Genomic DNA, 55567 nt, shown 5'->3' with positions numbered 1-55567 from the left:
GCCGTCCACGAGCAGCATGGAATCACAGGCCACCACAACGCAATCGTCGGCGAACTCCGGGATCGCTGCGGCGACGGCCGCCGCTTTGGCGCGCGCAAGCTCCACCACGACGCCCTGCGGAGGCGTGCCGGCGGGAAGGGCCGCGGCGACCGCGTCCTCGTCCACGGCGGAGACCCGGACGATCGGGTCGATGCCCGCCGAGCGGAGCACCTCCCGGCGGGCCGGTGACGCGGAGGCCAGGATCAGCCGCGTCACCCGCGCAGGTGGGACAACTGCGGGAAGGAGTACGGGGAGAACGGGGAAGCGCCGCGATGCAGCAGCGTCGGGTGACCCCACAGGTCCGGCGGGCCGGTCGGACCGGCCGGCGCCGCGCTGTTCGCGACGGCGGAAAGCACGCACACCAGCGCGGCGAGTTCCTCGTCGGTCGGCGAGCCCTTCACGACACGGAAGAACGGCTCCGGGGTGGCCTCGGCGGATTGCGCTGCCGCGTTCGAGCCGGCCGACCCGGCCTCGTCCGCGATCGGGTCGACTGTGAGATCCAGTTCGACGGCGCTCAACACATCTTCTTCTGCCACGGTCGTCACAGTGCCAGGTCCTCTCTTCGCCTCTATCAGCGGAACTGATCAGGCTGTTCCCGTTTTCCGACAAGTTATGGATGAAGCAATCGTCCTCGGAGGCACTCATTGCTTCTCTGCAACAAGCCGGTACACGCCAGCGTAAGTGTTACCGAGGCCGATGCCACCCTTTGCGCGCGGCTTATCGAGGGTATCGCTCGATCACAGCGGGATGTTGCCGTGTTTCTTCGGCGGCAGAGTCACCATCTTGCGCTCGAGCAGCCGCAGCGCGGAGACGATCTGGCCGCGGGTGTGCGAGGGCGGAATGACCGCGTCCACGTAGCCGCGCTCGGCGGCGACGTACGGGTTCACGAGCGTGTCCTCGTACTCGTTCTGGAGCTCGAGCCGCAGCGCATCGACGTCCGCGCCGTCCTTGGCGGCCTGCTGCAGCTGCTTGCGGTAGACGAAGCCCACGGCGCCGGAAGCGCCCATGACGGCGATCTGCGCGGTCGGCCAGGCGAGGTTCACGTCGGCGCCCATGTGCTTGGAACCCATGACGTCGTAGGCGCCGCCGTAGGCCTTGCGGGTGATGATCGTGATTTTGCCCACAGTGGCCTCGCCGTAGGCGTAGAGCAGCTTCGCGCCGCGGCGGATGATGCCGTTGTATTCCTGTCCGGTGCCGGGCAGGAAGCCCGGCACGTCGACCAGGGTGATGATCGGGATGTTGAACGCGTCGCAGGTGCGCACGAAGCGCGCGGCCTTCTCCGAGGCGTCGATGTCGAGGCAGCCGGCGAACTGGGTGGGCTGGTTGGCCACGATGCCGACGCTGCGCCCGTCGATCCGGCCGAAGCCGACGATGATGTTCATCGCGCGCTCGGCCTGCACCTCGAGGAACTCGTCGTCGTCGAGCAGGCGACGGATCACCTCATGCATGTCGTAGGGCTGGTTCGGCGAGTCCGGGATGATCGTGTCCAGCTCGAGGTCTTCTTCGGTGAGCGAGTCCTCGATCGCGCCATCGATCGGATCGGTGGCCGGGAACCGCGGGGCCTCGGCCCGGTTGTTGCTGGGCAGGTAGGACAGCAGGTCCTTGACATAGTCCAGGGCGTCCTGCTCGCCGGAGGCGACGTAGTGCGCCACGCCGGACTTGGTCATGTGCGTGTGCGCGCCGCCGAGGTCCTCCATGGTGACGTCCTCGCCGGTGACCGTCTTGATGACGTCGGGGCCGGTCACGAACATCTGGCTGCTGCCGTCGACCATCACGACGAAGTCGGTCAGCGCGGGGGAGTACACGTGGCCGCCGGCGGCGGGGCCCATGATCAGCGAGATCTGCGGGATCACGCCGGAGGCCTGGATGTTGCGGTGGAAGATCTCGCCGTAGAGGCCGAGGGAGACCACGCCCTCCTGGATGCGCGCGCCCGCGCCCTCGTTGATGCCGATCAGCGGACGGCCCGTCTTCAGGGCCAGGTCCATGACCTTGACGATCTTCTCGCCGTAGACCTCGCCGAGGCTGCCGCCGAACACGGTGACGTCCTGGCTGAAGATGCAGACGTCGCGGCCGTCGATGGTGCCGTAACCGGTCACAACGCCGTCGCCGAGCGGGCGGTTGTTCTCCAGGCCGAAGTTCACGCTGCGGTGGCGGGCCAAGGCGTCGAGTTCGACGAACGAGCCTTCGTCCAGCAGGGCGAGGATGCGCTCGCGGGCGGTCATCTTGCCCTTCGCGTGCACCTTGTCGACCGCGGCCTCGCCCATCGGGTGCTTGGCCTCTTCCAGCCGATTCCGCAGGTCAGCCAGCTTCCCAGCGGTGGTGTGGATATCGGGGGAACCCGCGGGACCTGATGCGGGCTGCTGCTGGACACTCGTCATGGCTTCGGAGTGTAACCAGTGCCAGTGCGTGTCTGTAACCCAGAGTGGGGCTACCGACGAGTAGAAAACCGCAGCTAGATCAGATTTCGGAGGCAAACTTCCTGGTCGGTAGCAGGGTTGGCGAGGCGGAAAATGAGTATCGCCCGCCGGTTGGGCCCGGCTACCCTGAGGGAACGATTCCGGGCTCAGGGGAGGAGCGCGTCATGTGGGAATGGGGTAGAACGTTCGCCGAATACGCCGCCGCGGCGGCGTGGACGCGGACCACCGAGACGGCCGCGAAGTACGGCGAGCCGGAGCGCTGGACGGAGACCGGGGAAGGCGAGCGGGAGGACGACGGCGCGGGCATGGCTGCCCGCGACCCGGTCGTCTCCGGATACGACCTCGCCGGATAGCCGCCGCGCGGCGAGTAGCCTGCCGGTGTGCAGAGGCCACCGTTGGATGCAGAGCAGTTGCGGCGCAGTGCCGTCGACTCGCCCGAACTGTCGTTCTTCTCGCGGATCGACGTGGTGGAGTCGACCGGGTCCACGAACGCGGATCTGATCGCGCTGGCGGCCGATCCGGCCGCCGACCGCGTGGTTCTGCTGGCGGAAACCCAAGTGCGGGGGCGTGGCAGGCACGCGCGTGCCTGGGTGAGCCCGCCGCGGGCGCAGCTGGCGATGTCGATACTCGTGCGTCTGCCCGGGATCGGCCCCGCCTCGCTGGCCTGGCTGGCGCTGCTCACCGGCGTCGCCGTGGTCGACGCGCTGCGGACCACGGCGGGCGTGGCCGCGGAGCTCAAGTGGCCCAACGACGTGCTGATCGACGGCCGCAAGGTGGCGGGCATCCTGGCCGAGGTCGCCGCGAGCGGGGGCGGCGCGCCCGCCGTCGTGATCGGGCTGGGGCTCAATGTGAGTCTGACCCGGGAAGAACTGCCGGTGCCGCACGCGACGTCGCTGACCGTCGCGGGCGCGCGGCAGACCGATCGCACGGTGCTCGTGCGGTCTCTGCTGACCGAGTTCGCACAGCGCTTCACCGCTTGGCGCGACGCGGACTGGGCGACCGACGAACTGGCCGCCGCCTACCGCGAGCGCTGCGCCACGATCGGCACGGAGGTCCGCGCCGAACTGCCCGGCGGCCGGATGCTCACCGGCATCGCCGAGGGCGTCGACGACTACGGCCGCCTGATCATCGGCGGCGAAGCGGTGTCGGCGGGCGACGTGACGCATCTGCGCGCCCAGTACTGAGGACATCCGCCGCCCTGATCGGCCGCGGTCTCAGACGGGCTGGACGGCGCCGCGAGCGGCGTCCCTGGCGAGCGCGCGATCGCGCTGCTCCTCGAACTTGATCACGTTCTTGCCCAGTTTCTCCAGGAACTCGCCCAGTTCGTCGCGCGCTTGCTCGCCGCGCGGCCCGAAATCCGCGCGTTCGAAGACGTTCCACTGCTTGAGCACCGGTTCGAGGACCTCGTCCAGGTGCTGGCGCAGGTCGTAGATGCCGTGCTTGGCCATCAGCACGCCGTAGCGGCGGAAATTGGGCATCCCGGCGCCTGGCATCAGGAAGTTCGTCACGATCTTGGTGATCGCGGGCATGGCCTGATCGGGGACCAGGTCCAGCGCCGCGCCGCACACCGAGCGATAGAAGATCATGTGCAGGTTCTCGTCTGCGGCGATGCGCTGGAGCAGGCGATCGGCCACGGCGTCCTCACACGCCTTGCCGGTATTGCGGTGCGAGACACGGGTGGCCAGTTCCTGGAAGGTGACGTAGGCGACGCTCGCCAGGAATCCGCCCCACCCGTCCGGCGACTGGACGCCGTTGCTCATGTGCACCATCCGAGCGTCTTCCAGGGCGACCGGGTCCACGGCGCGGGTGACGACCAGGTAGTCCCGCATGGCGATGCCGTGGCGGTTCTCCTCGGCGGTCCAGCGATCGACCCAGGTGCCCCATGCGCCGTCCTGGGAGAAGTTCTCGGCGATCTCGCGGTGGTAGGAGGGCAGGTTGTCCTCGGTGAGCAGGTTGGTGATCATGGCGACCCTGGCGACCTCGCCGAGACGCGATTGCTCCGGCGCCCAGTCCTCGCCGCCGAGGGCGGCGAAGTTGCGGCCCTCGCTCCACGGCACGTAGTCGTGCGGATTCCAGTCTTTCGCCATGGACAGGTGCCGGTGGACGTTCGCTTCGGCGACGGGTTCGAGTTCGGCCAGGATCTGCAGCGGGGTCAGGTCTTTGGTCACGCGTTCCTCCACGGTCGGAATCGGCGATGATGGTGAGCCGGGCGTTGCGCGATACAGAGAGCCACTGCGCGGAATCGTCACACGCAGGGTGCTGATTGTGCAGCATGACGCGCTGCGGTGTCAGCCGTTCCGGCATCTCGACGCGGTAGTGTTCCTGACATGGGTTATCCCGAGGATGTGCTGGCGCCCGACGAACGGTTGCTGCTGCATCGCCACCCGCATTGGAAGATGCTCTTCTGGCCGATCGTGACACTCATCGTGGCCACCGCTCTCGCGGGTTTCGCAGGGGGACTCATTTCGCAGAAGGCCACCGGCACCACCGGCTCGGCGCTGCTCATCACGGTGCTCGTGGTGTATGTGGCGATTCTGCTATGGCGTTGCGCCGTACCGATTATCAGCTGGAAGTCGACGCATTTCATCGTCACCGACCGGCGGGTGCTGGTGCGTCAGGGCGTGCTCACCCACAGCGGCATCGACATCCCGATGAGCCGGATCTCCAGCGTGCAGTTCCGGCACGGGCTTTTCGATCGGCTGCTCGGCACCGGGACCTTGATCATCGAGTCGTCCTCGTCGGAGCCGCTGGAATACGACGACATCCCCTCGGTCCAGCAGGTGCATTCGCTGCTGTACCACCAAGTGTTCGAGGTCGAACGCCACCGGGACGGGCGCGACGAGCGCTGGGACGACCGCCGCAGCTACCGGTGAGCCCGTAACCTGGGCGTATGACCGCTGTACTGCTGGCCGAGGACGACGACGCCATCGCGGCCCCGTTGTCGCGCGCGCTCGGCCGCGAGGGCTACTCGGTGACCGTCGAGAGTTTCGGCCCCGCGGTGCTGCAGCGGGCCCTGGAAGGCGGGCACGACCTGCTCATTCTCGATCTCGGTCTGCCCGGCATGGACGGGCTGGAGGTGTGCCGTCAGGTGCGCGCCCGCGGCGCCGATCTGGCCGTGCTGATGCTCACCGCGCGCACCGACGAGGTGGATTTCGTCGTGGGGCTGGACGCGGGCGCCGACGACTACGTGGGCAAGCCGTTCCGCCTCGCCGAGCTGCTCGCCCGGGTGCGAGCGCTGTTGCGGCGCAGCGGGATCGGCGACGACACGGTGGAGGTGGGCGGTATCCGGCTGGAGCCTGCCGCCCGGCGCGTCCTGGTCAACGGGGTCGAAATCGGCTTGGCGAACAAGGAATACGAGCTGCTCAAGGTGCTGATCGACCGGGCAGGTCAGGTGGTGCCGCGCGAGACCATCCTGCGCGAGGTCTGGGGCGACGCGGAGTTGCGCGGTTCCAAGACGTTGGACATGCACATGTCCTGGTTGCGCCGCAAGATCGGGGACGAGGGCCCCATGGCCGAACGGCGCATCGTCACCGTCCGCGGTGTCGGATTCCGGCTGAACACCGACTGACGTGCGCCGCCGCATCCTGCGTTCCATGCTCACCGTGCTGACCCTCACCACGGTGGTGCTCGGCGTGCCGCTCATCTACACGGCGTGGTTGTGGGTGGAGGACATCACGCGCAACGACCTGCAGAACCGGCTGGACCGGATCGCCGCCGAGATCATCGCGCAGGAACGCGACGGCACCGTCTCCGGCGAGCTGGACGTCCGGTCGGTGGCGCCGCTGGTGCCCGAGAACGGCCGGCTCACCATCGTCTATCCCTCGCGGCAGGACAACGCGGTGCGTCGCGACATCGGTGTCGCCCAGGTGTCCGACCCGCTGGTCGAGTCGCTGTCGATGGGCAAGTCCGCGTCGCTGCGCCTGGAGGTGCCGTCCGCACCGATGCACGCCATGCAGCGTCAAGCGGTCGCGGTGGTCGCGCTGGCGGTGCTCGCCTCGCTCGGCGCGGCGGTGTCGGTCGCGGTGGTCACCGCCCGGCGGGTGGCCGATCCGCTCCGGGACGTCGCCGCGCGCGCGGCGCGGCTGGCCATGGGCGATTTCCGGCCCGACCCGCGCAGGCACGGCATCTCCGAACTGGATCGCGTCTCCGACGTGCTCGACTCGGCGACGGTGGAGATCGCCGGACGACTCCAGCGCGAACACGCGTTGGTGGCGGACGTCTCCCATCAGCTGCGCAGCAGGTTGACCGCCGTGCGGTTGCGCCTGGACGAGTTGTCCGCGCACGCCGACCCGGAGGTGGTGCACGAGGCCGAGGAGGCGATGGCCCAGGTCGACCGGCTCACCGACGCGATCGACGACCTGGTCCGCGCCTCCCGCGACGAGGACGCGGCCGACCGCGATCCGGTTCCGGTGATGGACGAGCTGCGCGGCGTCGTGGCCGAATGGAAGCACCCGTTCACCGAGGCGGGCCGCACGCTCACGCTCACCGGCGACGAGTCGTTGCGCGCCCCGATCACGGGTTCGCGCCTGCGCGAGGCGGTGGCGGTGCTGGTGGACAACGCGCTCATGCACGGCGGTGGCACGTGCACGGTGTCGGTGCGTTCGGTGCGGCCAGGAGCCGATCGCGAGCCGCTGGTGTGCGTCGAGGTTGCCGACGAGGGGCACGGGGTGCGCGACGAGCTGGCCCCGCACATCTTCGACCGGGGTTTCTCCGCGGGCGGTTCCACCGGTGTCGGGCTGGCGCTGGCGCGGGCGCTGGTCGAGGCGGACGGCGGGCGGCTGGAATTGCAGCGGCGCAGGCCCGCGCTGTTCGCGGTGTTCCTCGGTTCGAAGGCCCGTCCGGCCAGCTCGGTGGCGCCCGAGCCGCGGTGACTCAGCCGCGGCCGAGTTCCTCTTCCACGAGGTCGACGAATTCCGCTTCCAGTTCGCTCATTTCGTCCGGGAAGACCCAGCGGCGCATCGCCCAGAAACGGAACGCCATCTGCAGCAGATTGCCGATGATGAACGCGCTGATGAAGTCGGCGATGTTCTCGACCGTGAAGCTCACGTTGGGCTGGCGCAGGTCGAAGACGTAGCTGGAAATCCACAGCGGGGTGAAGGCGAGAACGACGCCGACGCCGCTGACGACGAAGAACAGCAGCGCTTCGTGATGACGTTCCCGCCCGCCGCGATTCTTGAACGACCATTCCCGGTTCAGAATGTAGGACGCGATCACGGCGATGACACCGGAAATGATCTTGGCCGTGACCGGTTTCTCCGCGAGCACCGTCCACTTGAGTACGTAGAAGATGCCGCTGTCGATCACGAACGTGGTCGCGCCGACGATCGCGAACTTGATCAATTCCCGCTGCCGGTACGCGATATCTTGCAGCGGCTGGGGGAGGACGCTGACCACGTCGTCGACGAATGACACAAGACCGGAGTGTACCGGTCGCTGTCATTTGCGCCGGACATGACAATATTGTCCGACGTGAGCGCACGTTCCTTCGATCCATCGGCCATGCCCACCGTCACCATGATCGGCGGCGGCCAGCTGGCGCGCATGACCCACCAGGCGGCGATCGCGCTCGGCCAGCGGCTGCGCGTGCTCGCCGAGAACCCCGACGACCCGGCCGCCCAGGTCAGCCCGGAGGTGGTGCTCGGCAGCCACACCGATCTGACCGCGCTGCGTAAAGCGGCGGTCGGCTCGCACGCGCTGACCTTCGACCACGAGCACGTGCCGACCGAGCACCTCGAGGCGCTGGTCGCGGAAGGCGTCAACGTGCAGCCGCCGCCGCAGGCGCTGGTCTACGCGCAGGACAAGCTGGCGATGCGGGTGAAACTGAGCGAACTCGGGCTGCCCGTGCCCGCCTTCACGCCGGTGGCCTCGGTCGATGACGCGGTGCGCTTCGGCGACGAGCACGGTTGGCGGATCGTGCTGAAGGCGGTGCGCGGCGGTTACGACGGGCGCGGCGTCTGGATGCCCGAGTCCGCCGAGGAGGCCGCGGCGATCGCCACCGATCAGCTCGCCTACGGCGTCCGGTTGCTGGCCGAGACGAAGGTCGAGCTGAAACGAGAGCTCTCGGCGATGGTGGCCCGTTCGCCGTTCGGGCAGGCGGCGACCTGGCCGGTGGTGGAGACCGTGCAGCGCAAGGGGCAGTGCGCGGTCGTCATCGCGCCCGCGCCCGGCCTGCCGGAGGACACGGCCGCCGCGGCGGAGACCATGGCGTTGAATCTCGCCGGGGAACTCGGCGTCGTCGGTGTCATGGCGGTGGAGCTGTTCGAAACCGCCGAGGGGGAGCTGCTGGTGAACGAGCTGGCCATGCGCCCGCACAACTCCGGGCACTGGGGCATGGACGGCGCCCGCACCGGGCAGTTCGAGCAGCATTTGCGCGCCGTGCTGGACTACCCGCTCGGCGACACCGCGCCGCTGGCGCCGGTGACCGTGATGGCGAACATCCTCGGCGCGCCGCAGGCCCCGGAGATGTCGATGGACGAGCGGCTGCACCACCTGTTCGCCAGGATTCCGGAGGCGAAGGTGCACCTGTACGGCAAGGGCGAGCGCCAGGATCGCAAGATCGGGCACGTCAACATCCTCGGCGACGACGTGGCCGAGGTCAGGGAGAAGGCCGAGCGGGCGGCGCACTGGATGTCGCACGCGATCTGGACCGACGGATGGGATCCGCATGAGTGAGGAACTGGCCATCGCCCCCGCGGTCGGCCTGATCATGGGCAGCGACTCGGACTGGCCGACCATGGAGGCCGCCGCGGAGGCGCTGGCCGAGTTCGGGATCCGGTTCGAGGTCGGCGTCGTCTCGGCGCACCGCACCCCGCAGCGGATGCTCGACTACGCGCGTTCGGCGGCGGGGCGCGGGTTGAAGGTCATCATCGCGGGCGCGGGCGGCGCGGCGCACCTGCCGGGCATGGTCGCCTCCGCGACTCCGCTGCCGGTGATCGGCGTGCCGGTGCCGCTGAAGTACCTCGACGGCATGGATTCGCTGCTGTCCATCGTCCAGATGCCCGCAGGCGTTCCGGTCGCCACCGTCTCCATCGGCGGCGCCCGCAACGCGGGCCTGCTCGCCGCCCGCATCCTCGCCGCCCACGACCCTTCCCTGCGCACCCGCATGGAACAGTTCCAAGCCGGGCTCGAGCAGATGGTCCTGGAAAAGGACGACGCGCTGCGCACCAAACTCCTGGGCTGAGCGGTGCCCGAGGTCCCCTTACCTGGGGGTTCGGTCAACGTCGTGGTGCGGGTCGGCGACACCGTTCGCCGCCGCCCGGCCGCGCGCGCGGATTTCGTGCACGGACTGCTCGCATGGTTCGAGCAATCCGGCTGGGCGGGCGCACCTCGCTTCCTGGGTACGGACGAGCGAGGGCGCGAAATCCTCACCTACCTCGACGGGCAGGTGCCGCTCGATGGACTCCGCTCGCCGTCGACCGGCTCCTACGCGGCCTTGTCTCAGGTAGCGGAGCTGATCCGCGAGTTTCACGATCTGACCGCGGGTGCCGACCTCGCCGGGGCTGCGGAGGTGGTGTGTCACAACGACCTCTCGCCCCGGAACACGGTGTACCGCGATGGCATCCGGCCCGTGGCATTCCTGGACTGGGACCTCGCCGCCCCCGGTCGCCGCATCCACGATCTCGCGCATGCCTGCTGGCAGTTTCTCGATCTGGGTCCCGGCGTCCGCGATCTTGCCAGGACCGCCGCGCTGCTGCGCCTCATGTGCGACGCCTACGGAACCGACGAACGCGCCGAACTCGTCGACACGATCCTGTGGTGGCAGCAGCGCTGCGCGCGCGGCATCGAAATCGCCTCCGTTGCCGGCGAACCCGCCATGGTGCGCCTCAGCGCGAACGGCGTGCCCGCACGCATTCGCGCCGCACAGCGATGGGTCACCGAGCATCGCGCCGAGCTGGAAGCCGCGTTGTAGCGCGACGAAGTCGACCTGCGGCCATGGTCAGATGCCGAGGTCTTGGCCGAGTTCCGCCAATTCGTCCATCGCGGCTCGGCTCTTGACCTCGGCTCGCTGCTGGTACTGCTTCAAGTCGTCGTATCGGATCCGGCGATGGCGACCCACCAGGCGGAAGGGGATCTCGCCTGTCTCCAGCAGCGTCACGACGTAAGGCCGCGACACGTTCAGCATGTCTGCCGCCTGCTGCGTGGTGAGTTCGGCGTGCGAGGGCACCACGGTGACACCGCGACCCTCTGCTGCTTGCGCCAGGATGAAGGCCAACATGCTGACGGCCTGCCGGGGCAACACCAAGGCGTCATCCCCTGGATGCTCAGGGGCCACCTGAATGGTCTGCTCGCCTGGGTGTCGCATCAGATAGTCCTTGATCCGGCGCATCGCGCGAGCTGCGACGTCTGCGTCGATGGCTCCTGGCTCGGCGCGCTTGGCGTCTCGGAAATCGAATGGCCATGCGGCGGCTGCGCGCTGTCGTGTGCGGATACGGTGCGCGCCGCCCAGCGGCCATAGTTCAGTGATCTGCGTCACATCGTGTCAGGATGGTCGGGGATGCGGTGTCTTGTGCTCGAGCCTCTCGGAGCGAAGGAGACACCCATGAGCGAGAACATCGATGTGGTCGTGATCGGCGGCGGGTATGCCGGGGTGATGGCGGCCAATCGCCTGACGCAGCGTGACGACGTGCGGGTGACCGTCGTCAATCCGCGCCAGGTCTTCGTCCCACGGCTGCGGTTGCATCAGTTGGTGGGCGGCACCCACGATGCGGTCGTCGACTATCAGGACGTGCTGGCCGAGGGCGTTCGGCTGGTTGCGGACAGCGTGACGCGGATCGACGCGGCCGAGCGCAGTGTGACGCTGGCCGACGGTGGCAGCCTTCGCTACGACTACTTGGTGTACGCGGTAGGCAGCGGCAGCGCGGGGCCGCGAGTGCCGGGCGCGGCCGAGTTCGCCTACCCGGTCGCCACTTTGGAGGCGGCGCAGCGGCTGCGGTCGGTGCTCTTCGACACGCCGATGACAGCTCCGGTGACGGTCGTCGGTGGCGGCCCGAGCGGCATCGAGACCGCCGCGGAGCTGGCCGAGCGGGGGCGCGCCGTCACGTTGGTGTGTGGCGGTGTCGTCGGTCCGTACCTGCACCCGAAGGCGCGGCGCAAGGCTCGCAAGTACCTTGCCGGGCTGGGGGTCACCGTGCTGGAGGGTCCGGATGCGGCGGTGGCGGCGGTGACGAGCGATGCCGTGGAACTCGGTGACGGCCGTGGGTTGGCGAGTCGGGTCACCATCTGGACCGCCGGGTTCGGTGTGCCGGATCTGGCCGCCCGCAGCGGGCTGAGCACGGACACCGCGGGGCGGCTGCTCACCGATGAGACGTTGACCAGCGTCGACGATGAGCGCATCGTGGCGGCCGGTGATGCGGCGGCGCCGTCGGACCTGCCGTTCCGGATGAGCGCCTATGCCGCGGGTTGCCTCGGCGCGCATGCCGCCGACACGGTGCTGAATCGGATCGCGGGTGAGCATCCGGAGCCGATCGATCTGTCCTTCCCCGCGATGTGCATCAGCTTCGGCCGGGGCGCCGGAATTTTCCAGCTCGGCCGCAAGGACGACACCGCGATGCCGCTGTACTTCAGCGGTCTGGCGGGCAAGAAACTCAAGGAGTTCGCCTGCCTCTCCAGCGTGAAGCACTTGGCGAACGAAGCGCGCAAGCCCGGCTCGCACCACTGGCCCAAGGACGGCAAGCACCGGCCGCAGTTGTTGCAGGCCCAGCGTGGCGGTGCGCAGGCCGCCGCCGAGCAGGTTGTGTAACAGCGCTACAAGAGGTCGCCGGTCGAACTACCTCGACCGGGGAGGGTGCTGCGGCGTCGTCCCTTGCCGCCGCGCCCGTGCGACCTCGGCGATCCGCCGCGAGCGGTGACGTGCGCCGGGGCTGTGTATCGACCTTCCGATGAGCCGGATCGAATTACCAACAGAAGAGGACCTCATGGAAGCAGCCAGTGGAGCCGGTGGGCAACAGTCGGCCGATCCGGAGTCGAAACGCCGCGACAGCGGCGAGCACGCCACCGCCGTGGCGACCGAAACGTTCCTCGCCCACCGCAACCTGCTGTTCACCGTCGCCTACGAGATGCTCGGCTCGGTGGCCGACGCCGACGACGTCTTGCAGGAGACCTGGTTGCGTTGGGTCGGAGTCGACGCGGCGCACGTCACCGAGCCGCGCGCCTACCTGGTCCGGATCACCACGAGGCAGGCGCTCAACCGGCTGCGCTCGGTGCAGCGCCGCAGGGAGGCGTACGTGGGCCCTTGGCTGCCGGAGCCGCTGCTCACCACACCCGACGTGGCCGCGGACGTCGAACTCGCCGAAAGCGTGTCGATGGCGCTGATGCTCGTGCTCGAGACACTGAGCCCCACCGAGCGGGCGGTGTTCGTGCTACGTGAAGCGTTCGGGTTCGACTACGAGGAGATCGCGGCGGCGGTCGACAAGACGCCCGGCGCGGTTCACCAGATCGCCCACCGGGCCCGCCGTCACGTCGAAGCGCGCCGTCCACGCCGGTCGGTGACGGCGCGCCAGGTCGAGGCGGCGGCCGAGGCGTTCCGGCGTGCGCTGGAGACGCGCGACCTGCAAGGCTTGCTGGACATTCTGGCCCCCGACGTCGTCGCCATCAGCGACGGCGGCGGTATCAAGCAGGCCACACCGCACCCCGTCACCGGCGCCGACAAGGTGGCCCGTTTCATCGTCGGCGGACTCACCAGAAACGATGTCGCGCTCACCGTCGAGGTGACCACGGTCAACGGCGGCCCCGCGCTGGCTCTGCATATGAACGGCGAACTGGACGGCGTTCTCGCGATGCGCGTCGAGGACACCCGTATCACCGGCCTCTACTACGTGCGCAACCCGCAGAAACTCACCCACGTCGATGCCGAGACCCCACTCACCCTGCACTGAATCCGGCTCACCTGCTCGAGGAGAAGACATGACCACGCGGGCGCTGCTCGCCGCCGATTCCCTTCCGTCACGATGGCCCACGGTGGCCGGAGCGGTGCTCCTGCTCACGGCGATCGTCAGCGTGTTGCTCGCCGCTTTCGCCTGGCCGTCGGTGCGGTCGTCGGTCCACGATGTGCCGATCGCTGTCGCGGGTCCCAGCGCCGCGGTCGCGCAGGTCCGCGCCGCGCTCGATCGACAGCTGCCGGGCGGCTTCGTGATCACCGAAGTCGCCGACACCACGGCTGCCGAACAACTCGTCCGCGACCGGCGGGTCTACGGGGCGATCGACCTCGGCTCCGGCGGTGCGCAGGTGATCGTCGCCTCGGCCGCCAGTCCGGCGGTCGCCCAGACCTTGCAGGGGGTGGCCGGTGGCCTGGCTCGGGCAGGCAGTCCCGGCGCGACGGTCCGCGACCTCGCCGCCCTGCCTGCCGGTGATCCGCGAGGAGCCGGTCTGGCCGCAGGCGCCTTGCCTTTGGTCATGGGTGGTCTGTTGGCCGCGGTGCTGCTGACCAGGCTTGTTCGCGGCACGTTCCGCAGGGTTGTCGGAGCGCTGGCCTTCGCGACCACGGGCGGCCTGGCCGTGGCCGCGATCCTGCAGTTCTGGCTCGGGTCGGTGAGCGGTTCCTACCTCGCCAACGCCGGCGCCGTCGGCTTGTCCATCGCGGCCATCGCTTCGACCGTTCTCGGGCTCGAGGCGCTGCTCGGATACGCCGGGATCGGGATCGGCGCCGTCGTCATGATGCTCATCGGCAACCCTCTCTCCGGTACCGCCACCGCGCCCGAGATGCTGCCCGGCTGGTCCGGCGCGCTCGGCCGGATGTTGCCGCCCGGTGCCGGTGGGTGGTTGTTGCGGTCCACCGCGTTCTTCGACGGCCGCGGCGCCACCCACGCTGTTCTCGTCCTGCTGGCCTGGCTCCTGCTCGGGCTGTCGTTGTGCCTGGTCGGGGGGCTGCGTGCGCGCCGTGCGGCAGGTGGCGCGAGAGGACTGCGCGGGACGCACGGATCAGCGGCGCCGGGCCATGTCGGTACCCTCGCGAGTTGACCTGCACTGCCTTCGAGATGGTTCGGGCATGTAGTGCCTATCTTCCCGCGGCGCAATCGAATCCACGGCGCGACTCGGCACCCTCGCCTGCCGATACGGCGAAAGCTCCCGGTGTGGGGACTCGCGCTCTCGGCCCGCTGACTACGGTGTGAGGTCGTGACTACAGGGGATATCGCTCGGATGCGGGGAGGCGACGACACCGCGCATTTTCGGCTCACGGTGGTGGATCAGGCGCTGCGGTTGTTCGCCGAGAAGGGGTACGAGGCGACGACCGTCGACGAGATCGCGGAAGCGGCGGGCATCTCGCGGCGCACGTTCTTCCGGCAGTTCCGGTCGAAAGAGGACGTGATCTTCGCCGACCACGAGTCGCAGCTGGCGCAGGCCGCGGAGTTCCTGGCCGCCTCGCGCGAGGACCCGTGGGAGGCGGTGTGCTCGGCGGTGGTGCAGGTCTTCGAGCGGTTCACGCAGTGGCGGGAGATAGCGGCGCGGCGCTATCAGGTGGTCCGGCGGGTGGCCGCGCTGCGGGAGCGCGAGATCGTCACCGTGTTCCGCTACGAACGGCTGTTCACCGACTACCTGCGCGAGCGGCTGCCCGATGCCCCGGATCTGGCGCGGGTGCAGTTCACCGCCGCTGTGACGGCGACACACAACTATCTGCTGCGCCGGATGGTGCGCGGCGAGTCGGACGCGGGTGCGGCGGACCTGCGCATGGAGCTGGCCGCCATCCCGCGCGGAGCCGGGCGCGCCGCGGACGCCGACGAACTGGTCGTCGCGGTGTTCCCGCGCGACGTTCCGCCCAGGCAGATCGCCGACCTGCTGGTCCGCAAGCTCGGTTCGCTGTGATCCGGCCCGGAGTGCGACCTATCTGACACTGAGTGCCACCTCATTGGCCCACTTGATCGGCCCCCATGGGGGTATACTCGACTCATATGTGGCACTGAGTGCCGATTTGCTGCTTTTGTTCCACGGAAAGCGGCGCCGACCACCGACGATCAGGAGTGAAGCCCGATGGCGGGAAACCCCGATTTCGACCTGTTCAAGCTCGAGGATTTCCACGATGAGCTGCGCGAAGCGATCCGCGCCCTCGCGGAGAAGGAGATCGCCCCGCACGCCAAGGACGTCGACGGCAACTCCCGCTTCCCGCAGGAGGCGCTGACCGCGCTCAACGCCTCCGGCTTCAACGCCGTGCACGTGCCCGAGGCCTACGGGGGTCAGGGCGCCGACTCGGTGGCCACCTGCATCGTGATCGAAGAGGTCGCGCGCGTCTGCGGTTCGTCCTCGCTGATCCCGGCGGTCAACAAGCTCGGCACCATGGGCCTGATCCTGAACGGCTCCGAGGAGCTGAAGCAGAAGGTGCTGCCGGACATCGTCAACGGCGAGATGGCCTCCTACGCGCTGTCCGAGCGCGAGGCGGGTTCCGACGCGGCGAGCATGCGCACCCGGGCCAAGCAGGAGGGTGACGACTGGATCATCAACGGCTCCAAGTGCTGGATCACCAACGGCGGCAAGTCCTCCTGGTACACCGTGATGGCGGTGACCGACGCGGAGAAGGGCGCCAACGGCATCTCGGCATTCCTGGTGCACAAGGACGACGAGGGCTTCGTGGTCGGCCCGCTCGAGCACAAGCTGGGCATCAAGGGCTCGCCCACCGCCGAGCTGTACTTCGAGAACTGCCGGGTGCCGGGTGACCGCATCATCGGCGAGCCGGGCACCGGCTTCAAGACCGCGCTGCAGACCCTCGACCACACCCGCCCCACCATCGGCGCGCAGGCCGTCGGCTTGGCCCAGGGCGCGCTGGACGCTGCCATCGCCTACACCAAGGACCGCAAGCAGTTCGGCAAGTCGATCGCCGACTTCCAGAACACCCAGTTCATGCTCGCCGACATGGCGATGAAGATCGAGGCCGCCCGCCTCATGGTGTACACCTCGGCCGCCCGCGCCGAGCGCGGCGAGCAGAACCTCGGTTTCATCTCCGCCGCCGCCAAGTGCTTCGCCTCCGACGTCGCCATGGAAGTCACCACCAACGCCGTCCAGCTCTTCGGCGGCGCGGGCTACACCACCGACTTCCCGGTGGAGCGCATGATGCGCGACGCCAAGATCACCCAGATCTACGAGGGCACCAACCAGATCCAGCGCCTGGTGATGAGCCGCGCCCTGCTCAAGTGAGGTTGTTGTAGATCGCCGGATGTTCGGGCGTGCCTGCAACCGCGTCTCAGGCCGTCTCCAGGCCGTCGAGCAGCACAGGCCGCCCGAACATTCTGTCGATCGCATCGCCGCGCCCGCTCAACGCTCGACGGCCCAGCTGTCAGCGGGGCCATCCCGTGCGTGCTTCACCTGCCTGCACCGAAAAGCGCAGATACACAGTAGAAGCCGTAGGCTATCCCCATGGCATGGCAGGAACTCGTGGTCAAGCTTCTCGAGATTGTTGTGTCGTGGCCGGTCGTGGTGGTGGTTGGGCTGGTTATTCTTCGCAAACCTCTTAGAAGCGTGGTCGAGCGCCTCACCCGAATCGAGGCGTTCGGTGTCACGGGAGATTTCGGCGAACGACTGGCCCAGTTGGAGGAACATGTCGACGAGCTCGAGGCTCCATCCACCAACGGAGAAGGCGATACCGCGGAGCGGCGATCGGGAACGCCGGCCGATGAATTCAGCGGCTACGACGGTCTACTCCGCATCGTGCAGGCTATGCCAGAGCTGGGTGTTGTGAAAGCGTGGATGGACGTCGAACGCGCGATAGACCTGCTTTACGAGCAGCTCGAGCCCGGAGACCGTCGGCCGAAGCCGATCTACGTCAAGGCCAGAAGCCTTGTGGGTGCGGGAGTTCTTCCTGATCGTGTCGTCAAACCACTCGATGAACTCAGGGCCCTTCGCAATCAAGTCGCACATGGGCTGCACAAGCCGAACGTCGGCGAGGCGTTGACCTACGTACAACGAGCGGAAGAGGTGACCCGCCTCTTGGCCGCAGCGGGCTCGCTCGACTCGTAACCCGGCAAGACGACTTACTCCAGCGAAAGTCCCCATCCACCATGGATGGCCGCCACGAGTGGCACATGGTTGCGGCAAAACGCGAGTGCACCTCTCGCTGGTGTGCCACTCGTGTACGTATGTCGCCGACTTTGCCGGGGCGATGACGGTGGGGTGCTGTCAGGGCTCCAGGTAGAGGCGTTCGCATGGGAGCCTCGGGTAGGCGTCGGTGGTGTCTGTGGATACTTCCACCGCGTCGTGCCAGTGCCGGGCGCGCCATTCCTGGACGAAAAGGCATGCGGCCGTGACGCAGGCGACGAAGTCCATGCGGGCTCCGTGCCAGAACACCGACAGGTGGACATCCGGCTCGGACGGGATGGGGGAGACTGCGCGGTCAGGCATATGTGGTCACCCGCCGACCACGCGCGAGCTTCGCGGCCACGCAATGGCGGACCGCCGCGATGACCACGCAGCCAGATGGGCGAAAGGCCGTGTTCGGGTTGGTAATCCACGCGCGGAACTTGGTCCCTCGGTCAGCGGGGCTCGGCAGCGCGATCATGCCGCCGTAACGGATGATGGACACGTTCAATCGGAACATCTCGGCGAACAGCGGCACGTCGTCCGGCAGATCGGGGCGGATGAGGAACGTCCATCGATTCGAGCGCGGATGCGACAGGATCGGCCCCAGCTCGTGGCCGTGGTCCTGCATCCACACCTTCACGTGCTGTCCGAGCACGGCGGGCATGGTTATGCCCCAGACCATTCCGGTGCGGACGACGATCCGCCCGATCTGGGGAGGGTCCACGATCGCGGGCAGGTTGCACACTCGCCGGTAGTAGTGGCATCGGGACAGTGGGGTGTCTCCGAAAGCTATTGGCTCATCCATCAGAAGACCTCGGGTCGCATCGACGGGTAGAAGGTGCGCCCGGTCTTGTCATCCCTGGCATGTCCACGGATGGGGTGAATTGCTCTGCGAGCCTGTCCATCCCTCCCGCCCGGTGCGCCCGGTCATCAGACAATGACACGCAGGCACGGGCGCCCCGAATCGGGTACACCGAGAAAAGACCCTCAAAAGCCCAGCGCGCGCACCGCAAACGGTGTGAGGATGTACGCGAGGCGGGTAATTCGATGTGCCCGTGACGGGGAAGGGAGGTCAACTTGTCGGAAACCGGTTCGACTCTGCCGCGTCGTCAGCTCGGGAGGTACCTGACCGAGTGGCGCACGCGCACCGGGATGACCCAGGCGAAGGCCGCCGACCTGCTGGAGATCGGAGCGAGCAGTCTTCAACGGCTGGAGAAGGGGCAGAACTCGCGAATCAGGTCTCGCGATATCCAGGCGGCATGTGATCTGTACGGTGTCCCGAAGGATTTGACGGTCGCGCTCGTCGGACTGGCCAAGCAGGCCAACGTCAAGAGTTGGTGGCACCAGTACGGCGATCTGATCCCCAAGACGTTCGATGTGTACGTCGGACTCGAAGCCGCAGCGGTGAAGTTGGTGTCGTACCAGCCGGACCTGATACCGGGTCTGCTCCAAACCGCCGACTACGCGCAGGCGCTTGTTCGACTCGCGTGGCCGGATGAATCAATACAGCAGTGGGAGCAACGGCTTGAAATAAAGGCGCAGCGACAGAATCTCGTGACCCGCAAGACACAGCCGGTCGTGCTCGACGTGGTTATCGGCGAAGGCGCTTTATGGCGTGTGGCTGGCAGCAGCGCGATCATGGCAACCCAAAACCGGCACCTTGCGGATATGTCTACAAGGGATAACGTGACAATTCGCGTACTGCCGTTCCATGCGGGCTTCCCCGGAGGCGTGTCCATGCCGCCGTTCGTGATTCTGGTTTTCGGGGAGAGCGTTCCTGTGGACCAGGTTGAGCCGCCAGTGGTCTATCTGGAAGGCGCGGTCGGAGATATGTATCTCGAAGATGCCGCCGACGTGGGTGCCTACACTCAAAGGTACGACAGCATCAGGGAATCCGCCTTGGATGTCAACTCGAGTAGAACCCTGCTGAGGCAGGTGGCAAGGGAGCATGAGCAGCGTGGACGTTGACGTATCGGGGGCACAGTGGTTCAAGAGCAGCCGTAGCCAGGCCGGTAAAGAGTGTGTTGAGGTTGCGTTTCTCGGCCGTGGCATGGTCGGCGTGCGTGACTCGAAGAACCCGTCCGGCCCGGCACTGGTGTTCACACCCGGCGAGTGGGACGCCTTCACCGCTGGCGTGTCGGATGGGGAATTCAACCGCCCCTGAAACGATCAGAAGCGCGGCGCTGAACCCGGATCAGAGCAAGAACCTGCTCCGGCAGATAGCAAGGGAGTATGCACCGTGAACATCGACCTATCAGGGGCGAAGTGGTTCAAGAGCCGCTACAGCGGGGCTGATAAAGCATGCGTCGAGGTCGCTTTTCTCGCCGGAGGCGGTATCGGCGTCCGGGACTCGAAGAACCCGGCCGGCCCCGCGCTGGTCTTCACCCCCGGTGACTGGGGTGCCTTCACCGCTGGCATAGCCCATGGCGCATTCGAGCGCCCCTGAGGGAAGGGAGCTCGCGCCGTGAATACCATCCTCAGCGAGACGAAGTGGTTCAAAAGTACCCGTAGCGGCGGCGACAAAGCATGCGTCGAGGTCGCCTTCCTCACGGGAGGCGGTGTCGGCGTGCGGGATTCCAAGAACCCGACTGGCCCAGCACTGGTCTTCACACCAAGCGCGTGGGACACCTTCACCACAGGCATAGCCAGCGGCCAGTCCGGACACCCCTAACCCCCGGCAGCATCCACGGGATCAATCCGCGAGTGGCACATGGCTGCGGCGAAACGTGAGTAGACCTCTCGGTGGTGTGCCACTCGCGGGTGCGTCGAAGGTCTACTTGACCAGGTCGGCGTATTCGCGGTGCTGGGAGATGTACTGCTCGACGTACCAGCAGGTGGGGATGACCGAGAAACCGGCGGCGCGGGAGTCGTTGAGGGCGTATTCGACGACTTGGGCGGCAACGCCTCGGCCTCGGAATTCGGGGAAGGTCAGCGTGTGGTGGAAGTCGCGGGTCTTGGTGTCCTCGCGTTCGGCGTAGTCGGCGTACCCGGCGAGGGTGTCGTCGATGTAGATCTCGAAGCGGGTGTCGGCGACGTTGTGTTCGAGCCTGGTCGTCATGTCGGGGTAGAACTCCTCGTGCGAAGGGAATGTTCCGGCGGGGCGGTCAGAGGATCGCGCCGGGGTTGAGGATGCCGTCGGGGTCGAGTGCGTCCTTGATGCGGCGGGTCAGGGCCATCACATCGGGGCCCAGCTGATCGGGCAGCCAGGCCTTCTTCAAGCGGCCGACGCCGTGTTCGCCGGTGATGGTGCCGCCGAGGGCGATGGCGAGGTCCATGATCTCGCCGAAGGCGCGGTGCGCTCGCGCGGTGTGATCGGCGTCGGTGGGGTCGTGCACGATCAGCGGGTGGGTGTTGCCGTCGCCCGCGTGCGCGATCACCGACACCGTCACCGCGTTGCGCTCGGCGATCTCGGCGACGCCGCTCACCAAGTCGCCGAGCCGGGGCAGCGGCACGCCGACATCTTCGAGCAGCAGCGGCCCCAGCTTCTCCACGGCGGGAATCGCCAAGCGTCGTGCGGCCGTGAACGCCTCGCCCTCGGAAGGGTCCTCGGTGTGGAAAACCTCTGTCGCGCCTGCCTTCTCGCAGGCCGCCGCCATGATCTCGGCTTCGCGCCTGGCGAATTCGCCGGGGGCGTCGGATCGGGCGACCAGTAGCGCGGCCGCCTTCCGGTCCAATCCCATCCGCAGTTCGTCTTCCACGGCGTTGATCGACACCGAGTCCATGAACTCGAGCATGGACGGGCGCAGTTCGCCGGTGATGGCCAGGATCGCGTCGGTGGCGGCGGTGAGCGTGGGGAAGCTGGCGACGACCGTGCTCTGCGGCGGTTGCGCGGGCAGCAGCCGCAGGGTCAGCTCGGTGATCACGCCCAGCGTGCCCTCGCTGCCGACGAACAGCTTGGTGAGCGACAACCCGGCCGAGTCCTTCAAACGAGGACCGCCGAGCCGCACGACCGTGCCGTCGGCGAGCACGACCTGCATGCCGAGCACGTAATCGGTGGTGACCCCGTACTTCACACAGCACAGGCCGCCCGCGTTGGTCGCGGCGTTGCCGCCGATCGAGCAGATCTCGAACGACGACGGGTCGGGCGGATACCACAGCCCGTGCTCCGCGACCGCGCGCTTGACCTCGGCGTTGAGCAAGCCCGGCTGCACCACCGCGGTGCGGGTCACCGGGTCGACGGAGATCTCCCGCATCCGCTCGGTGCTCAGCACGATCGCGCCGTCGACGGCCGTCGCGCCACCGGACAGCCCCGAGCCGGCCCCGCGCGGAATCACCGGGACGCGCCGGGCGGTGGCCCAGCGCAGCGTCGTGGCCACGTCGTCGGTGCTGGTGGCACGCACCACGGCCAGGGCGGTGCCCGCGCCGGGATCGCGGGCCCAGTCCTGCCGGTAGCTCGCCAGCAGGTCGGCATCGGTGAGCACCGCGCCGTCGGGGAGCGCGGCGATCAAGTCATGCAGGTCCACCACCTCACGCTAGCTCCCCGTGCCCGATATTTGCTGATCGGGCGACCCGCGCGCCCGTGGCGAACGGAAGCCCCGGAATGTGATGTCACCCGCCACAGTGGTATTACCGCCTACGGGAGACCAGAATGCCGACAGGGGCTTGACTGTTCGGGGCATCGAGTTCTCCTGGCGCTGTGTCGTGGCGCCGGCAGTCCATGCGGTTCGCCGCGTACCACTTGGAGGGATGGAACGGATGCAGGGCGAACAACCGAGTCGCCGGGAACTGGTCGCCGCGATGTTCTCCAGCGAGTTCGTCGAGGACGGCTTCGACCCGGACGCGCTGCGCCGGGTGCACGCGGGTGAGCACGAGGAATGGCTGACCGCGCTGGACCGCTCCGGTGTCTTCGGCAAGGAGGCCATCGCCGAGCTGGCCGACCTGTGGCGGCGCGAGCCGCGCGAGTTGCTGGAGGCGCTGCTCGCGGAGGCGGACGATGTCGCGCGGCGGCGGTGCATGGCGGCCTGGGCGAGCCTGGAGCACGCCGCGGAGAATCCCGGCCAGGCCCAGATCGGCTGAGCCACCCCGCGGTCGCCGTCCGCTCATCTGCCGGACATCTGCCGCTGGCACGCTGGCCGCGTGCACGAGCTGTCCGAGACCGCCGACACCATCGCCGACCGGTTCACCCGCTGGTGCGAGGCGGTCGCGCACCGGCTGCCGTTCGGGCTGAACCGGCTCGTTCCGCCGACCTTGCTCGGCTTTGCGCTGATCAACAGCGGCACCTTCGCCGTCGACTTGGCACTGCTCACCGTTCTGCACGGCTGGTTGGATCTGCCGGTGTGGTCGTCGGTGACGGTGGCCTACGTCTGCGCGTTCGGGCTCGCCTTCGTGCTCAACCGCACGTTCAACTTCCACTCCCACGCTCCGGTCGGCAGGCAGGCCGCGGTGTACGTCGTGGTGGTCGTCGTCAACTACCTCGCGTTCATCCTCGGCATCGGCAGCGGACTCACCGCGCTGGGCCTGGAGTACCACCTGTCCCGATTGCTGGCGGGTGCGTGCGAGGCCGTCTACATGTACAGCGCGATGCGCTGGGTGGTCTTCCGCCGCGCGGCCGAACCGGAACCCGAACTCGCGCCCGACGCGATGTAGGTGTCAAGGTTTTCGCAGACGCCGCTAGCTGAGCGGATGCTTCGAGTGAGCCGCGTGCGGACGAGGTGACCGCCGCTCTGGAGAGCCCGAGTGCGAGCGGGGAACGATTACGACGCGGCCCGATCGACCAGCACTTCGGTGCGCTCGCCGTCGACGACGATCGCGTCGTCGTCGGTCAACGCCCAGTGCGCGACGCCATCGGCGCGGTAACGAGCCGCGAGGCGAGTGCAGTCACCGGTGGGGTCGGTGGCCGAATCGATGTGCGGCACGATCCGGCGGTCCACCAAAGCCAGTCCGTCCCATCGGGGTTCGACGCCGCACGCCGGTTGCACCTCGGCCGGATCATCCACCGATTCCAGGCCGTGCAGGTCCGGGGTCATCACACAGGCCCCGGCGCTGTAACCGGCGTAGACGAGCGCGTCGGCGGCGAGCAGCCGGGGCAGAATCCGATCCGCGCCGCTGCGGGCGAACTGGGCGCGCAACACGAACGTGTTGCCGCCGCGCACCCACAGCAGCGGGAACTGCGCCAGCTTGCGTTCCAGCTCGGCCTCCCGGCCGACGTACTCGCGCAGGTCGAGCACCTCGGGCCGGTAGCCGAGTTTGCGCAGCGGCGCCAGGTCGCTGGTCACCGCGCCCGCCCATGCCCGCGGCCAGGCGTCGCAGGCGTTCGGGATCAGCGCGACCCGGCCCGGCGGGCCCGCGAGCGCGGCGAGCCGGTCGTAGTGCGCGCCGAACCGGTAGCTGGACAGGAACAGTCGCACGGGTCAGATGGTGAAGGCCAAATGGCGGACGAGGCGCTGCCCGAGTTCGTCGTCGCCCTCGATGGTGATCTCGTCCACGTGCTCTTCGGCGGTCGTCCGGCCGCCGCCCAAGCGCACGAAAAGCCCCGAATCAACGGTGATCTCGACGGTGGCGGGTCCGTCGAACGCGTCCACGTAGCTCGCCCGGCCCGCCACCTGGATGCGCAGGGTCCTGGCCAGCGGACCGGTGAGCGCGAAGGCGATCCGCGCGCCGTCCGGCGCCTCGCCCTTCTTCGCCACCACACGCGGGATGCTGCCGGCGAACTCGGCGAACGCCATCTCGCCGCGGGGGCCGCCCTCCGCCACCCGCACTCCGAGCGCGTCGGCGATGTCGAGTTCGTGCATCCAGCAGTCGAACAACCGCACCCGCATGAACCTGCCGTAGGTCACCTGGCCGATCGGCGACACCGTCTCCTTCTCCCACTCCGCATCGTCCATCGCCGCGAGCGCCGTGCGCCTGCGGTCGATGACCTCGCGATACAGCTCGAGCAGGCGGGCGCCGGGCAGCGGGCGCAGGCGGTCGACCCAGATCTCGTTGAGCACCGCGGTCTCGTTGCGCACGTAGGGCAGCGTGCGCACGTCGGTCTTGGCCCTGGTGGGGTCGTGCGCGGGCGGCCGGTCACCCAGCAGGAAGGATTCGGTGCCGATGACGTGGGCGACGATGTCGAACACGGTCCAGCCGGGCAGCGACGACGGGGTGCGCCAGCGTTGTTCGTCCAGCGGGGCGATCAGCGCGTCGATCGCCTCCCACTGCCGCGACAGCAGGTCGATCAGCGTGGCCCGATCGATCGTCTCGGTCATCCCTCGTTTTCCTTTTCCGGGCTCGCGCCCTCGTTGTCCAATGCCGCGATGCCGTCCCGGATGGCCGCGGCGGTGGCGACCGGATCATGCGGACGGCGCAAGAGAAAGCCTTTTGCGAACCGCAGCGTGTCTCCGTGTCTGCGCGGGATCACGTGCAGGTGGACGTGCGCGACGGTCTGGAACGCCGCCCTTCCGTCGTTGAGCACCAGATTGGCGCCGTCGGCGGCCAGGCTGCTGCGCCGGATGGCCAGGGCGAGCCGATGACCGACGCGGAAGATCTGCGCGCCGAGTTCGGCGTCGAGGTCCTCCAGCTCGGCGGCGTGCCGCTTCGGTATCACCAGCGTGTGCCCACGCGCGATCGGCCGGATGTCGAGAAACGCGCACAGCGTGTCGTCCTCGTACACTTTCGCCGCCGGTGCCTCGCCCGCCACGATGCGGCAGAAGACGCAGTCGTTCACACGCTGGACCATACGGCGTACGAGCCGAGCCGAACACCCCGGATCCTCGATCGGCATGACGCACGTCACTACTCCGCTGTGGGATACACGTCTCACCTGGTGGCCAACCTCGAGGTGGGTAACCAACTTCTCTGTACGGTCTTGCCGTGTTCACCTGGGGAGACCACGATCACACACGAGAAAGGAAAAGATGGACCGTCCCCGGCGGCCCGCTGTTCGCTCGGTGGCGACCCGACGTTTTCGGGCGTCACCGGCGCGATTCGTCCGGCGTGTGTGACGGGCATCTCAGCTAGGCTCACCGCGGGCCAGGTACAGTGGCGAGGATTTGGGCGAACTTACTCATCGGTAACATCGCCCGGTCGTCTACCCGTTGCCTGAAGCTCAGTAAGAGAAGGAAGTCTGACAAGTGGAGACAACGCAGAGCGTAGGCGATCCATCGCCGCGCGGCGCGCGTGTCGGTGTCGTCCGCGAATCCAACGCGGGCGAGCGACGTGTCGCATTGGTGCCGAAGATCATCCCGAGCCTGGTGAAGCAGGGCGTCGAGGTCGTCGTGGAGTCCGGGGCGGGCAAGGGCGCGCTGATTCCCGACGAAGCCTATGTCGAGGCGGGCGCGTCGATCGGTGATCCGTGGTCGGCGGACGTGGTGGTGAAGGTGGCTCCGCCCAGTGACGCCGAAGTCGCGAAACTGTCGTCGGGGCAGACGCTGATCGGGTTCCTCGCGCCGCGCAACGCCGACAATCAGATCGGCGCGCTGAAGGCGGCGGGAGTGCAGGCCTTCGCGGTGGAGGCGATCCCGCGGATCTCGCGTGCGCAGGTGATGGACGCGTTGTCCTCGCAGGCGAACGTGGCGGGCTACAAGGCGGTGTTGCTGGCGGCGTCGGAGTCGACGCGGTTCTTCCCGATGCTGACCACCGCGGCGGGCACGGTGAAGCCCGCGACGGTGCTGGTGCTCGGTGTCGGCGTCGCGGGTTTGCAGGCGCTGGCGACCGCCAAGCGCCTCGGCGGCCGGACCACCGGTTACGACGTGCGTCCCGAAGTCGCCGATCAGGTGCGGTCGGTGGGTGCGCAGTGGCTGGACCTGGGCATCGACGCGGCCGGTGAAGGCGGGTACGCCCGTGAGCTCACCGACGAGGAGAAGGCCAAGCAGCAGCAGGCGCTCGAGGACGCGATCAAGGGCTTCGACGTGGTGATCACCACCGCGCTGGTGCCGGGGCGTCCCGCGCCGCGACTGGTGACGGCCGCCGCGGTGGAGGGCATGAAGCCCGGCAGCGTGATCGTGGATCTGGCCGGGGAGACCGGCGGCAACTGCGAGCTGACCGAGCCCGGTGAGACCGTGGTCAAGCACGAGGTGACCATCGCCTCGCCGTTGAACCTGCCCGCCACCATGCCCGAGCACGCTTCGGAGTTGTATTCCAAGAACATCGCGGCGCTGCTGGAGTTGATGCTGGTCGACGGCAAGCTGGCCCCCGATTTCAGCGACCAGGTGCTGGCGGATTCCTGCGTCACCCGCGAACCGGACGCGCCCGCCGCGGCGGCAGGCGCGACCGATGCGGCGGAGTCGGCGCAGGTCAAGGACGCGACCGAGGCGAAGGTGGAGAACTGATGTATACCGAATTGCTGGCGAATATCGCGATCCTGGTGCTGTCCGGGTTCGTCGGTTTCGCCGTGATCTCCAAGGTGCCCAACACCTTGCACACGCCGCTGATGTCGGGCACCAACGCCATCCACGGCATCGTGGTGCTCGGTGCGCTGGTCACCCTCGGCAACGTGCAGGATCCGTCGATCCTGACCCAGATCATCCTGTTCGTCGCGGTGGTGTTCGGGACACTGAACGTGATCGGTGGTTTCGTGGTCACCGACCGCATGCTGGGCATGTTCAAGGGCAAGAAGCCCGCTGCCGCGCAGAAGGCGGGTGAGTGATGCACACCTTCGACAACGTGACCTACCTGGTCAACGGTCTCTACATCGTGTCGTTCGCGCTGTTCATCTACGGTCTGATGGGCTTGACCGGCCCGAAGACCGCGGTGCGCGGCAACTTGATCGCGGCGGTCGGCATGGTGATCGCGGTGGTCGCGACGCTGATCTCGATCCGCCACACCAGCAACTGGATTCTCATCGTCGCCGGTCTGGTGGTCGGCGTCGTGCTGGGCGTGCCCCCGGCGAAATACACGAAGATGACCGCGATGCCGCAGCTGGTGGCCGCGTTCAACGGTGTCGGCGGTGGCACTGTCGCGCTCATCGCCTGGTCGGAATTCATCAATTCCCAGGGGTTCTCGCACTTCGACGAAGAGCCGACGGTGCACATCGTGATCGGATCGCTGTTCGCGGCGATCATCGGTTCGGTGTCGTTCTGGGGATCGCTGATCGCGTTCGGCAAGTTGCAGGAGATCCTGCCCGGCCGTCCGATCGGGATCGGCAAGTTGCAACAGCCGTTGAACCTTCTGCTGCTGCTCGGCGCGATCGCCGCGGCGGTCGTGATCGGCGTCGGCGCCACCGGTGAGGGGGTGTCGCAGCTGTGGATGATCGCGGTGCTCGTGCTCGCGGGCGTGCTGGGGTTGATGGTCGTGCTGCCGATCGGCGGCGCGGACATGCCCGTGGTGATCTCGCTGCTCAACGCGCTGACCGGGCTGTCGGCCGCGGCGGCGGGTCTGGCGCTGAACAACACCGCCATGATCGTGGCGGGCATGATCGTCGGCGCGTCCGGCACGATCCTGACCAACCTGATGGCCAAGGCGATGAACCGGTCCATCCCGGCCATCGTCGCGGGCGGCTTCGGTGGCGGCGGCGCGGCCGTCGGCGGCGCGGGCGGCGAGCAGAAGCAGGCCAAGGCCACTTCCGCCGCGGACGCCGCGATCCAGATGGCCTACGCCAACCAGGTGATCGTCGTGCCCGGCTACGGCATGGCGGTGGCACAGGCGCAGCACGCGGTCAAGGAGATGGCCTCGCTGCTGGAGGCCAAGGGCGTCGAGGTCAAATACGCCATCCACCCGGTGGCCGGTCGCATGCCGGGTCACATGAACGTGCTGCTGGCCGAGGCCGAGGTCTCCTACGACGCGCTCAAGGAAATGGACGACATCAACGGCGAATTCGGCCGCACCGACGTCGCCCTGGTGATCGGCGCCAACGACGTCACCAACCCCGCCGCCCGCGAGGACGCCTCGAGTCCGATCTACGGCATGCCGGTGCTCAACGTCGACCAGGCCAAGTCGGTGATCGTGCTCAAGCGCTCGATGAACTCCGGCTTCGCCGGCATCGACAACCCGCTGTTCTACGCCGACCACACCTCCATGCTGTTCGGCGACGCCAAGAAGTCCGTCGGAGCAGTCACCGAGGAACTGAAGGCGCTGTAGGCGAAGCGTTTCCGCGCAGTGCCCCCCTCCGCCGTGGCGCGGAGGGGGGCACTGTCGTAATTCGATGGACACCGTGCCACGCCGCCCCGGATCATTCTCCGAGTGTCCGCACGTCATGAGCCTCTTCGGTTGATCGGTCCCGGGGAGCCCTCGGCCGATCCGGCCGAGCGGCTGCCATGGACCGTCGTAGTCGATTCCACCTACTCCATCCGCGACGCGATCGATGCCCTCGCGCTCGGGCCGTTCCTGCGCGGCGATCATCCGTGCGCGCGCACCGCGCATCTGGAACGGGTGCGGCCGGACGCGCCGTTGCGTCCGAGTCGTGGCCGCGTGGTGCGCACCGTGCGCGACAACGACAGCGGGGCCACGCTGGTCGTCGGCCCCGGCTGGTCGCTGCGGTCGGTGCGCTGGTCGGGCGGCTCGGCGATGGTCGAGGTCACCGCCGTCACCGACACGCTCGCGGACGAACTGCTCGCCGAGGCGATCCGGGACGCGGCGGCGCCGCCCGAGGTGGGCGAGACCGTCGAGATGGGCTTCTGGCACATGCACAATCACGGTCCACAGCGGCGGGCGCGCTCGATCACGGCCCCGGAGTGGTCGACGATCCGCGGCAACTACGCGGGACCGGTCGCCACCGCCCTCGATCGTCTGATGTCGCTCACCGCCGACGACGTCCGCGGCAGGCTGGTGCTGCTGCACGGCCCGCCCGGCACCGGGAAGACCACCGCGCTGCGCGCACTGGCGCGTGCCTGGGGCGGCTGGTGCCAGCTGGACTGCGTGCTCGATCCCGAGGTGATGTTCGGCAAGCCCGGCTACCTCATGGAGGTGGCCGCCGGTGTGGACAACGCCGACGAGGAGGCGCCGCGCTGGCGGATGCTGGTGCTAGAGGACTGTGACGAGCTGATTCGCGGGGAGGCGAAAGAAGCGGCGGGACAAGGGCTCTCGCGGCTGCTGAACCTGACCGACGGCATTCTCGGCCAAGGCAGGGACGTGCTCGTCGCCATCACGACCAACGAGGACCTGTCCCGTCTGCATCCGGCGGTGACGCGGCCGGGACGGTGCCTGGCGCGGATCGAGATCGGGCGGCTGTCCTCCGCCGAGTCGGCGGCTTGGCTGGAGCGGGAGCAGCCGGGCGCGTCCGCCGCGTTTCCGGACGGCGCGACCTTGGCCGAACTGGTCTCCGCGCGCGACGGCGAGGCACGGATCGACGCCGTCGCCGTGGACGCGGTGAATCCGGGACTGTATCTGTGAACCCGCCGCGACGGCTTCGGTGAGCCGAATCCGTTGCGGCGGTTCGCCGATGCGGTCTGGGAGACCGGCTGGCATCCGGCACGGCGCCACTGACGCCGATCGGCTAGATTCCATGGGTTCGCCCGTCGCCCCTGCGCGCACGGAACCAAGCGAGACCCGGGGAGGGGATCCATGACCACACCACCGAATCAACCGTATCCAGGCCAGCCCGGCTATCCGCAGCAGCCGCCTGCCGGTGCGCCACAGGGCTTGCCGGGGCAGCCGGGCCAGCCGCAGGGTTATCCGCAGCCCGGTTATCCCGGTCAGCCGCAGCCGGGCTATCCGCCGCAAGGTGGTTTCCCGCAGCAGCCGGGCTACCCCGGCGGCGGATTCCCGCCGCCAGGACCCCCGCCCCAGCAGAATCGCGGCGGGAGCAGCGTCGGCAAGATCCTCGGCATCCTCGGCGTCGTGCTGGTGATCGGGTTGCTGGTCGTGGGCGCGCGCACCGTCTTCCGCTCGGACGGCGAGAAGATCGATATCGGTCAGTGCGCGAAGTTGTCCGGCACCACCGTCAAAGCCGAGTTCGCGACCAAGGAATGCTCCGATCCCGAAGCCAATTACGTGGTGGCGCAACGGCTCGACGGCGCGAACGCGAACTGCCCCACCAAGGACTACGCCAGCTACTACCAGACCGGCAGCAACGAGTACACGCTGTGCCTGCGGCTGAATGTCAAGGAAGGCGACTGCATCGACGGCGGTTTCCTCGGCGCGAGCACCAAGGTGGCCTGCGGCTCGTCGGCGGACTTCAAGATCGGCCGGATCGTGCGCGGCACCGCCGACAAGTCCGCGTGCGGGGCGAAGGCGACCGAGAACGACACGATCGTCTACCCCAAGCCGGAGCCGATCACCCTGTGCCTGGTGGCCCCCAAGTAGCGGTCGATGAACGCTAGCCTGAAGCGATGACGAGCGTCGGCGCGCGGTTGCTGCGGACCAGATGGTTCGTGCGCGCGCCGATCGCCGTGTTCCGGGCTCGGCTCGGTTTCCTGTTCGGTGGACGGCTCCTGCTGCTCGAGCACACCGGCCGTCGCTCGGGACGTCCGCGCTATGTGGTGCTGGAGACGGTGGCCCGGCCGGGCCGCACTCGCGCGGTGATCGCCTCCGGGTTCGGCGCGCAGGCGCAGTGGTTTCGCAATCTCGCCGCCGATCCGCATTGCTACGTGAGCATCGCGGCGCGCCACCGGGTTCCGGCGGTGGCCCGGGTGCTGAGTTCCGGCGAGTCCGCCGCGGTTCTCGACGACTACCGGCGCACGCGCCCGCGGGCGTACCGGAATCTGAGTCGCATCATCGAGGAAGCCACGAGCACGGCGATCGGCCGGGTGCCGATGGTCGAGCTGTCCTGGGATTCGTGATCCGGTCAGCGTGCCGGCTCGCGCGGCGTGGCGACGACGCCCGCGTACCCGCAGCACAGCAGCACGGCGAGCATCGGCACGACCATCGCCGTGGTCAGCGGCACCACGGCGGTGAGCCAGCCGATGATCGTCGGCCCGGCGAGCAAGCCCAGGTAGCCCACGCTGAACACCCGTGACATATCGGTCGCGGCCGTGTGGGAGCCCAGATTCCCCGCCGCGCTGAAGATCTGCGGGACACCTCCGGCAAGGCCCAGTCCGGTCATGGCCCAGCCGAACAGCGTCAGCGGTATCCACGGCGAGACCACGATGACGGCCAAGCCGACGGCCGCCAGGAGCGAGCCGTAGCGCACCACCGCGACCCCGCCGAAGACGTGGTTCACCCGGTCGGCGCCGAAACGCCCGACCGTCATCGTGGTGGAGAAGGCGCCGAAGGCCAGTGCCGCGGTGGCCGCGTCGGCGCCGAGGTGTTCGCGCAACTGCAAGGCGCTCCAGTCGGCGGCCACGCCTTCGGCCAGCAGGAGGGCGAACGCGATAGCGGCCAGCGTGAGCACTTTTCGGCTGCGCGCTCGGGCGTCGAGGTGGGTCGGGGCATGGGCGCGGGAGACCTGGTCGCGGCCCTGCGGCCGCGCGGTGGACTCCGCGCCGGCCCCGATCGGCACGTTGTCGTGCCGGGACGAAGCGCGTTTCCCGCTGTGTTCCGGTGGCGTGGCGTCGAGGCCGCCGCTGTGGACGGACGCGACGTCAGGGGACTCCGCGGCTTCCGCGCCGGTTGCCGACTCGCGCAGCAGCCGCGGCACCAGCGTGAGGGTCAGCGCGACGCCGCACGCCGCGGCGACGACCAAGGTGACCCGCAGGTCCATGCCCGCCCGCAGAGCGGCGGCGCCGAGCAGTGAACCGAGCAGGCCCCCACCGGAGAACAACGCGTGGAAGGCGGCCATGATCGGACGCCGGTAGGCCCGTTCCACGTGCACCGCTTGGGTGTTCATCGACACGTCCAGCGCCCCGTTGCCGAAACCGAAGCAGGCCAGCGCGAGCGCCAAGGTGAACGGCCCGGTGGCGAAGCCGGGACCGGCCACCGCGACCGATCCGAAGCACGCCGCGGCCCCGACCAGCGTCCTGCTGCCGAACCGATCGGCGAGCGGGCCGGCCAGCCGCATCCCGATGATGCCCGCCCCGGACATCAGCAGAATGAACATGCCCAGCGTCGATTTGGAGACGCCCGTGCGGTCGGTGACGACCGGGATGTGCACCACCCACATGGCGAGCAGGAAGCCGTTCAACCCGAAGACCGTGAACACCGCGGCACGCGCCACGCGGATCCGGCGATCGACCGTCGGGCTCAACACCATTTCGACGGTACCGAGAAAATCTCCCCCATGGGCAGCCTCGCCCGCGGAACCGGTCCAGGGCGCCGTTGACCTGGTCGTGCGACCGTGCGGGACGCTCGACATTGCGCGTCTCGTCCGCGAGCGAGTCCTTTGCACAATGTGAAACGTGTCACGCACCCGGGGTATTCCGGATTCCGATGGTTTCCATGACGAGTAGGTGCGATCCTTCGGACTCCGGCGCGGCGCGCACCGGCACGCTGTCGGCGTGCTCCGCGTTGCGGCCGTCGAGCACCGTGCCGAACAGGTCCGGGAGCCGACTCCCGAATGCCCGTTGTCGGAGCCGGTCACGCCGAGACGGAGCATTGCGCAACAGCTCGTGATCATGCGCGTTCGTCTACCGTGGAGGGGGTGGATGCGCTCGCCAGTCTGCTCGAAGGCCCTCGCGCTCGCGGCGCGTTCCTGATGTGTTCGCTGCTGGATCCGCCGTGGTCGCTGCGCATCCAGGACGAAGCTCCGCTGACCGTGCTGTCGATGATTCGCGGCGGCGCCTGGATCGTCACCGACGCGGGCGCGCCGCGGCAGCTCGGCGCGGGCGATGTGGCGATCTTCCGCGGGCCCGCGCCGTACACGGTGGCCGACGACCCGGCGACCGAACCGCAGATCATCATCCATCCCGGTCAGGTGACGAAGACGCCGCAGGGCGAAATTCTCTGCGAGACGCTGAGTCTGGGCGTGCGGCAGTGGGGCACCGATCCGGACGGAGCCACCCTGATGGTCACCGGAACCTACGAGTCCGCGGGCGCGGCCAGCCGTCGCCTGCTGCGCGCGCTCCCGCCGGTGCTGGTGTTGCGGCGCGGCGAGTTGGACAGCAGGGTGCTCGACCTGCTGGTCGACGAGGTGACCAAGGACGAGCCCGCGCAGAGCGCGGTGCTGGACCGTCTGCTCGATCTGGTGCTGATCGCCGCGCTCCGTGCCTGGTTCTCCCGCAACGACGCGCCCGCCTGGTACCACGCTTACGGCGACCCGCTGGTCGGGAAGGCCCTGCGCCTGTTGCAGCACAATCCGGCGCACGGGTGGACGGTCGCCGGCCTGGCCGAGGCGGTGGGGATGTCGCGGGCCGCGCTGGCGCGCCGGTTCACCGACCTGGTTGGCGAGCCGCCGATGGCGTTCCTCACCGAATGGCGGCTGGCGCTGGCCGCCGATCTGCTGCAGGAATCCGACGCCACCATCGAGGCCATCGCCCGTCAGGTCGGGTACGGCAGCGCCTTCGCGCTGAGCGCCGCGTTCAAACGGCACTTCGGTGTCTCCCCGCGCGACCACCGGCACAGCCGCGTGCGGTCAGGCCCGGAGGAGGGAGCTCGCGTAGCCACGTAGGGCCCCGCACGCGGCACGATCGACACAGCGGGACGACTACTGAGCTATCGTCGGCCGGGTGACGCAGCAGTATCCGGTGCTCTGGCCGGTGCCGACCCGGTGGGCCGACAACGACCACTACGGGCACGTGAACAACGTGACCTACTACTCGTACTTCGACACCGCGGTCAACGCGTGGTTGATGCACGCCACCGGAACCGACATCCGCGAGCTGCCCGCGCTCGGCGTGGTGGCGCAGACCTCCTGCCAGTACCTGGGCTCGATCAGTTTCCCGGACCAGTTGCAGGTCGGCTTGCGCATCTCCCGGCTCGGACGCTCCAGCATCACCTACGACCTGGCCATCTTCCGCGAGGCCGACGGCGAGCTGGAACTGTCGGCCACCGGTGTCTTCGTGCACGTCTACGTGGACGCCGATACGCGCAAGCCGGTCGAGATTCCCGAGGTCATCCGCACGGCCGCGGCCGCGCTCGTCACCGAGTGACCGCCGGGCCGGTCAGACGCGGCTGAGCAGGGTGAGCGGGTCCTCCAGGAATCCCGCGACCGTGGCGAGGAAGCGGGCGGCGAGTTCGCCGTCGACCATGCGATGGTCGAAGCTGACGCCCACGGTGGTGACCCACCGGACCGCGATCTCGTCGCGAACCACCCACGGCCGCTTGCGGATCGAGCCCAGGCACAGGATCGCGGCCTCGCCCGGATTGACCAGCGGGACTCCGGCGTCCACACCGAAGACGCCGACGTTGGTGATGGTGAACGTGCCGCCGCGCAGCTCCGCGGGCGTCGCGCCGCCCGCGCGCGCGGTGTCGGCCAGCCAGCCGATCTCCTTGGTCAGGTCGCGCAGGCTCAAGGTCTGCGCCTCTTTGATGTTCGGCACCAGCAGCCCGCGCTCGGTGGCCACCGCGATGCCCAGGTTGACGTAGTGCTTGGTGACGATCTCCTGAGCGGCTTCGTCCCAGCAGGCGTTCATGCCGGGGAAGTCGGCGAGCGCGGCCAGCGCCGCCTGCGCGACCAGGGCCAGCGGGGTCAGGGTGAGGCCCGCGAAGGGTTTCGTACTGCGCAGATGATCGAGTAGCTCCATCGAGGCGGTGCCGTCCACGGTGACGAACGTGCTGGCCTGGGGAATGGTGCGCGCGCTGGTGAGCATCGCCGCCGCGGTGCGCTTGCGGATGCCGCTGATCGGGGTGCGCTCTTCGCGAATGGACGGCCGGACCGGTCCGGCATCCGCGACGGTGGGCGCGGTTGCCGCGCGCGGCTGCGAGACGGGTACCGCGCCGCGCACGTCCTCGACGGTGACCGCGCCGCCGGGACCGGAACCCGCGATGAACCACAGGTCCAGGCCGAGTTCGCGCGCCAGTTTCCGCGCGGCGGGCGTCGCCGCCGCGCGGGCCGGGCCGGGCGCATGATCCGGTTGTCGCCGGTGCGGTTCCTCCGCCGCGCCGACATCGCCGGGCCGCGAGACGCCGGGCTCCTGCGCCTCGCCGCCCGTGCCATCGGGCCGCGAGGCGCGGGATTCTCCGGGTCGGCCGCCTACGCCACCGGGCCGCGAAAGGCCGGGTTCCGCCGGGCTGTTCATGCTTTCGGTTCGCGAGACGCCGGGCTGTGCCGGAGGGCGCCGCCGGGACGTCGCCTCCGCCTCGGGGCCGTAGCCGACCAGGACCGACGTGCGGCCCGCTTCGTTCGTCGTCTGTTCTGTTCCCGCTGTTCGTATGCGAATGAGCGGCGCTCCGACCGCCACGGTGTCGCCCGGCTGCGCCAGCAGTTCGACCACCCGGCCCGCGAACGGCGACGGCAACGAGACGACCGCCTTGGCCGTCTCGACGTCGGCGATGGCCTGGTTCAGCTCGACCGTGTCGCCCACGGCCACCGCCCACGAGACCAGTTCGGCGTCGGTCAGCCCTTCGCCGAGGTCCGGCAGCCGGAACTCCAGCACGGAGGCCGGAAGATCCTGGCCGGCAGAATTCTCCACGCGGCACCTCTCACTACGGCGAGCCCGCCTCACGCGGCGAGGGAACGGTCGACCGCGTCGAGAATGCGGTCGGGGTCGGGCAGATGGTGCTTTTCGAGCTTAGCCGGGGGGTAGGGGATGTCGAATCCGCCGACGCGCAGCACGGGCGCTTCCAGGTGGTAGAAGCAGCGCTCGGTGATCCGCGCGGCGATCTCGGCGCCGAGCCCGGCGAATACCGGAGCCTCGTGCGTGACGATCAGCCGCCCGGTCTTCGCGACCGACCGCTCGACGGTGTCGAAGTCGATCGGCGAGAGGCTGCGCAGATCGATCACCTCGAGCGAGTGCCCCTCCCCTTCAGCGATCTTCGCGGCCGCCAGCGCGGTCGCCACGGTCCCGCCGTAGGCGACGACGGTCGCGTCCGCACCCGTGGCGCACACGCGCGCGCGATCCAGCGGCAGGCCGCCGTCGCGATCGAGCGCGGCGAAATCGACGTCGGCCTTGTCCCAGTACCTGCGTTTGGGCTCGAAGAAGATCACCGGATCGTTCAGCGCGATCGCCGCCCGGATCATCGAGTACGCGTCGGCCGGGTTGCTCGGTGACACGACGCGCAGCCCGGCGGTGTGCGCGAAATAGACTTCGGGAGATTCGGAGTGGTGCTCGACCGAGCCGATCCCGCCGCCGAACGGGATGCGAATGGTCAACGGCGCGTGCACCTTCCCCTGGGTGCGGTAGTTGATCTTGGCGACGTGCGAGACGATCTGGTCGAAGGCGGGATAGACGAAGCCGTCGAACTGGATCTCACACACCGGCCGGTACCCGCGCAGCGCCATGCCGAAAGCCGTTCCGACGATGCCGGATTCGGCCAGCGGCGTATCGATGACGCGGTTGTCGCCGAAGTCCTTCTGCAAGGTGTCGGTCACCCGGAAGACCCCGCCGAGGCGGCCGATGTCCTCGCCCATCAGCAAGACCTTCGGATCATCCTCCAGCGCGCGGCGCAGGCCGGTGTTGAGCGCGGCGGCGAAGGTGGTGATCATCGCGGGACTCCTTCTCCTCGTGCGGAGGACCCGCCGGGATCGCCGGCCAGGTATTCCGCGTACGCCCGCCGCTGTTCGGTGATCAGCGGATGCGGGGTGGTGTAGACGTGGTCGAAAAGCTCGCTCGGCGCGGGATCGGGCATGTCGATGGTCGCGCGGCGCACCGCCGCGGCCACCGCGTCCGATCGCTCGGCGACCCGCGTGCCGAACGCGTCGTCCCAGTGGCCCTCACGTTCGAGCAGTCTGCGGATGCGGTCGATCGGATCGCGCCGCGCCCATTGCTCGGTCTCGGCGGCCGAACGGTAGCGGGTGGGATCGTCCGCCGTGGTGTGCGGGCCCATCCGGTAGGTGAGCGCCTCGATGAACGACGGTCCGCCGCCGGTGCGCGCCCTGGCGATCGCCTGCCTGGTCACGGCGAGCACGGCGAGCACGTCGTTGCCGTCGACCTGCCTGCCAGGCATGCCGTAGCCGTAGGCGCGGCGGGCGATCGGCGTCGCGCTCTGCACCCGCACCGGCGCGCTGATCGCCCACTGGTTGTTCTGGCAGAAGAACACCACGGGCGCGCTCCAGGTCGCGGCGAACCCGAGGGCTTCGGCCAGGTCCCCCTGGCTGCTGGCGCCGTCGCCGAAGTACGCGATGGTGGCTATCTCCGCGCCGTCCAGGTGCGCCGCGAACGCGTAGCCGGTGGCGTGCAGGCCCTGGGAGCCGACGACGATGTTGGGGTTGGTCATGTTCACCGCGTGCGGGTCCCAGCAATGGTGCGCGGCGCCGCGCCACAGCCGGGTGAGATCGGTGGGCGGCACGCCGCGGCAGTAGGCCACCGCCGTCTCGCGATAGCTGCAGAAGACGTAGTCGTCGGGATGCAGCGCGTGCGCGGAGCCGACCTGGGCGGCCTCCTGCCCGAGCATCGGCGCCCACAGGCCGAGCTGGCCTTGCCGTTGCAGGGCGGTGGCCTCTAGGTCGATCCTGCGAGTCACCACCATGTCCGCGTACAGCGCCCGCAGCTCGTCCGGCCCGATGTCGGCGACCAGCGCGGCGTGCTCACGGTCGAGGACGCGGCGACCGTCCGGCTGCACCAGCTGCACCGGATACTCGGGTTTGCCCGGCATGGGTGATCGCCTCCTCGACTGGTCGGATTGTGTCCTAACTCACAGCATCCACCCCAATGCGAACTGCGCAAGTGGTCGGCCGCGGCATGGGCAGAATGCTCAATTGCGACCCGCGCGGTGGTGTCATACTGCGTGGTATGACCAGAGAAAGCGCCGGCGTGAGCCTGGACGCCACCGACGCCAGGCTGTTATTGGAACTGGTCGCCAACCCCAGGGCGACGGGTGTCGAGCTGGCCACCCGGCTGGGTCTGTCCCGCAATACCGTGCAGGCCCGGTTGTCCCGCTGGGAGGCCGGCGGCGTGCTGGGCAGCTTCGAGCGGCGCGTCGAGCCGCGCGCGCTCGGTTATCCGCTCGCGGCGTTCGTCGCGGTGGTCGTCGACCAGCACCAGCTGGATTCGGTGGTGGACGAACTCGCCGAGGTGCCCGAGGTGACCGAGGTGTGCGGCATGACCGGACTCACCGATCTCACCGTGCGGGTGGTCGCGCGCGACGCCGACGACCTGTATCGCATCGCCGGGCAGATCCTCAAGATCCCCGGCGTCGAGCGGACGAACATGGCGCTGGTGATGCGGGAGCTGGTCGGTCCGCGCACCGCTCCGCTGCTGGAGCGGCTGGCGAATTCGGGCTGAAAACCTTGTCGCCGAGTCCGATCGAGAGCCCACGAATTCTCGGCCGGGCACCGGGTTCCAGTTCGCGCAGATACGCCACGCGACCGGTATCAGGTGGTCGCGGTCTTCTCGGCGGGGGGCGGTGATCTGCCGCTAGGGTGCGGGAATGGAGATTTCGGGCAAAGTTGCCATTGTCACGGGGGCTGGCGCGGGGATCGGCGCGGCGTTGGCCGCCCGGCTGGTCGCCGCCGGTGCGCGCGTGGTGCTCGCCGACCTCGACGGCGAGAGCGCCGCGCGGGTCGCGGAGTCTCTCGGGGCGGATGCGGTCGCGGTCGGCGGGGACGTGGCCGACGAGGCGGTGATCCGCGCGTTGCTCGAGCGCGCCGAGGCGGAGTTCGGACCGGTCGACTTGTACTTCGCGAACGCGGGCATCGGCGGCGGCGCGGGTCTGGACAGCACCGATGAGCAGTGGGCGGCGGCGCTGGAGGTCAACGTGATGGCCCACGTCCGCGCCGCGCGGCTGCTCGTGCCGGGGTGGCTGGCCCGTGGCGGTGGCTATTTCGTCGGCACGGCGTCGGCGGCGGGACTGCTCACCCAGCTCGGTTCGGCCCCTTACGCGGTGTCCAAGCACGCGGCCGTCGGTTTCGCGGAGTGGCTGTCGGTGACCTACGGCGACCAGGGGGTGCGGGTGAGCTGCGTGTGCCCGATGGGTGTTGACACGCGGCTGCTGCGCGGCGGCCTCGTTCCGCCGGAGCATGCCGCCGAAGCCGAACTCGCGGTCAAGGCCGTGACCAGCGCGGGCGCGGTGCTGACACCGGAAGAGGTCGCCGAAATCGTGCTCGCCGGAGTGGCCGACGAGCACTTCCTGATCCTGCCCCACCCCGAGGTCCTGAAGATGTACCGCCACAAAGGTTCCGATTACGACCGCTGGATCGATGGCATGCGCCGCTTCCAGGCCGCGCTGCGCGCGTAAGCGGCTGCCTCGCCTCCGCTCGGCCCGGCGCGGGCTGTGGGCGGACTGCGTGCGGCTGCGCTCCCCAAGTGGTCGCCTCACACTTCATCGGGCCTGGTAGGGGGGCCGGTGGAGTTGTGCTCGGTGGGCGCTGTTCGGCCCGGCGCGGGTTTGTGGGCCGAGTCTGTCCGGCTGCGGCTATCGGGGCGGCTGCTCGCGCCACATCGGCCTCGCGCGGGCCTCCGACCGCGCTCATTTCTGCGGCGGCAGCACCTTGCGCACCACGAGACCGGCGAGCAATGCCCAGAAGGCGGCGCCGATGTTCGCGAAGCCGACTCCGGAGGCGGCGATCAGGAAGGTCACCACGGCGGCCTCGCGGTGTTCGGAGCGCAGCGCCGCCCCGAGCGCCGCGGCCAGGGTCGCCAGCAGGGCCAGACCTGCGACGGTTTCCAGTGTTCCGGCCGGAGCGGTCGCGATCAGCGTGACCAAGGCGGCCGAGCCGAGCGCGAGCAGCAGGTAGATCGCGCCCGTGGTGAACGCCGCGATCCAGCGCCGCTTCGGGTCCGGATGCGCCGAGGGAGCCGCCGAGAGCGCGGCGCTGATGGCGGCGAGATTGATCGCGTGCCCGCCCGCGGGCGCGCCGACGATGGTGCCGAGCCCGGTGACCGTCATCGCCGCGCGCCACGGCACCCGGTAGTCGAACGAGGCCAGCACCGCGGTGCCCGGGATGTTCTGCGAGGCCATGGTGACGATGTAGAGCGGAATCGCGACACCGATCACGGCTTGCCAGCTCCACTGCGGCAGCGTCAGCTCCAGGTGCGGAGCCATCGCGCCGACGTCGAGGCGCCGGTGCTGCACGGCGATGCTGACGGCGGCGGCGACCGCGGCGGTGGCGAACGCCGCGATCACGGCCCAGCGCTGGGCATATCGTTGCAGCACCAGCCAGACCAGGATCACCGGCGCCACCACCGCCGGACTGGTCTGCACCGCCCGCACCGGCGCCAGGCACAGCGGCAGCAGCACTCCGGCCAGCATGGCCTGCGCTATCTCCACCGGAATCGCCGCGACCAGCGCGCCGAGCCGCTGCCACAGTCCGGTGACGACGATCAGCACCCCCGCCACCGCGAACGCCCCGATCGCGGCGGGCCAGCCGCCCGTCACCGCGCCCGTCCCCGCCAGCAGCGCCGCGCCCGGCGTCGACCAGGCCAGCGTGATCGGCATGCGGTAGCGGTAGCTCAGCGCCATCATGCCGATCGCCTGCGTGACGCACAGCGCCAGCAGGCCCGACGCGGCCTGGGCGTGGCTCGCCCCTACCGCGGTCAAGCCGCTCAGCACCACGGCGAACGAGCTGGTGAATCCGACCAGCGCCGTCACCGCGCCCGCGCCCAGGGGCAGCGCCAGTCCGGCTCGCGACCGTTCCTGCTGCGGGGTGGCAGTGGTCTCGGTGGATACGTTCGACATCGGTGGCATATTGCCGCTGGTCACGAAGGCGTGTCGCCTGCCAGTGCCGCGAAACTGGCCTGACTTGCACCTGCGGGCGGCAGCGGCGCGAGTGTTCGGCGACATCGGCACATCCGGATGCGTAGGGTGGGGGAGTCGGTGCGCGAGGACGCGATTCGGGATGAGGAGCTGAGTTGAGCGCGGTACTGATCTCACCGGAGGAGCTTCGGGAAGCGTTGGCGGACAAGCGGCTTCGCCTACTGGATGTGCGCTGGGCGCTGGGTGATCCGGACGGGCCGCAGCACTATCTCGCCGGGCATGTGCCCGGCGCGGTGTTCGTCGATCTGGAAACCGAGCTGGCCGCGCCGCCCTCACCCGCGCGCGGCAGGCATCCGCTGCCGGACCCCGCGCAGCTGGAGAAGTGCGCGCGCAGCTGGGGGTTGTGCGAGGGTGACCCGGTGGTCGTCTACGACGCCACCGGCGGCATGGCGGCCGCGCGCGCCTGGTGGCTGCTGCGCTGGGCGGGCGTCGCGGACGTGCGCATCCTCGACGGTGGGTTGCCCGCCTGGATCGAAGCGGGTGGCGCCGTCGCGACCGGCGCCGAGCCCGACCCGGAACCGGGGGACGTCGAACTGCGCCCCGGCCACCTGCCCGTGATCGACGCCGACGCGGCGGCGCGCTGGAAGGGCGTGCTGCTGGATGCCAGGGCGGGCGAGCGTTTCCGCGGCGAGGTGGAGCCGATCGACCCCCGCGCCGGGCACATCCCCGGCGCGTTGAGCGCTCCGACCGCCGACAATCTCGACGCGGCCGGGCGCTTCCGCGCCGTGGCGGAGCTGCGCGACCGGTTCGCCGGTTTCGGATCCGGGCCGGTGGCCGTGTACTGCGGTTCCGGCGTGACGGCGGCGCACCAAGTGGCGGCGCTCGCCATCGCGGGCGTGGAGGCGGCGTTGTATCCCGGGTCGTGGTCGCAGTGGTCGAACGATCCGAAACGACCGGTCGCGACCGGTAGCTGACGCCTTACAGCCAGGCCCGGGCCAGGAGGTCGTCGTCGGCGACCTCGCTCACCCGGGGCGGGAACCGGGTGGCCGCGATCGACTCGATATGCGTCCCGTCGTGGCCGATCACCCACGAGCCACCGCGCTCCTCGCATTCGGCGATCTTGGCGAAGGTGGTGAGCAGGAAAGTGATCGCCTCACGCGGGTCGGTGGTGCGGGCCAGCCGCTGCGATTCACCCGGACGCGACAGGTCCAGCCACACGCCACACTGCCCGTCGAGGCGCATCCCGACGATCTTGTCGGCATGCACGAAGGTGAATTTGCGCCGTTCCCACGTGGTCGTCGGTGTGAAGCTCTGCTCGAGAACCTGGAGCAGAATCGTCATGCTGCTTCCTCCGCTTTCTCGAAACCAAGCTGCGGTTGTTCTGCGATGACCTGCGGATATTCCAGTATGTGCCGGTTGGGCGCAGAAATCCACAACGGTCGTGGCACGGTGTGCGCGGCCGTGTCGTACCCGCCTGCTTGGATGGGGTGATGCTGCACGGACTGTGGTCGCCGGGTGCCGGGTTGCTGCTCTGGCACGACTCGCAGGCCGCCACGACGTCCGCCGATCTTCCCGATCCGCTGGGCGGCGTACTGCGGGCATCGAAGTTCCGGCACCGGGCCGAGGTCATGGTCGTCGAGGGCGGGGCCGCCGGGACGGCGCGGGTTCGCGCGCACGCCCTGGCCCCGGCCGCGGCGGCGCGGGCCCTGCGGCAACGGTTGCCCACCGAGCTGGTGTCGGGGGATCTGCGCTACCTGGCACATGTCGCGAGCGGCATCGAACGCTGGGTGCGCGCCGGGCGTGTCGTGCCGGAGCTGCGCAGGGAGGACGGCCAGTGGTGGGTGCGCTGGCGGCTGGTCGGCGGGGAGCGGCAGCGGGCCTGGCTGGCCGAACTGGCGGTCGCCATGCCGGAGGCGTTGCGGGTGGCCGGGCGTCCGGCGGCACTGCTCGACAACCTGGTCACCGAACTCACCGACCCGATCGCGCGGTCACTGGCCGACCTGCCGGACTCACCGCATCCGCTGGTGGCCGCCCTGGTCGGCGATGTTCCGCTCGACAGCGGCAGCTATCAGGTCGCCGAGGTGCTCGAGCGCTGGCGGGCCAGCCTGACCGGTGACGAACCGGAACTGGTGCTGCGGCTGCTCGAGCCGGACGGCGAACTCGGCGCCGCCGACGAGTCGGTGGCGCTGTGGCGACTGGAGGTGTGCCTGCGGCTCACCGGCGAGGCGCCGAGAACCATTCCGCTGCAAGATGATCCGAATCTGGTCCGGATAGCGGTGGACAAGCTCGGCGCGGCCCAGCGGGCGTATCCGAGGTTGCGTGATCTGCCGAGCGATCCGCGCAGCATGGATCTGCTGTTGCCCACCGAAGTGGTGCTCGATCTGGTCGCCCACGGCGTACACGCCCTGCATGACGCGGGCGTTCAGTTGCTGCTCCCGCGCGCCTGGAGCGTCGCCGAGCCGAGCATGCGGTTGCGGGTGGAGAGCGCGGTGCCCGCCGCGGAGAGCACGGTGGGTATGCGCGGCCTGGTCTCCTACCGCTGGGAACTCGCGCTCGGCGGGATGGTGCTCACCACGGCCGAGATGGAACGGCTGGTGCGCGCCAAATCCGATCTGGTCCAGTTGCGCGGCCAATGGGTGCAGGCCGATCACAAGGCGCTGGCCGCCGCGGCCAAGTATGTCGCCGCGCACGCCGACGACTCGCCGATCACCTTCGCGGACATGCTCGGCGAGATCGCGGTCTCCCGGGTGCCGCAGGTGCCGATCACCGAGGTCACCGCCTCGGGATGGGCCGGGGACCTGCTCGACCGCGCTCGGGAACCGGAAGCGGTCGCCGCGCCGGTCGGGCTGAAGGCCGAGCTGCGGCCCTACCAGGAACGCGGCCTGGCCTGGCTGGCGACCATGAGCCGGATGGGGTGCGGGGCGATCCTGGCCGACGACATGGGGCTCGGCAAGACCGTTCAAGTGCTGGCCCTGCTGGTGCACGAACGGGAGACGTCCGAGCCGCAGCCCGGCCCGACTTTGCTGGTGTGCCCGATGTCGGTGGTCGGCAACTGGCAGCGCGAGGCGGAGCGGTTCGCGCCCGATCTGCGGGTGTGGGTGCACCACGGCGCGGGGCGGCGAGCGGGCGCCGAGTTCGACGAGACGGTCGCCGCCGCGGATCTGGTGATCACCACCTACGCGCTGCTGGCGCGCGACGCCGGGGAACTGGGCAGGCAGCAGTGGGACCGCGTCGTGCTGGACGAAGCGCAGCACATCAAGAACGCGGGGACGCGGCAGGCGCGGGCGGCGCGGTCGCTGCCCGCGCGACATCGGCTGGCGCTCACCGGCACTCCGGTGGAGAACCGCTTGGAGGAGCTGCGCTCCATCATGGATTTCGCGATGCCCAAAGTGCTCGGCAGCCCGCAGTCGTTCCGCGCCCGCTTCGCGGTGCCCATCGAACGCGAGCGCGACCAGAACGCGATCAGCCGCCTGCGCTGGCTCACCCAGCCGTTCGTGCTGCGCCGGGTGAAGACCGACCCCACGGTGATCAGCGACCTGCCGGAGAAGCTGGAGATGACCGTGCGGGCCAACCTCACCGTCGAGCAGGCCGCCCTCTACCAGGCGGTCGTCGACGACATGCTCGCCAAGCTGAAGGACGCGAAAGGCATGGCCCGCAAGGGCGCCGTGCTCGGGGCGCTCACCCGGCTCAAGCAGGTGTGCAACCATCCCGCGCATTTCCTGGGCGACGGGTCGAGCCTGCTGCACCGAGGGGCGCACCGCTCCGGCAAGCTCGCCCTCGTCGAGGACGTGGTGGACGCGGTGCTGGCCGACGGCGAGAAAGCGCTGTTGTTCACCCAGTTCCGGGAATTCGGCGAACTGGTCGCGCCGTATCTGGCCGAGCGGTTCGGCGCCGAGATCCCGTTCCTGCACGGTGGCGTGCCGAAGAAGAAGCGCGACGCGATGGTCACCGGTTTCCAGGCGCAGAACGGTCCGCCGCTGATGTTGTTGTCGCTCAAGGCCGGTGGCACCGGGCTGAATCTCACCGCCGCCAATCACGTGGTCCACCTGGATCGCTGGTGGAATCCCGCGGTGGAGAACCAGGCCACCGACCGCGCCTTCCGGATCGGCCAGCAGCGCAATGTGCAGGTGCGCAAGCTGGTGTGCGTGGACACGATCGAGGAGCGGATCGACGAGATGATCAACGGCAAGCGGCAGCTCGCCGATCTGGCCGTCGGCGCCGGGGAGAACTGGATCACCGAACTGAGCACCGACGAACTGCGCGATCTGTTCGCCCTCGGCGCGGCGGCGGTGGGCGAATGAGTCCTTTCATCGACTACTCCGAGTACGGCAAGAAGCTGCCGGTGCGCGGCGGAGTGGAAGCTCGCAGCAGGCGCGGCGGTTTCGGCCGTACCTGGTGGGGCAAGGCGCTGGTGGAATCGGTGGAGCGGATGGCGGAGCCGGGGCGGCTGGCGCGCGGCCGCAACTACGCCAGATCCGGTCAGGTGGTGAACTACCGGATCGAGCCGGGCGCGGTGACGGCGGAAGTGCAGGGCAGTCAACCGCGCCCGTTCACGGCGGTGTTCACCGTGCGCCCGTTGCGCGAGGACGAAATCGAATTGCTCATCGAGACCATCCGCTCGGCGCCGGGCATGCTCGCCGAGATCGCCTCTGGCGCGCTGCCCGCCGGGCTGGGGCCGCTGCTGCTGCCGAGCACCGCGGCGGACCTGGATTTCACCTGCACCTGCCCGGACCCGGGCTGGCCGTGCAAGCACGTGGCCGCGGTCTGCTACCTGATGGCCGAGCGGCTCGACGAACACCCGCGCGAGATCCTGACCCTGCGCGGACTCGATCTGGACACCCTGATCGGCGGCATCGAACGCGAGCCGAGCCCCACGGTCGCCGACGATCCGTACGGTGAGCGCAGTATCTTGCCGGACTTGCCCGCGGTCGAATTCCGGGCCGCCCTGGAAGACTTGGATCCGTTGCTGCTGCGCAAGGCGCTGCGGATGACCTCGGCGGAGGAGACGGTCGCGGCGACCGGTCTGCGCGATCTCACCGCGCTCTATCGGCGGTTCGACCGCTGAGTTTGGTTGGCACCCAGCATCGGGGCTGTCGGTTACCGCCGGTCTGTCGGGGCGGGATCGATACCGGCGGAGCGAAGGGACCGGAGACTTCCCGACGCCGGGTGCCACCATCCAGTGTCGCGCCGCGTAACCCGTGCGGGAACTGCCCCAGCGACGCCCGGCTGCTGCCCTTGTGCCGAACTTGCCGAGTCGTCGGCCTCGCGCCGCCGGAGCGCCGCACGCCTCGTCTCCGGGCCGCAAAAGCGCACAGACCTGCGTAAACATCCTGTTATACGCTGACAGTGTGGCAGGAAAGAGCCCGGCGGCCGGGTCGCCCCGCGACGACCTCGGCGCTCCGGTGGATCTGCGAACACCTCCGCGCCGGGTGGTGTCGCTCGTTCCATCACTCACCGAGGCGGTGGCGCGCACTTGCCCGGACGTCTTGGTGGCCGCAACGCGATGGTGCACGCACCCAGCCGACTTGGCGGTCGAGCGGGTCCGTGGGACCAAGAACCCGGATGTCCGCCGGATCATCGAACTCGCTCCCGACCTGGTGCTGTGCAACAAGGAGGAGAACCGCCGCCGCGACGTCGAACGGCTGCGCGCGGCGGGAATCCCGGTGTGGGTGACCGAGATCGAGACCGTCGAGGATGCCATGGCCTCCCTCGCCCGGCTGTGTGTCGAGGCGCTCGGCGTCGACATCCCCGCCTGGCTCGCCGAGGCTCGAACCGCTTGGGCCGCACCACCGCCCGAACCGGTACGCGCGGCCGTCATCCCGGTCTGGCGGAATCCGTGGATGGTGGTGGGCCGCAACACTTTCACCGGCGACATCGCCCGCCGTCTCGGCCTGCGGCTCGTGCACGCCGATCGCCCCGACCGCTATCCGCGCATCACGGAGGCCGAATTGACCGAAGGCGTGGACATCGCGGTGCTGCCCGACGAGCCCTACGTCTTCACCGAAACCGATGGACCGGAAGCATTTCCGGGCATACCGGTCGCGCTGGTCGAGGGCCGGGCCCTCACCTGGTACGGGCCGTCGTTGGCGACCGCCCGCGAGACCCTTACCGCGCAGCTGGCCAGGGCGGCTCAACCCGATTCGTAACGCCCACCGACAACCGGATCAGTCCGCGATCCGGTACACGCGCTGCGCGGTGGTCCGGAAGATCTGCTCGAGTTCGGCCTGCCCGCCGCCGTGGCCGGTGACGGCCGTCGCGATCGCCTCGATGCTGTTCGCGATGCTGGTGACCGGCTTGTCCACCGGGAAGTTGGACCCCCAGATGAGACGGTCCGCGCCGAAGACGTCCAAGGCGTGCTCGACCAGCGGGCCGATGCGGTCGAGCAGTTGGGGCACCGGTGTCGGCGTGCCGCGCGGCGGGATCGGATGCCCCAGGATCGGCATCATCAGTCCGCTCACCTTCGCGACCACGTTCGGCCGCTCGGCCAGCGCGGCCAGATCGTCGCGCCATCGCACCAGCAACTGCCTGCGCAGGCCCGGATTGGCGCCGGTGTGTTTGCCCACCGCCCCGAAGATGCCAGCGGGGGTGCCGAGGTGATTCAGCACGATCGGAACTTCGGGATAGCGCTCGGCCAGCGCGGTGACGTCGGGAATCGCGTGCGAGTAGACCCACGCTTCGAACGAAAGGCCGCGCTCGGCCAGCCGTGCGAAGCCGTCCAGGAATTCCTTGGTGACGAGTTTGCCCGGCGTGCCGGTGAACGACCGCACCCCGGGATCGGGATGGTGGGCGACCATGGTGCGGATACCGCGCAGAAGCGGCGAGGCGGCGGCGTGCGCGTCGAGCAGTTCGCCGAACCCCGGGTCGGCCGGGTCGCCGCCGGCGAGGATCGCGCCGAGCCGAGGCGCCTCCGCCAGCGGCAGTCCCGCGACCCAGGCGGTCTCCCCGGCCTTCCCCAACGGTCCCGATTGCGACCACTCGACCTCGATGTGCGCGATCACCTCGATCGGCGCGTTCCCGGCGTCGGCGCGGTAGTCGAACGGCAGGTAGGGCCGCAGGTAGGCGACCGGATCACCGACGAACTCCCGGTCCCGCCGCGGCGCGAGGCGCTTGGCCGCGTCCACCGGCACCGGCAGCAGCCGGAACAGTTTCGCCAGAGCGCTGAAATCCCGCGGTGTGGTGAACGGATCCCACTGGTGGATATGTGCGTCGATGATCCGGATTCCCGATAGCTCCATGTCTGCCGTCCCAACCGCGCCGAAGGTTTGCCCGGCGATTGTCACATGCCCGGCGCGCGGTGCGTCCGGAATCCGCGTCGGCCGAGTCTGCGCGGCGGGTCCGGCCGGATCGGCGGGCGAACCCGGTGCGCGAGCGCGAACGGCCGTCCGCTGAGCACCGCCAGCTCCGAATCCGCGCGTCCAGCTCACACGTTGCGGCGGTATTGACCGCCGACGGTGAAGAACGTGTCGGTGACCTGCTGCAACGTGCACACGCGTGCGGCGTCCATCAGCACATCGAAGATGTTGTCGTCGGTGCGGGCCACCGCCTCCAGCCGGGCCAGCGCGGCGTGGGCTGCGTCGCGGTTGCGCTGCTGGAACTCGCGCACCCGCCGCAGCTGGGACTGCTTCTCCGCTTCGGTGCCGCGCGCCAGTTCCAGCTCCCGGTGCGGCTCCTCGTGGGAGTTGCGGAAGGTGTTCACCCCGATGATGGGCAGCGAACCGTCGTGCTTGCGCTGTTCGTAGCGCATCGACTCGTCCTGGATCTTGCCGCGCTGATAGCCGGTCTCCATCGCGCCGAGCACGCCGCCGCGTTCGCTGATCCGCTCGAACTCGGCCAGCACCGCCTCCTCGACCAGATCGGTGAGCTCGTCGATCAGGAAGCTGCCCTGCAGCGGGTTCTCGTTCATCGCGACGCCCCACTCGCGGTTGATGATGAGCTGGATGGCCAGCGCGCGCCGCACCGATTCCTCGGTGGGCGTGGTGACCGCCTCGTCGTAGGCGTTGGTGTGCAGGCTGTTGCAATTGTCGTAGATCGCGATCAGCGCCTGCAACGTGGTGCGGATGTCGTTGAAGTTCATCTCCTGCGCGTGCAGCGAGCGGCCGGAGGTCTGGATGTGGTACTTCAGCTTCTGCGACCGCTCGTTGGCGCCGTAGCGGTCCCGCATGGCGATCGCCCAGATGCGGCGGGCCACCCGGCCGATCACGGAGTACTCCGGATCCATGCCGTTGGAGAAGAAGAACGACAGGTTCGGCGCGAAGTCATCAATGTGCATGCCGCGCGCGAGATACGCCTCGACATAGGTGAATCCGTTCGCCAAGGTGAAGGCCAGCTGGCTGATCGGGTTCGCGCCCGCCTCGGCGATGTGATAGCCGGAGATCGACACCGAGTAGAAATTGCGCACGCCGTTGCGCACGAACCACTCCTGGATGTCGGCCATCATGCGCAGGCTGAACTCGGTGGAGAAGATGCAGGTGTTCTGGCCCTGGTCCTCCTTGAGGATGTCGGCCTGCACCGTGCCGCGCACCGTCGCCAGCGTGCGGGCGCGCACGTCGGCCGCTTCGGCGTCGGTCGGCGGCCGTCCCTGCTCGGCCGCGAAGCGGTCCAGCGCCTGATCGATCGCGGTGTTGAGGAAGTAGGCCAGGATGGTCGGCGCGGGGCCGTTGATCGTCATCGATACCGAGGTGGTGGGCGCGGTCAGGTCGAAACCGTCGTAGAGCACCTTCATGTCGTCGAGCGAGGCGATCGACACGCCGGACGTGCCGACCTTGCCGTAGATATCGGGCCGCTCGGCGGGATCGTGCCCGTAGAGCGTCACCGAATCGAAGGCCGTGGACAGCCTTTTCGCGTCGGAATGCTCGCTGAGCACCTTGAACCGGCGGTTGGTGCGGAACGGGTCGCCCTCGCCGGCGAACATCCGCGCCGGGTCCTCGTTGTCGCGTTTGAAGGGGAACACTCCGGCGGTGAACGGGAAGCGCCCCGGCAGATGCTCGGCGCGCAGGAATCGCAGCAGCTCACCGTGGTCGGTGAAACGGGGCAGCGCGACGCGCGGAATCGAACTGCCCGACAGAGTCTCCCGGCGCAGTGGGGTGTGGATCTCCCGGTCCCGCACCCGGACCACCTGTTCTTCGCCGCGATACGACTCGGCGAGCGCGGGCCACTCCGCCAGCAGCGCGGCGTTCGCGGGGGTGAGATCGGCGCGGGCGCGTTCGGCCAGTTCCGCGACGGCGGTGTCGTCGGGCAGTTCGGCCGCGACCTGCTCCAGACGTTGCAGCCGTCGCGCGGCCGGCACCTGCGCGGCGGTCTCGGCGTGGTAGTCGCGCACGGTCTCGGCGATCTCGGCCAGGTAGCGCACCCGCGCGGGCGGGATGAGCTGGGCGAAGCGGGTGGACGCGCGGGTGTCCACCCGGGGCAGCGCGCCCGGCTCCAGCCGCAGGCCGTGGTTCGCGAGCAGGCCGGTCAGGTGCTGGTAGAGCGCCGTCACGCCGTCGTCGTTGAACGTCGCCGCGCTGGTGCCGAACACCGGCATGTCCTCCGGCGCGGCGTGGAAGGCCTCGCGATTGCGGACCAGCTGCCTGGCCACGTCGCGCAGCGCGTCCGCGGCGCCGCGGCGCTCGAACTTGTTGATCGCCACCACGTCCGCGTAGTCCAGCATGTCGATCTTCTCCAGCTGGGAGGCGGCGCCGAACTCGGGCGTCATCACATACATCGACACGTCCACGTGGTCGATCACCGCGGCGTCGCCTTGGCCGATGCCCGGCGTCTCCAGGATGACCAGGTCGTAGCCCGCCGCCTTGCAAGCGGCCACGATGAGATCGATGTTGTCCGGCAGTTCGTGTCCGCCGCGGGTGGCCAGCGAGCGGAAGAAGACGTGCTCGCCGTCGAGGGCGTTCATCCGGATGCGGTCGCCGAGCAGCGCGCCGCCGCCGCGCCGCCGGGTCGGGTCGACGGCGAGAATCGCCACGCGCACCTTGTCCTGCTGGTCCGACCGCAGCCTGCGCACCAATTCGTCGGTGAGCGAGGACTTTCCTGAGCCGCCCGTCCCGGTGATGCCGAGCACCGGCACGGTGCGCGCCGCCGCGGCCTCGGCCAGCTTCCTGCGGTCGGCCTCCGGCAGCGCGTCCGCTTGCAGGCAGGTGATGGCGCGCGCCAGGGCGGCGCGCTCGCCCGCGAGCACCGCGTCCGGCGCGGGCGGCTCGGCCGCGAGGTCGACATCGCAAGCGCGGATCAGCTGATTGATCATGCCGGGCAGGCCGAGTCGCTGTCCGTCCTCGGGGGAGAAGATGGTCACGCCGGACGCGGCCAGCCGCGCGATCTCCTCCGCCACGATCACGCCACCGCCGCCGCCGAAGATCCGCACGTGCCCGGCTCCGGCTTCGCGCAGCGCGTCGGCGAGATATTCGAAGTACTCCACATGGCCGCCCTGGTAGGAGCTGACCGCGACGCCCTGGGCGTCCTCGGTGAGCACGGCGTCGACCACCTCACCGACCGAGCGGTTGTGGCCGAGGTGGATCACCTCCGCGCCCTGGCTCTGCAGGATGCGGCGCATGATGTTGATCGCCGCGTCGTGCCCGTCGAACAGGGCCGCCGAGGTGACGAAGCGAACGGGATGGGTGGGCGTGTAGAGCGCGCTGCTGTCAGCCACTGGGGATTCCTCCGGGGATTCCATTGTCGCCCGATACTAGGACGTCAAACTAATCGTACGGTGACTGGCGTCACATCGCCAGCGCGTCGCGCGGCGGTGTCTTCGTGTTGCTGTCGAGCGATGGACCTGGAACTCCGGTCGGTCGCGCGGCCGATCGTGTTGTCATAGCGGCGGACTCGGACATACTGGGCGCATGGTGAGCGACGGCAGAGCGGACGCCGCGATCGGGCGGCTGGTCGCCGACGGCGTGCTGACCCGTGACCAGGCCGACGCGGTGCTCGCGGCGTTGGCCGTCGAGCGGGCCGCGGTGTCGGCGCGCGGCAGGGTGCTCGCCGAAATCGCCTCGTACGTCGGCGCGGGTCTGCTGTTCGGGGGAATCGCCCTGGTGGCGGCCTCGTCCTGGGATGCGCTCGATCGGCCGGTACGGGTCGGCGTGCTCGCCGTCGTGGCGGCCGGTCTGCTGCTCGGAGGAGTGCTGCTCGCCGGGCTGCCGTCCGGTCGCGGGAACGCCCACAGCGCCCGCGGCAGGTTGGCGGCCGCGCTGTTCGCCCTCGGTTCCGTCGCGGTCGCCGGCTCCGTCGGCACCGCGCTCGACGGAGCCGATGCCGGTTGGGTTTTCGCGTGCGCGGCCGGGGCGGTGATCGCGGTGCTCGGTTACCTCGCGCTGCCCTCCGTGCTCGGCATGCTCGTCTGCGCCTGCTTCGTGCCCGCGGCCGTCGCCGGGGTGCTGACCGAAGTGTTCGACCTCGACGACATGTGGGCCGCCGTGGCGGTGCTACTGCTCGGCGCCGGGTGGTTCGGCCTGACCAGAACCGGCGCCACGGCCGACCTCCGGGTCGGATACCTGATCGCGATCGTCACCTCCGTCGCGGCAGCGCAGAGTCTCGACGGCCGGGCCTGGGCCTATGGGGTGACGGCGGTGATCGCCGTGGTCTGCTTCGCGTTGTACGCGACGCAGCGCTCGGCGGTGCTCGTCATCGGGGGTGGGGTCACCATCGCGGTCGCCGCCGGGGAGGCGGTCTCGGAATGGACCGGCGACTCCCTCGGCGCGGCGGCGGTGGTCGTGGCGATCGGCGCGATCACGCTCGCGGCGGGCGCGTTCCGGTTGACGCGGCCGCGGCGGGACAAGCGACCAGATCCGCCGGTGGCGGTGCCGAAGACGTAAACCGCCCGGCGGTCGCGGCCGACCCGGCGGCTGCGCTTGCCGTCGGCATAGCCGCGGTGGTGGGATGAATCACATCGTTCTTGGCGCAGTACCAATACTTGGACGTCCAACTATAGGATGACCGGCATACCGCACCGCGGTGTCCCGATCGCTACGAGAACAGGACTGGCATGGTTCGCGAACTCACCCATTTCATCGGCGGACAGCATGTGCCGGGCACGTCCGGCAACTTCGGCGACGTCTTCGACCCCAACCTCGGCCAGGTGCAGGCGCGGGTGCCGCTGGCGAGCAAGTCCGAGGTCGAGGCGGCCATCGCGAACGCGGAGGCGGCGCAGCCGGTGTGGGCCGCGTTCAACCCGCAGAAGCGGGCGCGGGTGCTGATGAAGTTCCTGACGCTGGTGCAGGACGAGATGGACTCGCTGGCTGCCCTGCTGTCCTCCGAGCACGGCAAGACCATCGCCGACGCGAAGGGCGACATCCAGCGCGGCCTGGAGGTCATCGAGTTCGCCACCGGCATCCCGCACCTGCTCAAGGGCGAGTACACCGAGGGCGCGGGCACCGGCATCGACGTCTACTCGATGCGCCAGCCGCTCGGCGTCGTCGCGGGCATCACCCCGTTCAACTTCCCGGCCATGATCCCGCTGTGGAAGGCCGGTCCCGCGCTGGCCACCGGCAACGCGTTCGTGCTCAAGCCGTCCGAGCGCGACCCGTCGGTGCCGCTGCGGCTGGCCGAGCTGATCCTCGAGGCCGGTCTGCCCGCCGGTGTGTTCAACGTGGTCAACGGCGACAAGGAAGCCGTCGACACGCTGCTGCACGATCCGCGCGTCAAGGCCGTCGGCTTCGTCGGCTCCACCCCCATCGCGCAGTACATCTACGAGACCGCGACCGCGAACGGCAAGCGCGCCCAGTGCTTCGGCGGCGCGAAGAACCACGCGATCGTCATGCCCGACGCCGACCTCGACGACGTGGCCGATCAGCTCATCGGCGCAGGCTACGGGTCCGCGGGCGAGCGCTGCATGGCCATCTCGGTGGCCGTCCCGGTCGGCGAGGAGACCGCAGACCGCCTGGTGGCCAAGCTGACCGAGCGGGTGCGCAAGCTCAACGTCGGCCGTTCCGACGATCCCGGCGCCGACTACGGTCCGCTGGTCGGCCAAGACGGCGTGAACCGGGTGAACAACTACGTCCAGATCGGCATCGATGAGGGGGCCGAGCTGGTGGTGGACGGCCGCGGCCTGGTCGTGGAAGGCGCCGAGAACGGCTACTTCGTCGGCGCGACGCTGTTCGACAAGGTGACCACGGACATGCGGATCTACCGCGAGGAGATCTTCGGCCCTGTGCTCAGCGTGGTCCGCGCCAAGGACTACGAGGAAGGGCTGCGGCTGGCCAACGAGCACGAGTACGGCAACGGCGTCGCGATCTTCACCAGGGACGGCGACACCGCCCGCGACTTCGCCGCGCGCGTGCAGGTCGGCATGGTCGGCATCAACGTGCCGATCCCGGTGCCGATCGCGTACTACACCTTCGGCGGCTGGAAGCGTTCCGGCTTCGGGGACCTGAACCAGCACGGCCCGGACTCGATCCGCTTCTACACCAAGACCAAGACGGTGACGCAGCGCTGGCCCGCGGGCCTGAAGGAGAGCAACGCGTTCGTCATCCCGACGATGGACTGACGCGGATGTTCGCACTCGACGACGACGAGAAGGCGATCCGCGACACCGCGCGCGGCTTCGCCGACGAATTCCTCGCCCCGAACGCGCTGGAATGGGACGAGCAGAAGCATTTCCCGGTGGACGTGCTGCGCAAGGCCGGTCCGCTCGGCCTCGGCGGCATCTACGTGCGCGAGGACGTGGGCGGTTCGGGGCTGCGCAGGCTCGACGCCGTGCGCATCTTCGAGCAGCTGGCCACCGGCTGCCCGGCCATCGCCGCCTACATCTCCATCCACAACATGGCGGCGTGGATGATCGACCGCTACGGCGACGACGATCAGCGCAACCGCTGGCTGCCCGGACTGACCGCGATGGAGACGCTGGCCAGCTACGCGCTCACCGAGCCGGGCGTCGGCTCGGACGCGGCGGCGTTGAGCACCAAAGCCGTGCGCGATGGTGACGACTACGTCTTCAACGGCGCCAAACAGTTCATCTCCGGCGCGGGCGCCACGGACGTCTACGTCGTGATGGCCAGGACCGGAGACTCCGGAGCGCGCGGGATCTCGGCGTTCATCGTGCCCGCCGACACTCCCGGCATCTCCGTGGGAGCCAACGAGAAGAAGATGGGCTGGAACGCGCAGCCGACCCGTCAGGTGATCTTCTCCGACGCCAGGGTCCCGGCGGCCAACCGGCTCGGCGCGGAGGGCGACGGCTTCCGCATCGCGATGAACGGGCTCAACGGCGGCAGGCTCAACATCGCCGCGTGCTCGGTCGGCGGCGCGCAGGCGGCGCTGGACAAGACGGTGCCGTATCTCGCCGAGCGGCACGCGTTCGGCAAGCCGCTGCTGCGGAATCCGGCGCTGCAATTCGAACTCGCCGATATGCGCATCGAATTGGAGGCCGCCCGCACGCTGCTGTGGCGGGCCGCCTCCGCGCTGGACGCCGACGCGCCGGACAAGGTGGAGCTGTGCGCCATGGCGAAGCGCTTCGCCACCGACGCGGGCTTCGAGGTGGCCAACAAAGCCCTGCAACTGCACGGCGGCTACGGCTACCTGACCGAGTACGGCGTGGAGAAGATCGTCCGGGATCTGCGGGTGCACCAGATCCTCGAGGGCACCAACGAAATCATGCGGGTGGTCGTCGCCCGCGCATTGGTAGGAGCGGCATGAGCGGTCAGGCCCGGAGGCGGCAGCGCAGCGTG

The 55567-nt window shown here is 69.2% G+C and carries 57 protein-coding genes and 1 pseudogene (1 of these 58 cut by a window edge); 37 read left to right on the top strand and 21 right to left on the bottom strand.

All coding sequences use genetic code 11. The features are described 5' to 3' along the window. The 3 genes from ACH49X_RS22600 to ACH49X_RS22590 form a co-directional block, all read right to left on the bottom strand. Positions 1 to 255: the 5' end (the start) of a nucleoside triphosphate pyrophosphatase gene (locus ACH49X_RS22600; RefSeq protein ID WP_195080541.1), read on the bottom strand. Its footprint begins 378 nt before the window's first position; 255 of the gene's 633 nt are visible here — the first part of the coding sequence; it begins with the start codon at positions 253 to 255; its stop codon lies beyond the left edge, outside the window. Beyond that, positions 252 to 575: an acyl-CoA carboxylase subunit epsilon gene (locus ACH49X_RS22595; RefSeq protein ID WP_397070748.1), complete on the bottom strand. Its 324-nt coding sequence runs from the start codon at positions 573 to 575 to the stop codon at positions 252 to 254. The genes ACH49X_RS22600 and ACH49X_RS22595 overlap by 4 nt, the downstream gene beginning before the upstream one ends. A gap of 201 nt (positions 576 to 776) precedes the next feature. Further along, on the bottom strand, positions 777 to 2417 hold the full coding sequence (locus ACH49X_RS22590) for an acyl-CoA carboxylase subunit beta (protein WP_195080543.1): 1641 nt from the start codon (positions 2415 to 2417) through the stop codon (positions 777 to 779). Positions 2418 to 2620: 203 nt separating this feature from the next. On the opposite strand from ACH49X_RS22590, the gene ACH49X_RS22585 reads away from it, so the two are divergent. After that, on the top strand, positions 2621 to 2809 hold the full coding sequence (locus ACH49X_RS22585) for a hypothetical protein (protein ID WP_195080544.1): 189 nt from the start codon (positions 2621 to 2623) through the stop codon (positions 2807 to 2809). Positions 2810 to 2836: 27 nt separating this feature from the next. Next, on the top strand, positions 2837 to 3640 hold the full coding sequence (locus ACH49X_RS22580) for a biotin--[acetyl-CoA-carboxylase] ligase (RefSeq protein ID WP_323123972.1): 804 nt from the start codon (positions 2837 to 2839) through the stop codon (positions 3638 to 3640). A gap of 30 nt (positions 3641 to 3670) precedes the next feature. On the opposite strand, the gene ACH49X_RS22575 is transcribed toward ACH49X_RS22580, so the two are convergent. Next, on the bottom strand, positions 3671 to 4624 hold the full coding sequence (locus ACH49X_RS22575; protein ID WP_195080545.1) for an acyl-ACP desaturase: 954 nt from the start codon (positions 4622 to 4624) through the stop codon (positions 3671 to 3673). A gap of 159 nt (positions 4625 to 4783) precedes the next feature. Between ACH49X_RS22575 and ACH49X_RS22570 the strand changes: the two genes are divergently transcribed. Genes ACH49X_RS22570 through ACH49X_RS22560 form a run of 3 tightly spaced genes read left to right on the top strand, consistent with a single transcriptional unit; the run spans position 4784 to position 7327 of the window. Then, on the top strand, positions 4784 to 5329 hold the full coding sequence (locus ACH49X_RS22570) for a PH domain-containing protein (protein WP_195080546.1): 546 nt from the start codon (positions 4784 to 4786) through the stop codon (positions 5327 to 5329). Positions 5330 to 5346: 17 nt separating this feature from the next. Continuing rightward, positions 5347 to 6024, top strand: a complete 678-nt coding sequence (locus tag ACH49X_RS22565; protein ID WP_039796233.1) for a response regulator transcription factor — start codon at positions 5347 to 5349, stop codon at positions 6022 to 6024. Position 6025: 1 nt separating this feature from the next. Beyond that, positions 6026 to 7327 (top strand): HAMP domain-containing sensor histidine kinase, encoded by a 1302-nt coding sequence (locus tag ACH49X_RS22560; protein WP_195080547.1) that lies wholly within the window; start codon positions 6026 to 6028, stop codon positions 7325 to 7327. Position 7328: 1 nt separating this feature from the next. Here ACH49X_RS22560 and ACH49X_RS22555 read toward each other — a convergent pair whose 3' ends face one another. Beyond that, positions 7329 to 7868: a GtrA family protein gene (locus tag ACH49X_RS22555; RefSeq protein WP_067803340.1), complete on the bottom strand. Its 540-nt coding sequence runs from the start codon at positions 7866 to 7868 to the stop codon at positions 7329 to 7331. 39 nt (positions 7869 to 7907) lie between these two features. On the opposite strand from ACH49X_RS22555, the gene ACH49X_RS22550 reads away from it, so the two are divergent. From ACH49X_RS22550 to ACH49X_RS22540, 3 genes are read left to right on the top strand one after another with little or no spacing between them, the layout of a single operon-like run. Continuing rightward, complete coding sequence (locus ACH49X_RS22550) at positions 7908 to 9128, top strand: 5-(carboxyamino)imidazole ribonucleotide synthase (RefSeq protein WP_397070742.1); 1221 nt, start codon at positions 7908 to 7910, stop codon at positions 9126 to 9128. After that, positions 9121 to 9636 carry a 5-(carboxyamino)imidazole ribonucleotide mutase gene (purE, locus tag ACH49X_RS22545; RefSeq protein WP_195045335.1) on the top strand — a complete coding sequence of 172 codons (516 nt, stop codon included), beginning with the start codon at positions 9121 to 9123 and terminating at the stop codon, positions 9634 to 9636. Before ACH49X_RS22550 ends, purE begins: the two co-directional genes overlap by 8 nt. Positions 9637 to 9639: 3 nt before the next feature. Next, positions 9640 to 10365, top strand: coding sequence for a phosphotransferase (locus tag ACH49X_RS22540; RefSeq protein ID WP_195080548.1), 726 nt, complete (start codon positions 9640 to 9642; stop codon positions 10363 to 10365). A 27-nt stretch (positions 10366 to 10392) separates the two neighbouring features. On the opposite strand, the gene ACH49X_RS22535 is transcribed toward ACH49X_RS22540, so the two are convergent. Then, the gene (locus tag ACH49X_RS22535) at positions 10393 to 10929 is read right to left on the bottom strand and encodes a helix-turn-helix domain-containing protein (protein ID WP_357209020.1); all 537 of its coding nucleotides are present in this window, start codon (positions 10927 to 10929) and stop codon (positions 10393 to 10395) included. Positions 10930 to 10995: 66 nt separating this feature from the next. Between ACH49X_RS22535 and ACH49X_RS22530 the strand changes: the two genes are divergently transcribed. From ACH49X_RS22530 to ACH49X_RS22505, 6 genes are all read left to right on the top strand, one after another. Then, entirely contained in the window at positions 10996 to 12195 is a 1200-nt protein-coding gene (locus ACH49X_RS22530) for an NAD(P)/FAD-dependent oxidoreductase (protein ID WP_195080549.1), read from the top strand. Between the two features lie 175 nt (positions 12196 to 12370). Next, on the top strand, positions 12371 to 13330 hold the full coding sequence (locus ACH49X_RS22525; RefSeq protein ID WP_195080550.1) for an RNA polymerase sigma-70 factor: 960 nt from the start codon (positions 12371 to 12373) through the stop codon (positions 13328 to 13330). 28 nt (positions 13331 to 13358) lie between these two features. After that, on the top strand, positions 13359 to 14411 hold the full coding sequence (locus ACH49X_RS22520) for a hypothetical protein (protein WP_323123970.1): 1053 nt from the start codon (positions 13359 to 13361) through the stop codon (positions 14409 to 14411). 180 nt (positions 14412 to 14591) lie between these two features. Then, entirely contained in the window at positions 14592 to 15254 is a 663-nt protein-coding gene (locus ACH49X_RS22515; RefSeq protein WP_195080646.1) for a TetR family transcriptional regulator, read from the top strand. A gap of 165 nt (positions 15255 to 15419) precedes the next feature. Then, positions 15420 to 16577 carry an acyl-CoA dehydrogenase gene (locus ACH49X_RS22510; protein WP_195080551.1) on the top strand — a complete coding sequence of 386 codons (1158 nt, stop codon included), beginning with the start codon at positions 15420 to 15422 and terminating at the stop codon, positions 16575 to 16577. A 219-nt stretch (positions 16578 to 16796) separates the two neighbouring features. After that, positions 16797 to 17396, top strand: coding sequence for a hypothetical protein (locus ACH49X_RS22505; protein ID WP_357209018.1), 600 nt, complete (start codon positions 16797 to 16799; stop codon positions 17394 to 17396). A 159-nt stretch (positions 17397 to 17555) separates the two neighbouring features. Here the strand turns inward: ACH49X_RS22505 and ACH49X_RS22500 are convergent, their stop codons facing one another. Both ACH49X_RS22500 and ACH49X_RS22495 read right to left on the bottom strand, forming a co-directional pair. Continuing rightward, positions 17556 to 17777 carry a hypothetical protein gene (locus ACH49X_RS22500; protein WP_195080553.1) on the bottom strand — a complete coding sequence of 74 codons (222 nt, stop codon included), beginning with the start codon at positions 17775 to 17777 and terminating at the stop codon, positions 17556 to 17558. Further along, a complete protein-coding gene (locus ACH49X_RS22495; RefSeq protein WP_357209017.1) occupies positions 17770 to 18120 on the bottom strand; it encodes a hypothetical protein in 351 nt (116 codons plus the stop codon). Before ACH49X_RS22495 ends, ACH49X_RS22500 begins: the two co-directional genes overlap by 8 nt. A gap of 413 nt (positions 18121 to 18533) precedes the next feature. On the opposite strand from ACH49X_RS22495, the gene ACH49X_RS22490 reads away from it, so the two are divergent. From ACH49X_RS22490 to ACH49X_RS22475, 4 genes are all read left to right on the top strand, one after another. After that, positions 18534 to 19424, top strand: coding sequence for a helix-turn-helix transcriptional regulator (locus ACH49X_RS22490; RefSeq protein ID WP_357209016.1), 891 nt, complete (start codon positions 18534 to 18536; stop codon positions 19422 to 19424). After that, entirely contained in the window at positions 19414 to 19620 is a 207-nt protein-coding gene (locus ACH49X_RS22485) for a DUF397 domain-containing protein (protein WP_357209026.1), read from the top strand. The genes ACH49X_RS22490 and ACH49X_RS22485 overlap by 11 nt, the downstream gene beginning before the upstream one ends. A gap of 75 nt (positions 19621 to 19695) precedes the next feature. Then, entirely contained in the window at positions 19696 to 19902 is a 207-nt protein-coding gene (locus ACH49X_RS22480) for a DUF397 domain-containing protein (RefSeq protein WP_357209015.1), read from the top strand. An 18-nt stretch (positions 19903 to 19920) separates the two neighbouring features. After that, positions 19921 to 20127 (top strand): DUF397 domain-containing protein, encoded by a 207-nt coding sequence (locus tag ACH49X_RS22475; RefSeq protein WP_357209013.1) that lies wholly within the window; start codon positions 19921 to 19923, stop codon positions 20125 to 20127. A 102-nt stretch (positions 20128 to 20229) separates the two neighbouring features. Here the strand turns inward: ACH49X_RS22475 and ACH49X_RS22470 are convergent. Further along, positions 20230 to 20529, bottom strand: a pseudogene (locus tag ACH49X_RS22470) (GNAT family N-acetyltransferase); the annotation flags it as partial. A 31-nt stretch (positions 20530 to 20560) separates the two neighbouring features. After that, positions 20561 to 21919: an FAD-linked oxidase C-terminal domain-containing protein gene (locus ACH49X_RS22465; RefSeq protein ID WP_357103676.1), complete on the bottom strand. Its 1359-nt coding sequence runs from the start codon at positions 21917 to 21919 to the stop codon at positions 20561 to 20563. A gap of 223 nt (positions 21920 to 22142) precedes the next feature. Here ACH49X_RS22465 and ACH49X_RS22460 point away from each other — a divergent pair, with 223 nt between their 5' ends. Continuing rightward, positions 22143 to 22472, top strand: a complete 330-nt coding sequence (locus tag ACH49X_RS22460; RefSeq protein WP_357209012.1) for a hypothetical protein — start codon at positions 22143 to 22145, stop codon at positions 22470 to 22472. A gap of 60 nt (positions 22473 to 22532) precedes the next feature. After that, positions 22533 to 23042 carry a GtrA family protein gene (locus ACH49X_RS22455; protein ID WP_357103670.1) on the top strand — a complete coding sequence of 170 codons (510 nt, stop codon included), beginning with the start codon at positions 22533 to 22535 and terminating at the stop codon, positions 23040 to 23042. A 107-nt stretch (positions 23043 to 23149) separates the two neighbouring features. Here ACH49X_RS22455 and ACH49X_RS22450 read toward each other — a convergent pair whose 3' ends face one another. The 3 genes from ACH49X_RS22450 to ACH49X_RS22440 are packed head-to-tail and all read right to left on the bottom strand — an operon-like array spanning position 23150 to position 25101. Beyond that, positions 23150 to 23803 carry a Type 1 glutamine amidotransferase-like domain-containing protein gene (locus ACH49X_RS22450; RefSeq protein WP_357103667.1) on the bottom strand — a complete coding sequence of 218 codons (654 nt, stop codon included), beginning with the start codon at positions 23801 to 23803 and terminating at the stop codon, positions 23150 to 23152. Between the two features lie 3 nt (positions 23804 to 23806). After that, positions 23807 to 24643 carry a maleylpyruvate isomerase family mycothiol-dependent enzyme gene (locus ACH49X_RS22445; protein WP_195080561.1) on the bottom strand — a complete coding sequence of 279 codons (837 nt, stop codon included), beginning with the start codon at positions 24641 to 24643 and terminating at the stop codon, positions 23807 to 23809. Beyond that, positions 24640 to 25101 carry an HIT family protein gene (locus ACH49X_RS22440; RefSeq protein WP_195080562.1) on the bottom strand — a complete coding sequence of 154 codons (462 nt, stop codon included), beginning with the start codon at positions 25099 to 25101 and terminating at the stop codon, positions 24640 to 24642. The genes ACH49X_RS22445 and ACH49X_RS22440 overlap by 4 nt, the downstream gene beginning before the upstream one ends. A 406-nt stretch (positions 25102 to 25507) precedes the next feature. Between ACH49X_RS22440 and ACH49X_RS22435 the strand changes: the two genes are divergently transcribed. The 6 genes from ACH49X_RS22435 to ACH49X_RS22410 all read left to right on the top strand — a co-directional run bounded on the left by ACH49X_RS22435 (position 25508) and on the right by ACH49X_RS22410 (position 31090). Continuing rightward, positions 25508 to 26704, top strand: coding sequence for a Re/Si-specific NAD(P)(+) transhydrogenase subunit alpha (locus ACH49X_RS22435; RefSeq protein WP_357209011.1), 1197 nt, complete (start codon positions 25508 to 25510; stop codon positions 26702 to 26704). Further along, positions 26704 to 27021 (top strand): NAD(P) transhydrogenase subunit alpha, encoded by a 318-nt coding sequence (locus ACH49X_RS22430; RefSeq protein WP_062971051.1) that lies wholly within the window; start codon positions 26704 to 26706, stop codon positions 27019 to 27021. The genes ACH49X_RS22435 and ACH49X_RS22430 overlap by 1 nt, the downstream gene beginning before the upstream one ends. After that, entirely contained in the window at positions 27021 to 28451 is a 1431-nt protein-coding gene (locus ACH49X_RS22425; RefSeq protein ID WP_195080563.1) for an NAD(P)(+) transhydrogenase (Re/Si-specific) subunit beta, read from the top strand. The genes ACH49X_RS22430 and ACH49X_RS22425 overlap by 1 nt, the downstream gene beginning before the upstream one ends. 129 nt (positions 28452 to 28580) lie before the next feature. Continuing rightward, entirely contained in the window at positions 28581 to 29702 is a 1122-nt protein-coding gene (locus ACH49X_RS22420) for a DUF5925 domain-containing protein (RefSeq protein ID WP_357209010.1), read from the top strand. A gap of 171 nt (positions 29703 to 29873) precedes the next feature. Further along, a complete protein-coding gene (locus ACH49X_RS22415) occupies positions 29874 to 30614 on the top strand; it encodes a hypothetical protein (RefSeq protein ID WP_357209008.1) in 741 nt (246 codons plus the stop codon). A 26-nt stretch (positions 30615 to 30640) separates the two neighbouring features. Continuing rightward, on the top strand, positions 30641 to 31090 hold the full coding sequence (locus tag ACH49X_RS22410; RefSeq protein ID WP_357103660.1) for a nitroreductase family deazaflavin-dependent oxidoreductase: 450 nt from the start codon (positions 30641 to 30643) through the stop codon (positions 31088 to 31090). A 5-nt stretch (positions 31091 to 31095) separates the two neighbouring features. On the opposite strand, the gene ACH49X_RS22405 is transcribed toward ACH49X_RS22410, so the two are convergent. Next, a complete protein-coding gene (locus ACH49X_RS22405) occupies positions 31096 to 32439 on the bottom strand; it encodes an MFS transporter (RefSeq protein WP_357209006.1) in 1344 nt (447 codons plus the stop codon). A 387-nt stretch (positions 32440 to 32826) separates the two neighbouring features. On the opposite strand from ACH49X_RS22405, the gene ACH49X_RS22400 reads away from it, so the two are divergent. After that, positions 32827 to 33792, top strand: a complete 966-nt coding sequence (locus tag ACH49X_RS22400; protein ID WP_357103654.1) for an AraC family transcriptional regulator — start codon at positions 32827 to 32829, stop codon at positions 33790 to 33792. A 58-nt stretch (positions 33793 to 33850) separates the two neighbouring features. Continuing rightward, positions 33851 to 34273, top strand: coding sequence for a thioesterase family protein (locus ACH49X_RS22395; RefSeq protein WP_357103651.1), 423 nt, complete (start codon positions 33851 to 33853; stop codon positions 34271 to 34273). 12 nt (positions 34274 to 34285) lie between these two features. On the opposite strand, the gene ACH49X_RS22390 is transcribed toward ACH49X_RS22395, so the two are convergent. The 3 genes from ACH49X_RS22390 to pdhA all read right to left on the bottom strand — a co-directional run bounded on the left by ACH49X_RS22390 (position 34286) and on the right by pdhA (position 37877). Then, a complete protein-coding gene (locus ACH49X_RS22390; protein WP_397070883.1) occupies positions 34286 to 35719 on the bottom strand; it encodes a dihydrolipoamide acetyltransferase family protein in 1434 nt (477 codons plus the stop codon). Positions 35720 to 35784: 65 nt separating this feature from the next. Continuing rightward, positions 35785 to 36768 carry an alpha-ketoacid dehydrogenase subunit beta gene (locus tag ACH49X_RS22385; protein WP_195080569.1) on the bottom strand — a complete coding sequence of 328 codons (984 nt, stop codon included), beginning with the start codon at positions 36766 to 36768 and terminating at the stop codon, positions 35785 to 35787. Further along, positions 36765 to 37877: a pyruvate dehydrogenase (acetyl-transferring) E1 component subunit alpha gene (gene pdhA / locus ACH49X_RS22380; protein WP_357103645.1), complete on the bottom strand. Its 1113-nt coding sequence runs from the start codon at positions 37875 to 37877 to the stop codon at positions 36765 to 36767. Before pdhA ends, ACH49X_RS22385 begins: the two co-directional genes overlap by 4 nt. Before the next feature lie 137 nt (positions 37878 to 38014). Here pdhA and ACH49X_RS22375 point away from each other — a divergent pair, with 137 nt between their 5' ends. Further along, positions 38015 to 38506, top strand: coding sequence for an Lrp/AsnC family transcriptional regulator (locus ACH49X_RS22375; RefSeq protein ID WP_195080571.1), 492 nt, complete (start codon positions 38015 to 38017; stop codon positions 38504 to 38506). A 145-nt stretch (positions 38507 to 38651) separates the two neighbouring features. Beyond that, positions 38652 to 39458: an SDR family oxidoreductase gene (locus ACH49X_RS22370; protein ID WP_357103642.1), complete on the top strand. Its 807-nt coding sequence runs from the start codon at positions 38652 to 38654 to the stop codon at positions 39456 to 39458. 231 nt (positions 39459 to 39689) lie between these two features. Here the strand turns inward: ACH49X_RS22370 and ACH49X_RS22365 are convergent, their stop codons facing one another. Continuing rightward, complete coding sequence (locus tag ACH49X_RS22365; protein WP_357209004.1) at positions 39690 to 40898, bottom strand: benzoate/H(+) symporter BenE family transporter; 1209 nt, start codon at positions 40896 to 40898, stop codon at positions 39690 to 39692. A 173-nt stretch (positions 40899 to 41071) separates the two neighbouring features. On the opposite strand from ACH49X_RS22365, the gene ACH49X_RS22360 reads away from it, so the two are divergent. Continuing rightward, positions 41072 to 41890 carry a sulfurtransferase gene (locus tag ACH49X_RS22360; RefSeq protein WP_397070722.1) on the top strand — a complete coding sequence of 273 codons (819 nt, stop codon included), beginning with the start codon at positions 41072 to 41074 and terminating at the stop codon, positions 41888 to 41890. Between the two features lie 4 nt (positions 41891 to 41894). On the opposite strand, the gene ACH49X_RS22355 is transcribed toward ACH49X_RS22360, so the two are convergent. Further along, positions 41895 to 42257, bottom strand: a complete 363-nt coding sequence (locus tag ACH49X_RS22355; protein WP_195080575.1) for a hypothetical protein — start codon at positions 42255 to 42257, stop codon at positions 41895 to 41897. A gap of 149 nt (positions 42258 to 42406) precedes the next feature. On the opposite strand from ACH49X_RS22355, the gene ACH49X_RS22350 reads away from it, so the two are divergent. From ACH49X_RS22350 to ACH49X_RS22340, 3 genes are all read left to right on the top strand, one after another. Next, positions 42407 to 45217, top strand: a complete 2811-nt coding sequence (locus tag ACH49X_RS22350; RefSeq protein WP_357209002.1) for a DEAD/DEAH box helicase — start codon at positions 42407 to 42409, stop codon at positions 45215 to 45217. Continuing rightward, entirely contained in the window at positions 45214 to 45981 is a 768-nt protein-coding gene (locus tag ACH49X_RS22345) for an SWIM zinc finger family protein (protein WP_357103633.1), read from the top strand. The genes ACH49X_RS22350 and ACH49X_RS22345 overlap by 4 nt, the downstream gene beginning before the upstream one ends. A 283-nt stretch (positions 45982 to 46264) precedes the next feature. Beyond that, a complete protein-coding gene (locus tag ACH49X_RS22340) occupies positions 46265 to 47062 on the top strand; it encodes a helical backbone metal receptor (RefSeq protein WP_195080578.1) in 798 nt (265 codons plus the stop codon). A gap of 18 nt (positions 47063 to 47080) precedes the next feature. Here the strand turns inward: ACH49X_RS22340 and ACH49X_RS22335 are convergent, their stop codons facing one another. Both ACH49X_RS22335 and icmF read right to left on the bottom strand, forming a co-directional pair. Then, positions 47081 to 48151, bottom strand: coding sequence for an amidohydrolase family protein (locus tag ACH49X_RS22335; RefSeq protein ID WP_357209000.1), 1071 nt, complete (start codon positions 48149 to 48151; stop codon positions 47081 to 47083). Positions 48152 to 48336: 185 nt separating this feature from the next. Next, positions 48337 to 51555 carry a fused isobutyryl-CoA mutase/GTPase IcmF gene (gene icmF / locus ACH49X_RS22330; protein ID WP_357103629.1) on the bottom strand — a complete coding sequence of 1073 codons (3219 nt, stop codon included), beginning with the start codon at positions 51553 to 51555 and terminating at the stop codon, positions 48337 to 48339. A 193-nt stretch (positions 51556 to 51748) separates the two neighbouring features. Between icmF and ACH49X_RS22325 the strand changes: the two genes are divergently transcribed. From ACH49X_RS22325 to ACH49X_RS22315, 3 genes are all read left to right on the top strand, one after another. Further along, a complete protein-coding gene (locus tag ACH49X_RS22325; RefSeq protein ID WP_357208998.1) occupies positions 51749 to 52720 on the top strand; it encodes a DUF2157 domain-containing protein in 972 nt (323 codons plus the stop codon). Between the two features lie 170 nt (positions 52721 to 52890). Then, positions 52891 to 54390, top strand: coding sequence for a CoA-acylating methylmalonate-semialdehyde dehydrogenase (locus ACH49X_RS22320; RefSeq protein WP_357208996.1), 1500 nt, complete (start codon positions 52891 to 52893; stop codon positions 54388 to 54390). 5 nt (positions 54391 to 54395) lie between these two features. After that, positions 54396 to 55535: an isobutyryl-CoA dehydrogenase gene (locus tag ACH49X_RS22315; protein ID WP_195080583.1), complete on the top strand. Its 1140-nt coding sequence runs from the start codon at positions 54396 to 54398 to the stop codon at positions 55533 to 55535. Positions 55536 to 55567: the final 32 nt, after the last annotated feature.

This window comes from Nocardia sp. NPDC019323 (assembly GCF_044389845.1).
In the GTDB taxonomy this organism is placed as follows: domain Bacteria; phylum Actinomycetota; class Actinomycetes; order Mycobacteriales; family Mycobacteriaceae; genus Nocardia; species Nocardia implantans.
This window is presented reverse-complemented; position numbering and strand designations above follow the sequence as displayed.

What these genes read in the sequence shown, in the direction of transcription:
- ACH49X_RS22590 (WP_195080543.1), bottom strand. Translation starts at nt 2,417, where the DNA reads ATGACGAGTGTCCAGCAGCAGCCCGCATCAGGTCCCGCGGGTTCCCCC.
- ACH49X_RS22585 (WP_195080544.1), top strand. Translation starts at nt 2,621, where the DNA reads ATGTGGGAATGGGGTAGAACGTTCGCCGAATACGCCGCCGCGGCGGCG.
- ACH49X_RS22570 (WP_195080546.1), top strand. Translation starts at nt 4,784, where the DNA reads ATGGGTTATCCCGAGGATGTGCTGGCGCCCGACGAACGGTTGCTGCTG.
- ACH49X_RS22565 (WP_039796233.1), top strand. Translation starts at nt 5,347, where the DNA reads ATGACCGCTGTACTGCTGGCCGAGGACGACGACGCCATCGCGGCCCCG.
- ACH49X_RS22550 (WP_397070742.1), top strand. Translation starts at nt 7,908, where the DNA reads ATGACAATATTGTCCGACGTGAGCGCACGTTCCTTCGATCCATCGGCC.
- purE (WP_195045335.1), top strand. Translation starts at nt 9,121, where the DNA reads ATGAGTGAGGAACTGGCCATCGCCCCCGCGGTCGGCCTGATCATGGGC.
- ACH49X_RS22530 (WP_195080549.1), top strand. Translation starts at nt 10,996, where the DNA reads ATGAGCGAGAACATCGATGTGGTCGTGATCGGCGGCGGGTATGCCGGG.
- ACH49X_RS22525 (WP_195080550.1), top strand. Translation starts at nt 12,371, where the DNA reads ATGGAAGCAGCCAGTGGAGCCGGTGGGCAACAGTCGGCCGATCCGGAG.
- ACH49X_RS22520 (WP_323123970.1), top strand. Translation starts at nt 13,359, where the DNA reads ATGACCACGCGGGCGCTGCTCGCCGCCGATTCCCTTCCGTCACGATGG.
- ACH49X_RS22515 (WP_195080646.1), top strand. Translation starts at nt 14,592, where the DNA reads ATGCGGGGAGGCGACGACACCGCGCATTTTCGGCTCACGGTGGTGGAT.
- ACH49X_RS22510 (WP_195080551.1), top strand. Translation starts at nt 15,420, where the DNA reads ATGGCGGGAAACCCCGATTTCGACCTGTTCAAGCTCGAGGATTTCCAC.
- ACH49X_RS22505 (WP_357209018.1), top strand. Translation starts at nt 16,797, where the DNA reads ATGGCATGGCAGGAACTCGTGGTCAAGCTTCTCGAGATTGTTGTGTCG.
- ACH49X_RS22500 (WP_195080553.1), bottom strand. Translation starts at nt 17,777, where the DNA reads ATGCCTGACCGCGCAGTCTCCCCCATCCCGTCCGAGCCGGATGTCCAC.
- ACH49X_RS22495 (WP_357209017.1), bottom strand. Translation starts at nt 18,120, where the DNA reads ATGCCCGCCGTGCTCGGACAGCACGTGAAGGTGTGGATGCAGGACCAC.
- ACH49X_RS22460 (WP_357209012.1), top strand. Translation starts at nt 22,143, where the DNA reads ATGGAACGGATGCAGGGCGAACAACCGAGTCGCCGGGAACTGGTCGCC.
- ACH49X_RS22445 (WP_195080561.1), bottom strand. Translation starts at nt 24,643, where the DNA reads ATGACCGAGACGATCGATCGGGCCACGCTGATCGACCTGCTGTCGCGG.
- ACH49X_RS22430 (WP_062971051.1), top strand. Translation starts at nt 26,704, where the DNA reads ATGTATACCGAATTGCTGGCGAATATCGCGATCCTGGTGCTGTCCGGG.
- ACH49X_RS22425 (WP_195080563.1), top strand. Translation starts at nt 27,021, where the DNA reads ATGCACACCTTCGACAACGTGACCTACCTGGTCAACGGTCTCTACATC.
- ACH49X_RS22415 (WP_357209008.1), top strand. Translation starts at nt 29,874, where the DNA reads ATGACCACACCACCGAATCAACCGTATCCAGGCCAGCCCGGCTATCCG.
- ACH49X_RS22410 (WP_357103660.1), top strand. Translation starts at nt 30,641, where the DNA reads ATGACGAGCGTCGGCGCGCGGTTGCTGCGGACCAGATGGTTCGTGCGC.
- ACH49X_RS22405 (WP_357209006.1), bottom strand. Translation starts at nt 32,439, where the DNA reads ATGGTGTTGAGCCCGACGGTCGATCGCCGGATCCGCGTGGCGCGTGCC.
- ACH49X_RS22385 (WP_195080569.1), bottom strand. Translation starts at nt 36,768, where the DNA reads ATGATCACCACCTTCGCCGCCGCGCTCAACACCGGCCTGCGCCGCGCG.
- pdhA (WP_357103645.1), bottom strand. Translation starts at nt 37,877, where the DNA reads ATGCCGGGCAAACCCGAGTATCCGGTGCAGCTGGTGCAGCCGGACGGT.
- ACH49X_RS22375 (WP_195080571.1), top strand. Translation starts at nt 38,015, where the DNA reads ATGACCAGAGAAAGCGCCGGCGTGAGCCTGGACGCCACCGACGCCAGG.
- ACH49X_RS22370 (WP_357103642.1), top strand. Translation starts at nt 38,652, where the DNA reads ATGGAGATTTCGGGCAAAGTTGCCATTGTCACGGGGGCTGGCGCGGGG.
- ACH49X_RS22365 (WP_357209004.1), bottom strand. Translation starts at nt 40,898, where the DNA reads ATGTCGAACGTATCCACCGAGACCACTGCCACCCCGCAGCAGGAACGG.
- ACH49X_RS22355 (WP_195080575.1), bottom strand. Translation starts at nt 42,257, where the DNA reads ATGACGATTCTGCTCCAGGTTCTCGAGCAGAGCTTCACACCGACGACC.
- ACH49X_RS22350 (WP_357209002.1), top strand. Translation starts at nt 42,407, where the DNA reads ATGCTGCACGGACTGTGGTCGCCGGGTGCCGGGTTGCTGCTCTGGCAC.
- ACH49X_RS22345 (WP_357103633.1), top strand. Translation starts at nt 45,214, where the DNA reads ATGAGTCCTTTCATCGACTACTCCGAGTACGGCAAGAAGCTGCCGGTG.
- ACH49X_RS22335 (WP_357209000.1), bottom strand. Translation starts at nt 48,151, where the DNA reads ATGGAGCTATCGGGAATCCGGATCATCGACGCACATATCCACCAGTGG.
- ACH49X_RS22325 (WP_357208998.1), top strand. Translation starts at nt 51,749, where the DNA reads ATGGTGAGCGACGGCAGAGCGGACGCCGCGATCGGGCGGCTGGTCGCC.
- ACH49X_RS22320 (WP_357208996.1), top strand. Translation starts at nt 52,891, where the DNA reads ATGGTTCGCGAACTCACCCATTTCATCGGCGGACAGCATGTGCCGGGC.
- ACH49X_RS22315 (WP_195080583.1), top strand. Translation starts at nt 54,396, where the DNA reads ATGTTCGCACTCGACGACGACGAGAAGGCGATCCGCGACACCGCGCGC.